General features: G+C 41.5%; 41 protein-coding genes, 4 tRNA genes and 1 rRNA gene. 26 read left to right on the top strand and 20 right to left on the bottom strand.

Annotated elements, in window-relative coordinates; genetic code table 11:
* The first annotated feature begins 241 nt into the window (after nt 1–241).
* Together FTT94_RS16720 and FTT94_RS16845 are read left to right on the top strand one after the other, a co-directional pair.
* Nucleotides 242–733: an alpha/beta fold hydrolase gene (locus tag FTT94_RS16720; RefSeq protein ID WP_373686032.1), complete on the top strand. Its 492-nt coding sequence runs from the start codon at nt 242–244 to the stop codon at nt 731–733.
* Nucleotides 693–1,040 (top strand): alpha/beta fold hydrolase, encoded by a 348-nt coding sequence (locus tag FTT94_RS16845; RefSeq protein ID WP_373686031.1) that lies wholly within the window; start codon nt 693–695, stop codon nt 1,038–1,040. The genes FTT94_RS16720 and FTT94_RS16845 overlap by 41 nt, the downstream gene beginning before the upstream one ends.
* A gap of 43 nt (nt 1,041–1,083) precedes the next feature.
* Here the strand turns inward: FTT94_RS16845 and FTT94_RS11615 are convergent, their stop codons facing one another.
* The gene (locus FTT94_RS11615) at nt 1,084–2,256 is read right to left on the bottom strand and encodes an acyl-CoA dehydrogenase family protein (protein ID WP_180055988.1); all 1,173 of its coding nucleotides are present in this window, start codon (nt 2,254–2,256) and stop codon (nt 1,084–1,086) included.
* A 181-nt stretch (nt 2,257–2,437) separates the two neighbouring features.
* On the opposite strand from FTT94_RS11615, the gene FTT94_RS11610 reads away from it, so the two are divergent.
* The 5 genes from FTT94_RS11610 to FTT94_RS11590 all read left to right on the top strand — a co-directional run bounded on the left by FTT94_RS11610 (nt 2,438) and on the right by FTT94_RS11590 (nt 7,750).
* Entirely contained in the window at nt 2,438–2,695 is a 258-nt protein-coding gene (locus FTT94_RS11610; protein WP_078189264.1) for a succinate dehydrogenase assembly factor 2, read from the top strand.
* Nucleotides 2,688–3,074, top strand: a complete 387-nt coding sequence (locus FTT94_RS11605) for a hypothetical protein (RefSeq protein ID WP_078189263.1) — start codon at nt 2,688–2,690, stop codon at nt 3,072–3,074. Before FTT94_RS11610 ends, FTT94_RS11605 begins: the two co-directional genes overlap by 8 nt.
* A 519-nt stretch (nt 3,075–3,593) precedes the next feature.
* Nucleotides 3,594–4,658: a hypothetical protein gene (locus tag FTT94_RS11600; RefSeq protein WP_180010528.1), complete on the top strand. Its 1,065-nt coding sequence runs from the start codon at nt 3,594–3,596 to the stop codon at nt 4,656–4,658.
* Between the two features lie 43 nt (nt 4,659–4,701).
* A complete protein-coding gene (rrtA, locus tag FTT94_RS11595; protein ID WP_180170835.1) occupies nt 4,702–5,274 on the top strand; it encodes a rhombosortase in 573 nt (190 codons plus the stop codon).
* Nucleotides 5,275–5,464: 190 nt separating this feature from the next.
* On the top strand, nt 5,465–7,750 hold the full coding sequence (locus FTT94_RS11590; protein WP_180170834.1) for a TRAP transporter large permease subunit: 2,286 nt from the start codon (nt 5,465–5,467) through the stop codon (nt 7,748–7,750).
* A gap of 87 nt (nt 7,751–7,837) precedes the next feature.
* On the opposite strand, the gene FTT94_RS11585 is transcribed toward FTT94_RS11590, so the two are convergent.
* From FTT94_RS11585 to rnr, 5 genes are all read right to left on the bottom strand, one after another.
* Entirely contained in the window at nt 7,838–8,713 is an 876-nt protein-coding gene (locus FTT94_RS11585; protein WP_180008432.1) for a DMT family transporter, read from the bottom strand.
* 66 nt (nt 8,714–8,779) lie between these two features.
* Entirely contained in the window at nt 8,780–9,217 is a 438-nt protein-coding gene (locus tag FTT94_RS11580) for a hypothetical protein (protein ID WP_111885422.1), read from the bottom strand.
* A gap of 16 nt (nt 9,218–9,233) precedes the next feature.
* Nucleotides 9,234–9,443, bottom strand: a complete 210-nt coding sequence (locus FTT94_RS11575; RefSeq protein ID WP_171256675.1) for a YheV family putative zinc ribbon protein — start codon at nt 9,441–9,443, stop codon at nt 9,234–9,236.
* A gap of 40 nt (nt 9,444–9,483) precedes the next feature.
* Complete coding sequence (locus FTT94_RS11570; protein ID WP_180064810.1) at nt 9,484–11,523, bottom strand: M3 family metallopeptidase; 2,040 nt, start codon at nt 11,521–11,523, stop codon at nt 9,484–9,486.
* Nucleotides 11,524–11,684: 161 nt separating this feature from the next.
* Nucleotides 11,685–14,102 carry a ribonuclease R gene (gene rnr / locus FTT94_RS11565; RefSeq protein ID WP_180064809.1) on the bottom strand — a complete coding sequence of 806 codons (2,418 nt, stop codon included), beginning with the start codon at nt 14,100–14,102 and terminating at the stop codon, nt 11,685–11,687.
* A gap of 268 nt (nt 14,103–14,370) precedes the next feature.
* On the opposite strand from rnr, the gene FTT94_RS11560 reads away from it, so the two are divergent.
* The 4 genes from FTT94_RS11560 (at nt 14,371) to FTT94_RS11545 (ending at nt 15,198) form a co-directional block, all read left to right on the top strand.
* A tRNA-Ser gene (locus FTT94_RS11560) sits at nt 14,371–14,460 on the top strand.
* Nucleotides 14,461–14,475: 15 nt separating this feature from the next.
* Nucleotides 14,476–14,552 (top strand) — tRNA-Arg (locus FTT94_RS11555).
* Nucleotides 14,553–14,597: 45 nt separating this feature from the next.
* Nucleotides 14,598–14,674 (top strand) — tRNA-Arg (locus tag FTT94_RS11550).
* A gap of 447 nt (nt 14,675–15,121) precedes the next feature.
* Nucleotides 15,122–15,198: transfer RNA gene (locus tag FTT94_RS11545), tRNA-Arg, on the top strand.
* A gap of 93 nt (nt 15,199–15,291) precedes the next feature.
* Here the strand turns inward: FTT94_RS11545 and FTT94_RS11540 are convergent.
* A complete protein-coding gene (locus tag FTT94_RS11540) occupies nt 15,292–16,596 on the bottom strand; it encodes an SRPBCC family protein (protein ID WP_180170833.1) in 1,305 nt (434 codons plus the stop codon).
* A gap of 163 nt (nt 16,597–16,759) precedes the next feature.
* Between FTT94_RS11540 and FTT94_RS11535 the strand changes: the two genes are divergently transcribed.
* On the top strand, nt 16,760–17,257 hold the full coding sequence (locus FTT94_RS11535; protein ID WP_180170832.1) for a YcxB family protein: 498 nt from the start codon (nt 16,760–16,762) through the stop codon (nt 17,255–17,257).
* Nucleotides 17,258–17,265: 8 nt separating this feature from the next.
* On the top strand, nt 17,266–17,931 hold the full coding sequence (locus FTT94_RS11530; protein ID WP_373686033.1) for a fumarylacetoacetate hydrolase family protein: 666 nt from the start codon (nt 17,266–17,268) through the stop codon (nt 17,929–17,931).
* Between the two features lie 52 nt (nt 17,932–17,983).
* Here FTT94_RS11530 and FTT94_RS11525 read toward each other — a convergent pair whose 3' ends face one another.
* Together FTT94_RS11525 and FTT94_RS11520 are read right to left on the bottom strand one after the other, a co-directional pair.
* Nucleotides 17,984–18,757 carry a tetratricopeptide repeat protein gene (locus FTT94_RS11525; protein ID WP_180170830.1) on the bottom strand — a complete coding sequence of 258 codons (774 nt, stop codon included), beginning with the start codon at nt 18,755–18,757 and terminating at the stop codon, nt 17,984–17,986.
* A 96-nt stretch (nt 18,758–18,853) separates the two neighbouring features.
* Nucleotides 18,854–19,669 (bottom strand): helix-turn-helix domain-containing protein, encoded by an 816-nt coding sequence (locus tag FTT94_RS11520; RefSeq protein WP_180170829.1) that lies wholly within the window; start codon nt 19,667–19,669, stop codon nt 18,854–18,856.
* A 103-nt stretch (nt 19,670–19,772) separates the two neighbouring features.
* Between FTT94_RS11520 and FTT94_RS11515 the strand changes: the two genes are divergently transcribed.
* A complete protein-coding gene (locus FTT94_RS11515) occupies nt 19,773–20,702 on the top strand; it encodes a DMT family transporter (protein WP_180170828.1) in 930 nt (309 codons plus the stop codon).
* A 54-nt stretch (nt 20,703–20,756) separates the two neighbouring features.
* Here the strand turns inward: FTT94_RS11515 and FTT94_RS11510 are convergent, their stop codons facing one another.
* Nucleotides 20,757–22,004, bottom strand: coding sequence for a YihY family inner membrane protein (locus FTT94_RS11510; protein WP_078192438.1), 1,248 nt, complete (start codon nt 22,002–22,004; stop codon nt 20,757–20,759).
* 112 nt (nt 22,005–22,116) lie between these two features.
* Here FTT94_RS11510 and wrbA point away from each other — a divergent pair, with 112 nt between their 5' ends.
* Both wrbA and FTT94_RS11500 read left to right on the top strand, forming a co-directional pair.
* On the top strand, nt 22,117–22,710 hold the full coding sequence (gene wrbA / locus FTT94_RS11505; RefSeq protein ID WP_078192437.1) for an NAD(P)H:quinone oxidoreductase: 594 nt from the start codon (nt 22,117–22,119) through the stop codon (nt 22,708–22,710).
* Between the two features lie 317 nt (nt 22,711–23,027).
* Nucleotides 23,028–23,216, top strand: a complete 189-nt coding sequence (locus tag FTT94_RS11500; protein WP_180112960.1) for a hypothetical protein — start codon at nt 23,028–23,030, stop codon at nt 23,214–23,216.
* Nucleotides 23,217–23,323: 107 nt separating this feature from the next.
* On the opposite strand, the gene FTT94_RS11495 is transcribed toward FTT94_RS11500, so the two are convergent.
* From FTT94_RS11495 to FTT94_RS11480, 4 genes are all read right to left on the bottom strand, one after another.
* Complete coding sequence (locus FTT94_RS11495; RefSeq protein ID WP_180026120.1) at nt 23,324–23,722, bottom strand: hypothetical protein; 399 nt, start codon at nt 23,720–23,722, stop codon at nt 23,324–23,326.
* A gap of 269 nt (nt 23,723–23,991) precedes the next feature.
* Nucleotides 23,992–24,567: a xanthine phosphoribosyltransferase gene (locus tag FTT94_RS11490; RefSeq protein ID WP_078189246.1), complete on the bottom strand. Its 576-nt coding sequence runs from the start codon at nt 24,565–24,567 to the stop codon at nt 23,992–23,994.
* A 90-nt stretch (nt 24,568–24,657) separates the two neighbouring features.
* Nucleotides 24,658–25,371 carry a DUF3108 domain-containing protein gene (locus tag FTT94_RS11485; RefSeq protein WP_078192434.1) on the bottom strand — a complete coding sequence of 238 codons (714 nt, stop codon included), beginning with the start codon at nt 25,369–25,371 and terminating at the stop codon, nt 24,658–24,660.
* 157 nt (nt 25,372–25,528) lie between these two features.
* Nucleotides 25,529–26,212 carry a hypothetical protein gene (locus tag FTT94_RS11480; RefSeq protein ID WP_180117908.1) on the bottom strand — a complete coding sequence of 228 codons (684 nt, stop codon included), beginning with the start codon at nt 26,210–26,212 and terminating at the stop codon, nt 25,529–25,531.
* Nucleotides 26,213–26,470: 258 nt separating this feature from the next.
* On the opposite strand from FTT94_RS11480, the gene FTT94_RS11475 reads away from it, so the two are divergent.
* Nucleotides 26,471–27,328 carry an energy transducer TonB gene (locus FTT94_RS11475; protein WP_213032932.1) on the top strand — a complete coding sequence of 286 codons (858 nt, stop codon included), beginning with the start codon at nt 26,471–26,473 and terminating at the stop codon, nt 27,326–27,328.
* Here the strand turns inward: FTT94_RS11475 and FTT94_RS11470 are convergent, their stop codons facing one another.
* The 4 genes from FTT94_RS11470 to miaB form a co-directional block, all read right to left on the bottom strand.
* Complete coding sequence (locus FTT94_RS11470) at nt 27,329–27,619, bottom strand: antibiotic biosynthesis monooxygenase (protein WP_111885943.1); 291 nt, start codon at nt 27,617–27,619, stop codon at nt 27,329–27,331. It lies immediately after the preceding gene.
* 62 nt (nt 27,620–27,681) lie between these two features.
* Entirely contained in the window at nt 27,682–28,164 is a 483-nt protein-coding gene (ybeY, locus tag FTT94_RS11465; protein WP_078192431.1) for an rRNA maturation RNase YbeY, read from the bottom strand.
* Between the two features lie 9 nt (nt 28,165–28,173).
* Entirely contained in the window at nt 28,174–29,265 is a 1,092-nt protein-coding gene (locus FTT94_RS11460) for a PhoH family protein (RefSeq protein WP_111885944.1), read from the bottom strand.
* Nucleotides 29,266–29,303: 38 nt separating this feature from the next.
* The gene (gene miaB / locus FTT94_RS11455; protein ID WP_180170827.1) at nt 29,304–30,761 is read right to left on the bottom strand and encodes a tRNA (N6-isopentenyl adenosine(37)-C2)-methylthiotransferase MiaB; all 1,458 of its coding nucleotides are present in this window, start codon (nt 30,759–30,761) and stop codon (nt 29,304–29,306) included.
* 307 nt (nt 30,762–31,068) lie between these two features.
* On the opposite strand from miaB, the gene FTT94_RS11450 reads away from it, so the two are divergent.
* From FTT94_RS11450 to FTT94_RS11430, 5 genes are all read left to right on the top strand, one after another.
* Complete coding sequence (locus FTT94_RS11450; RefSeq protein ID WP_180073405.1) at nt 31,069–33,045, top strand: lytic transglycosylase domain-containing protein; 1,977 nt, start codon at nt 31,069–31,071, stop codon at nt 33,043–33,045.
* 126 nt (nt 33,046–33,171) lie between these two features.
* Nucleotides 33,172–33,753 (top strand): ribonuclease I, encoded by a 582-nt coding sequence (locus FTT94_RS11445; protein WP_257223169.1) that lies wholly within the window; start codon nt 33,172–33,174, stop codon nt 33,751–33,753.
* A 170-nt stretch (nt 33,754–33,923) separates the two neighbouring features.
* Nucleotides 33,924–34,910, top strand: coding sequence for a malate dehydrogenase (locus FTT94_RS11440; RefSeq protein ID WP_180008396.1), 987 nt, complete (start codon nt 33,924–33,926; stop codon nt 34,908–34,910).
* A gap of 188 nt (nt 34,911–35,098) precedes the next feature.
* Complete coding sequence (locus FTT94_RS11435) at nt 35,099–35,359, top strand: DUF2789 family protein (RefSeq protein ID WP_180103030.1); 261 nt, start codon at nt 35,099–35,101, stop codon at nt 35,357–35,359.
* Between the two features lie 105 nt (nt 35,360–35,464).
* Complete coding sequence (locus FTT94_RS11430) at nt 35,465–35,722, top strand: DUF2789 family protein (protein WP_078189234.1); 258 nt, start codon at nt 35,465–35,467, stop codon at nt 35,720–35,722.
* A gap of 49 nt (nt 35,723–35,771) precedes the next feature.
* Here FTT94_RS11430 and FTT94_RS11425 read toward each other — a convergent pair whose 3' ends face one another.
* On the bottom strand, nt 35,772–36,299 hold the full coding sequence (locus FTT94_RS11425) for a hypothetical protein (RefSeq protein ID WP_180170826.1): 528 nt from the start codon (nt 36,297–36,299) through the stop codon (nt 35,772–35,774).
* A gap of 71 nt (nt 36,300–36,370) precedes the next feature.
* The gene (locus tag FTT94_RS11420; protein ID WP_180008392.1) at nt 36,371–36,973 is read right to left on the bottom strand and encodes a 2OG-Fe(II) oxygenase; all 603 of its coding nucleotides are present in this window, start codon (nt 36,971–36,973) and stop codon (nt 36,371–36,373) included.
* Nucleotides 36,974–37,087: 114 nt separating this feature from the next.
* Here FTT94_RS11420 and FTT94_RS11415 point away from each other — a divergent pair, with 114 nt between their 5' ends.
* The 4 genes from FTT94_RS11415 to FTT94_RS11400 all read left to right on the top strand — a co-directional run.
* Nucleotides 37,088–37,945 (top strand): 23S rRNA (adenine(2030)-N(6))-methyltransferase RlmJ, encoded by an 858-nt coding sequence (locus FTT94_RS11415; RefSeq protein ID WP_078189232.1) that lies wholly within the window; start codon nt 37,088–37,090, stop codon nt 37,943–37,945.
* A 41-nt stretch (nt 37,946–37,986) separates the two neighbouring features.
* Nucleotides 37,987–38,811, top strand: coding sequence for a CDP-diacylglycerol--serine O-phosphatidyltransferase (pssA, locus tag FTT94_RS11410; protein ID WP_078189231.1), 825 nt, complete (start codon nt 37,987–37,989; stop codon nt 38,809–38,811).
* Nucleotides 38,812–38,847: 36 nt separating this feature from the next.
* A complete protein-coding gene (locus FTT94_RS11405) occupies nt 38,848–39,924 on the top strand; it encodes a DUF6670 family protein (protein ID WP_180170825.1) in 1,077 nt (358 codons plus the stop codon).
* Nucleotides 39,925–40,361: 437 nt separating this feature from the next.
* Nucleotides 40,362–40,561, top strand: a 16S ribosomal RNA gene (locus FTT94_RS11400); the annotation flags it as partial.

The following is a 40,561-nucleotide window of genomic DNA, read 5'->3' as shown; positions in this document are numbered from 1 at the left end:
GAATAATTCAAGTGAATTTGTTTGAAAGAAGAACTTTAAAAGCTTTATTTTCACCCGATAAAATACCCATAAAACAAGAGGAAGCTCAAATGAGCTTCCTCTTGTGAAAAATTGTGGGACAGCAGTGAGCATCATGCTCCTTTTTTTTGCTTTAGATGAGTGACTTTAGGGTTTTATTTGATGCGCTTTATTTGTTGAAAAATATATCATGTTGAAATAAGGAAAAGCACACAGGGTTAATGTGAATATTCAAGAACATTCAGAATTTATAAAATTAAATGCTTATGAGCTATATACCAAAGCTTGGCAGCCTGAAACTACAGATAAAGATGCAACTTTGGCTCCGATTATATTGATGCATGATTCACTAGGCAGTGTTGATTTGTGGCGTGATTTTCCTGCGCAATTGGCTGCTGAGTCTTGCAGAACGGTGATTGCCTATGATCGATTGGGTTTTGGCCGATCGTCAGCGAATCCTCATCTATTAAGTACAGATTTTGTCTATGCTGAAGCGCGGCAGGGCTTTAAGGCACTTCTTCAACATTATTCCATTCAACAGTTTATCGTGATGGGGCATAGTGTTGGCGGGGGAATGTCAGTCGTCATTGCAACTGAATATCAAGAACAATGTCATGGTCTGATTACCATAGCTGCGCAGTATGAAGTGGAAGAACTGACATTATCGGGTATACGTGAAGCCAAAACAGGTTTTGCGCAGCCCGGGACAGCTTGAACGCTTGGCTAAATACCATGGGGATAAAGCCCAATGGGTTTTGGATGCTTGGACTGAAACTTGGCTCTCACCGAGTTTTCGTCAATGGAACCTCGAGCAATATGTTGGAAAAGTACAGTGTCCAAGCTTGATCATCCATGGAGAACTGGATGAATACGGGACGACAGCACAAGCTCAGAAACTTTTTTCGGGTATACAAGGTGATGCTGAGCTAGAGATTTTGGAAGGGCTTCATCACATGCCGCACAAAGAGCAACCCGCATTGGTCGCTGCACTCATCTGTGATTTTGTGAATGATTTAAGTTGATATCGAAAGAATATAAAAGCCCATCCGATGATGGGCTTTGTTGTTATAAAGAGCGGGAAATCAGCTCTTTCATAATTTCATTGGTACCGGCATAGATACGGTTGGCACGGTTGTCGATATAAGCCCGTGCAATTGGATATTCAAGCATATAGCCATAGCCGCCATGCAACTGCAGACATTCATCCACGACTTTGGAGAACATTTCTGAAATTTTGTATTTAGCAGCTGCGGCTGCGTCAATACCGAGCTGTTCCTCAAGTTGCAGCTCCATACATCGGTCTAGATAAGTTCGACAAAAATCGATTTCAGTGCGTAGCTCTGCCAATTTAAAACGGGTGTTTTGGAAACTAGATACGGTCTTGCCAAATGCCTTACGCTCTTTGGTGTATTGAACAGTGTGCGCAAAGGCTGCTTCTGCACCGGCTTGGCAAATAATCGCGACCAACATACGTTCCCAAGCCAATTCCTTCATCAGCATCATAAAGCCCATACCTTGCATGCCAAGTAAGTTGCTTTTAGGGACGCGGACATTGTCAAAGAACAGTTCACAGGTATCCTGACCTTTCATGCCAATTTTATTTAAAGGTTTGCCTTTGCTAAAACCGACGCGATCTGCCTCGACGATAATTAGCGATAAATTAGCTGAACCTTTTTCACTATTACCTGTCTTGCAGACCACAATTGCCATGTCACATAAATAGCCATTGGTGATAAAGATTTTTGACCCATTAATAATATAGTCATCACCATCTTCTGTAGCAGTTGTGCGTACGGCTTGTAGGTCTGAACCTGTGCCCGGTTCGGTCATTGCAATGGCAGTCACGGTTTCGCCAGAAGCCATTTTCGGCAGCCAATGCAGCTTTTGTTCTTCATTGCCAAAGTTATGAATATAATTGGCCACGATGTCGGAATGCAGTGAAAAGCCAGTAGAGGAGTCCATGGCATAGGCCTGCTCTTCAATCAGAATCATGCTATAGAGTCGGTCTACACCATAGCCGCCATAAGCTTCGGGCATGGTCGGGCAAAGCAAGCCCATGGCACCGGCTTTATTCCATAAGTCACGGTCAACATGTTGTTGTTTTTCATATTTTTCGATATTGGGCACAACTTCTTTTTCATAAAATTTTCGTACTGTTTCACGAAATGCATCATGTTCTGCATTAAATAATTGACGTGGCAGCATGTTGTTGAGTGGGCGAATCGCTCCAGATTGCATCTTGAATATCCTATTCATTTTTATGGCTTTGTCTCAACTTATAAGATGCAGCGAGTGACTGCAATGTGCAGAACATTCAAAAGCAGGAAATGCGATGAAGCATTCGGTCAATCTGTGAAAACACTCCACTTCAATGGGGTGGATGAGTTACACTAGACGTGTTCAACGATTGGGGAAGACAATGACTGATGAAATCAGCTTAGAAGAGCGTAAAGTGATCTACCGTGCACGTCGTGGTTTAAAAGAGATTGATGTTTATTTTGATCCCTACGTCAAAAATTACTATTTACAAGCCGATGCAGCTGAAAAAGACATGTTTGCAGAACTCGTTGCTGCAGAAGATCCAGATTTGTTGGATTGGTTTATGGAAGTTAGTGAACCGCCACGTCCTGAATTAAAAACGTTTATTCAAAAATTAAAACATTACGTTCATGGATAATCGGCAATTCAAACTGAAACGCAGTTTTTTATCGCATGCGTTTCAGTTTTTTATTTTTGCGGTATTGATGACGCTGCTTTATCAGTTACTAACACCCATGCTTTGGGGGATATTTTTCCTCATCGGGCTAGTGGTTTATGTACTGTTTTTCCGTAAGCATTTACACGTCACCAGTCTAGATTATTTGGATGGAACTGATTGGTCTTTGCAACGACTCAACCGCCCGGTGCAACGCGTTCAAATAAGCCATATTTTGGATCATCAAATGTATATTGTGGTGTATTTTATGCATGCACGTGCAAAACCAGTGATTATTTGGCGCGATCAATTGTCATTGAAACAGTGGAAATCACTCAAAGTATTGGCCAAAATGATCTAATTGTTAGACAGCCTTTATTTTTAAAATTCAATAAAATGCAAATATTTCATTATCTTATATTGTGGGTAAAATAATCTTGTCTGACAGGATTGAAATTTATTGGCAAAATATTTAAATTGTCTGACAATTTTAAGCTGTGCGGTGATTCTCTGCCTATATATTAGCCTTACCAACAGCCGTTAAAGGAAATCATCATGATGATGCCAACTTGGATGTTTCTGGTAATAGCGATTGTGTTAGCAATTGTTATAGGACGACTAGGAACAGTGCTGAAGGAACAGTTAACTCAAAAATAAGCAGTCAACGCTTTCACAGTTAATAAGTAGCATGTGCCGAACCGTCGCTATGCTACTTTTTTTTTGCCTAAAATTTAGTCTTTGTAAAAAATCAGTCAATTGCATTCAATGTGATTCATGGCACAGTGTGTCGTTCAAATTAGAGCAAATACTCTTTTATTCATTTTTTGCTTCTGATATGTTTGTCGTGATGGACATAAACACAATTATAGAGGACAGGAAAATGTCGAGCGTCCAAAAAATATGCCAGGGTGTGGCAGTTGTAGCAATAACAAGTACATTATTCGCGGGTTGTTCGCAGGTTGTAAAAACCGGTGCTAATGTTGCACTCGGATTTACAGAAAAACATATTGTGCCACCAATTTTAGCCATGGAAGATGCTGAAATGGTGTGTAATTCAGGTAATTCATTAACTCCAGCCATTATGGCCACCAAAGATATGGGCGCAGACCCAACACGTGTGGCTGTGTTGATGTATTCAGCAGCAGGGATTTGTGCAGAACAAAAAGCCTTGGATGCAGAGTTACGCTATTTACGTGCATCTAAAGCTAACCAAGTATCCGAAGCACAGGATGCTCGTGTTGAGCAAAAGCGTTGGGCGGCACTTGCTGCACAGCGTCAATATACCGGTTATCAATTATTTCAAGATCGTTTTGAAAAGAAGTATAAGAAAAGTCTAGGTGAAGGCTGTCCAAAAATGAACAGCGACATTGACCAAACAGTGTATATGTTGGGAATGTTAAGTGGCTTACAGGCCATGACCAATGATATTAACTCAGGTGGGGCGGTAAACGTTCCAAAAGACATTGCTGCGATTGTTGAACGCGGTATGGTATGTCTAAATAATGAAAAATTCTGGGGCGCACCAAATGCAACCCGCGCTGTGATCTGGACGTTATTGCCGGGTGCAGGTGATGGAAAACCTGATCCATACCAAACATTGAAACAATCTACGCAAATTGGTGAGCAAAAGGGTGTGAGACTGTCACATGCTTTATATGCGGTTGCTGCACAAGCCAGTGGCGATGATGCGAAAATCCGTGATGCCTTACGTACCTTTGCACAAGCGCGTAGCGATGAGAAACCTGTTAATCCACAATTTAAGCTCATCGATAGCATGGCTGAAAGCATGGTGAAAGGGATTTCAGATCGTTATTGGACTGAACATACAGGCGTTCGTACGGCTGATGATGGTATGGAACATTTCTGGGATGAAAGTGCCAATAGTTCTGAACTCGATGATTTGTTTAGTGGTGATATTGAAACCAGTGGCACAGCTGCAAATTAATCTTTGCAATAGCGTTTAAAAGTGAGGTACAGGAGGAGCGAAAATGAAACTACAATTTTTAATACCGAAAATTGTCTTTCTTGCCGTATTCGTTTCGATCTGTGCCTCGCTACAGGTATTTAAAGATTATTTTATCTACTGGCAAGATGATTTATTTCATGACTTTTGGCGCTTATGGACCGCACATTGGGTTCACGTCGGTTGGATTCATTTTGTTTTAAATATATTGGCCTTTATTTGCTTACCGTTTATTTTCCCACGAGTTTCGACATGGCATTTTGTTGCCATTTTATTGATTTTATCTCCTTTAATCAGTCTAAGTTTCTATTTTTTCTTACCCGATATTGAAGCCTATGCCGGATTATCTGGTGTCTTACATGGTGCCTATGTCGCGGTCGCTTGTGTGCATTTGATGTATAAACGGGAGCGAAATTTTGCAGCCTTTGTATTGTTGCTGATTTTGGCAAAATTGGTGTGGGAAAATACCGTGGGCAATACGGGAACGGCTGAATTAATTGGAAGCCCCATTTTAGTCGAAGCACATTTATTGGGGGTGATTTGGGGCATTATCATCGCCTTGTTCTATCTTGTTGGCAATTATTTCTGGGATCGTTAGCTCACTTTAGGTGATTGGGTTGACAAAAAAAACCGAAAAGAAAATACATATTGTCATTTTAATGTTTTGAATATTGATGCAAATTTAAACGTAATAATAAAACAGTTAGGTCAGGGAAAGGAACTTCTCGAACCGATAAGGAAGAGGATGCTTAGTCCAGCTAGGCTCCAAAATAAAAATAGGAAGACTCATGCAAAATGATGCACAAAACAGATCCAGCATCGTTGGTCTGTTACGTTATGTCTGGACAGAATGGATTTCGACTCTAGTCGTATTGATCTTGCTTCTGCTTACACTAATTATCGGTACAGGGGAGATGATCCATGGGCAGTTGCTCCGTATGGGAGAGCGACTGTATGGTGACCCTGCAACAGGTATGCAGTACTCTTTTTTAAGGGCTGAGCCTGCCAAGCCTGAATGTGACCGTAACCCGAATGTCGATGCGTTGGTGAAAACTCAAATGCAAGCCAATGCAGCAGATGAGTTTGCTGATTTTTTTGGTACGGCATCTGAGAATGACGTTCGTTCGTCTATTTTAGCGAGTGTGCAGCAGTGTGAAGAAAAGTATCAATTTTATGATAAAGCCATGCAACATATGGAGAAGCATCCGAGTATTCGCGCCTATCGTAATTTTGAAACAAGCTTCTTCGGTATCTTTAAATTTGGTACTGAAAATCGCGCCATTTTGTTGATTTTTATGGTGGTTATAGCTGCGATTAGTGCGACATTGAAAATTCATCATATTGGTCTACGCGGTCCTGCAACCAAGAAGGATTATCGTGTTTATAGCCTGATGATGAGCTTCGGTAATGGACTGTTAACCTACTCAAGTATCAGCCAATTCAATTCAGTGAAAAATTCGGGAGTTCCAATGACCACCGAAACTGAACTGATTTATTGGATGTGGATGACGCTGTTCTCAATCCTGACATTGATCAGTGTTTTGCAATTGTTTAGTCCGCCAAAAGATGCCAAAGAGGGCGGTAGTCTTAGTTTCGCGTTCCTAAGCGTGCCTTTATATGCGTATATGGCGTTGATTACAGGTATCGCCTTTATCTTCTTTATGGACTACCCGATGGGGCAAGGCATCTATTTAGGGCAATTGGTCGAGTTTTCAAGTATTTTCCTGAATCTAGCGTTATTCATTTGGGCGGGTATGTTGTTGAAGCAAACCCGTGTCGTAGATTTATTCTTGAATATTTTACGCCCATGGAACTTAGCTCCTGAGACTTTAACATGGCTGATTTTAATCGCAGCAGCATTGCCTACAGCCTATACTGGCGCATCGGGGATCTTTGTCATTGCGGCAGGCGCGATTATTTATAAGGAAGTGTGGAACGCTGGCGGACGCCGTCAATTTGCCTTGGCTGCAACAGCAATGTCCGGTTCGCTTGGGGTGGTTTTACGTCCATGCTTATTGATTGTGGTTGTTGCATCGCTAAATAAAGAAGTGACCACGGATCTGCTTTATCAATATGGTATTTATACGTTCTTGCTGACATCTACGATGTTTTTAATTGTGTCGTTATTTTTTGCAGAACATAAGTTCCGTATTGCTCAAGCCAATGTGGCAGCGCCGCAGTCAGGACGTGCCTTCTTAGCCGTTATTCCTTATATTGTGATTTTCGTGCTGATCTGGATGTTCTATAAATATTTATTGAATACAGATTTAAATGAATTTACTGCACCAGTCATGATGCCTGTTATTCTGCTGATGATCGTTTTAGTGGATAAATTACGTCATCAGCCAGCACCATTGTCAGCAGTTGGGCATTGGGATGAAACACTAACAGCAAATTATAGTGCGAATGCTGAACCTGCTTTAGCCGGCGCACAGGTTGCACATGCAGAATACCGTGAAGGATTACATGGCAATAGCACAGATGATGGGCAGGCTGCGAATCATACAGTGGCTCAATCCAGCTCTATGCAGATTCTACGTCAAGTTGGTTTTTGGAAGTCGATGCATATTTCGACCAGTGAAACCGTTGGACATATCGGTGCTTTGGTTATTTTGATGGCGCTTTCGGTAAGCGTTGGTGGATTGCTAGAGCGTACTGAAGTCATGAGTTTATTCCCAACTGATATCAGCAGTACTTTTTTGGTTATCACATTGATTGTCGGATTGATGGTCTTTGTGGGTATGATTATGGATCCGTTTGGCGCAGTCATTTTAATTTCTGCAACTATTGCTCCTGTAGCCTATCAATACGGTATTCATCCTGTGCATTTTTGGATGATTACACTCATTGGTTTTGAGCTAGGTTATGTTACGCCTCCAGTTGCATTGAACCACCTCTTGGCCCGACAGTCGATAGGGGATGCTGAAGTCAATGAAGCGGATGCTGAAGTTCGTCACTTGTCGTTTTATTACCGTTATGAACGTTGGATTTTTCCGCTGATTGTGCTGTTCCCTGCAATGTTGATTATTGCGTATCTGCCGTATTTCTTTAAGCTGTTTGGTTGGTATCAATAAATTAATTTTGAAGCATTAAAAAAGCACCTTCGGGTGCTTTTTTATTGAATAAGGGGCTGTGCATTTGATGGTAAATGGTTTGAATCTTTATGACTTTTTAAACTTATTTTGTAGGATTGGACTACAGAGCAAAATCGCTAAAAATATAAAAGCAAAGCCGAATAGGCTGTAAATGTCTGGCAGTTCCTGCCAAAGAACAAAGCCCCAAATACCTGCAAAAATAATCGTGATATAGTTCACGGGGCCAATTTGACCTGCGGGTGCGAGCTTATAGGCATTGGACATAAAAATTTGACTGATATTGGCCAAAAGTCCCGCTGTAATCAGAAAAGCTAACTCTTTTAAACTATAGGGACGCCAGAGCCAAAACATTGGGATCATGGAAATAAGTGTGCCAAAAAAGCAGAAATAAAACACAATGCGTTCAGGCGGTTCTGTTGCTGTAAGCGCACGGACAGTGACAAATGCCATGGCTGCCAAGAAGCTTGCGCTCAGTCCGATGAGTGATAACTGATTGAACATTCCTGCATCGGGCTTTGCGACGAAGAGCACGCCGATTAAACCAATGACTGCGGCAATGAGCATACTCAGGGTCATTTTTTCTTTTAAAAATAACCATGCAATTAAGGGGATAAAGATCGGTGAGGAATAGGTGAAGACCATGGCATTGGAGAGTTTTAAGTGTGCAATGGCATAAAAAAAGCCATACATTGCCACCAAGCCTACGATTGAACGCCATGTATGCATCCACAGTTTTTCAGTTCTAAAAAATGTGCTCCCTTTTTGCAGGATCAAAGGGAGAAAGATCAATAAGCCAACCGCATTTCGAAAAAATACGATGGTGGCATTATCTACCGTGTGAGATGCGTAGCGTATACAAACCCCCATGATGGAAAAAAGCAGCGCTGACAGCATGAGAAAGCCAATTGCTTTGGGGATATTCTGTGGTGTAGTAGTGGACATAACAAAAAGGCTAAAAAATCTGATGATATTCTAGCCTATAAGTACGCAGGGTGTAGCAGAAGTCGGTTATTTTGCTTGTTGTGCTAACTGGGCTTCGAGTAATTTAATTTGTTCTTCTTTCAGTTTAATCAGCTCATCTGCATCTGAATGCTGCTGTTTTAAGCTTTGTTCCTGATCATTCAATTGCTGTTGAATGTCATCTAATTTGGCAATTTCTTCTTTGGCTAAAGAGGCATTTTCAGGCACAGCTGCATCTAAAATGTCTTCTTCGACCAATTTAATGGTGTCAGTCTCTGCGGTAGGGACTGATGCTTCAGTTTCAGATTGGACAGGGACTGCAACAGGCGGTTTAGCCGGTGCAGCGACCATTTCTTCTTGAAGTACAGATTTATCAGCTGTACTGCTGCTTAACCATTGATATGCAAAAAAGATAGCAATCAATAACGTTAAGCCCCCAATGATTCCAACTAACAGTTTTGGATTATTTCTTTGATCTACTAGCATTATGTGACCTTAATTTTTATTTAGGCTGACGTGGCTTAAATTGGATCACACCGATATCGTCTGGCACGGCAGGTTGTTCAGGTTGATCGACATGAGTCGGTCGATTTTCACTGTAACCACAATCAATGCATTCGATCCATTCGTCTTCGCCAGAGGTCAGCATGACAACCCGGTCCATCGCTTGGCATTTTGGACATTTTGCACCTGCAATGAAGCGTCGTTTAATGGTCATCATACTTACCTTGAATCTAACTAAGGTCCCTAGTTTAAGCGTTTTTAGATGCGTTCGTCCAACCTTGATGACGCAGCAAAGCATCTATTTTTGGCTCGCGTCCGCGGAAATTGATAAATGCGTCAAGTGCCGTATCTTTTCCGCCAACTGCTAGAATAAATTGTCTAAACGACTTGCCAGTCGAAGTATTAAAAATTCCTTCATTTTCGAATCGGTCGAAGGCATCACTTGCCAAAACCTCTGCCCATTTGTATGAATAATAACCAGCAGCGTAACCACCTGCAAAGATATGACTGAAACCATGTTGGAAACGGTTGTACGAAGTAGTGGGTGCAACTGCATATTTTTGACGAATATCATCTAAGGTTTGTTGGATGCCTGCAGCGTCCAAAGCAGGGTTGGCCTTATGGATATTTAAGTCAAACATGGCAAATTCAATTTGACGTAAAGTTTGCATCCCAGACTGGAAGAAACGTGCATCTTGCAGTGCTTTTAGCAGATCGGCTGGTAAAGTTTGTTTTGATTCGATATGTTCACTGAGTAAATCTAAACTTTCTTGATCCCAAGTCCAAAATTCCATGAATTGACTTGGTAGCTCTACTGCATCCCACGCCACGCCATGGGTACCAGCCACAGCAATATTATCGACTTCAGTGAGCATGTGATGTAAGCCATGACCAAATTCGTGGAACAACGTCGTTACTTCATCATGGGTAAGTAAAGCAGCTTGCTCACCGACAGGTGGGGTAAAGTTGCAGACCATGTAGCAAATTGGTTTTTGCAGACCATTTTCAGTTTGCATGCGTGAACGGAAGCCGCTCATCCATGCGCCGCCACGTTTACCGCTTCGTGCATACAGGTCAAAGTAAAAACCGCCAATCACGCTGCCTTGATCTTCAAGTTCAAAGTAACGTGCATCGGGATGCCAAACAGGCGCTTCACGCTCGATTACATTGATGCCATAGAGACGATTTACAATGCTGAACAAGCCTTGAATAATTTTAGGTGCAGGGAAGTAGGGCTTCAGGTCTTCTTGTGACAAATTAAACTGTTGAACTTTGAGTTTTTCTGAATAGAAAGTGGCATCCCACGGTTGCAACTCAGTGATACCGTCTTGCGCTGCAATGGCTTTCAGTTCAGCGATTTCTTTCTCTGCTGGCGCACGCGCATGTTCTGCCAGTTCAATCAGGAACTGATCTACAGTTGCCACATCGGGTGCCATTTTGCTTGCTAAAGACAATTCGGCATAGTTGTTAAAACCAAGCAGGCTAGCCATTTCCTGACGTAGTTTCAAGATTTCTTCCATGACCGCTGTATTATCAAATTCAGCAGAGTCTGCCTGATCAGAAGCACGTGTGGTATAGGCTTTATAGAGTGCTTCACGCACTTCGCGGTCTTCTGCATAGGTCATAATGGCAATATAAGACGGGAAGTCGAGTGTGGCTACAGCCTGTTCGAGTTCGCGTTGCTGACCATATTGTTTCAGAAGTTCAATACTGCCTTGAGGTAGTCCTTTGAGCTGCGCTTCAGTTAAAGGTTTGAAGTAGGCTTGGGTGGCATCCAATACGTGATTGGAAAAGTCTGATGATAACTGTGAAAGTCGTGCAGATATTTCTGCATAGCGTTTTTTCGCTTCACCTTCTAAGGCTACGCCTGAAAGTTTAAAATCTCGTAACGCAAGTTTAATCGCGCTTTGCTGTGCTGCAGGAAGCGTGTCGAATACACTGTTGTCATGTACATGCTGATACGTTTGATACAACACTGTATGTTGACCTAGCTGCGTATAGTACTCACTCAGGCTGGGTAATAAAGATTGGTAGAGCTCTCGAGTTTCAGCATTATTCATCACGGCGTTCAGATGCGACAGCACGCCCCATGCTTCACTCATGTTATTTTCAAGGGTATCGACGTGTTCGAGTACTTGTAGTTGTGCTTGTACGGATTCGGGTACATCCGTTAATTCTTTTAAAAATGCCTGACCTTGGGCAATGCTCTGTTCAATCTTTTGTTTTAAGTCTGCAAGGGTAATTTGGTCAAATTGTGGAACAGGCAAAGTTGCCTTTTCTAAAGTCATATTTTCTACTTCATATAAATCCTGAGTTATTTATAGATGTAGGGTTTGTTGCGGGTTAAATCAAGACTAAATCAGGAATTATTCATCTTCTGCAGAGGGCGCGAAGTCTTCACTGATCTTAAGAATCAAAAAAGAGCGCCGAAGCGCTCTTGATTTAAACCTTAATCCGCAGATGATTTTGCATTGGATTTTTTCTTTTTCGGTTTAGATTTTTTCTTCACTTTATCTTTAGCCTTCGCTTCAGATTTGCTTGCAGATTTTTTAGCAGGCTTTTTACCGAATGAACTGGGCTTAGATTTCGACTTTTTGCGTCGTATGGGCTGTTCTCCATCTTCAGCAACGTTGGTTTTACGCTCTGAAAAGACTTCTTCTTTGGCTGTGGGTTTTGCAACACGAGGGGCACGCGCGCGAATAGCACGGCCTGCATGGCTCAATTGTTGAATCAATTCAAAGTCGATTTTGCGCTCTTCTAGATTTACACCAGCAACTTTAATTTTCACTTCATCGCCGAGACTGAAAACTTGACCGCGAGATTGACCAATTAAGCTCTGACTTGGTTGGTCATAGACAAAGAAGTCATCACCCAATTGGCTGACGTGGATCATGCCATCAACATATAAGTCTTTGAGCGTTACAAACAGGCCAAATTCAGCAGTTGCACTGATGGTACCGACAAACTCTTCACCCAAATGCTGCTGCATGTAATGGCACTTCAACCATGTAGTGACAGAACGAGAAGCTTCATCTGCACGGCGCTCAGTCGCAGAGAAGTGTTCACCTGCATCATCCAGCGAAGCACCAGAAATTGGGTAAGGCTTTTTCTTCAATTGTGCTTTGATGGCACGGTGAAGTAACAAGTCTGGATAACGACGGATTGGAGATGTGAAATGCGTATACGCTTCATAAGCCAAGCCAAAGTGACCTGCATTGTTCGCGCCATAATAAGCTTGCATCATTGAGCGGAGTAAAACGGCATGAATGCTTGGAGCATCAATACGGTCTTTAGTGGCATCAATCACGGCTTGATAGTCAGCTTGAGTCGGCTGTTCAGGGAATGGCAGCCCCAATAACTTCACAAAATCACGAACCTTTTGAATACGTGAAAACTCAGGTGGCTCATGCACACGGTACAGCATCGGAATTTCATTTTTTAATGCATATTCTGCCGCTGCGACGTTTGCCAACAACATGCATTCTTCAATTAACTTATGTGCATCATTACGGCTACGCGGTAAGATTTCATTAATACCGCCAAGCTCATCAAAAGTCATATAAGTTTCAACGGTTTCAAATTCCATCGCGTGGCGTTCAGCACGTAAGCCTTTCAACACTTGATACAATTGGAATAGGGTATTGACCGATTTACGCACATCACGGTCTTCAGGAATGGCTTGACTATTACCCTCAAAATATTCGGCAACTTGGGTATAGGTCAAACGAGCTTTTGAATGCATCACACCCGGATAGAATTCAAACTTGGTAACACGACCCGCGCGAGATAAGTTTAAATCACAGACCATACATAAGCGGTCTAGGTGTGGGTTCAAAGAACATAAACCATTCGACAGCGCTTCAGGCAACATCGGCAATACAAAATGAGGGAAGTACACCGATGTACCGCGCTCTTGAGCTTCGTCATCGAGTGGTTTACCCGGACGTACATAATGGCTGACATCGGCAATTGCCACCACAACACGATAACCACCACCTGGACGTTTTTCCGCATACACGGCATCATCGAAGTCGCGGGCATCTTCACCATCAATGGTGACAAGCGCTAAATCACGTAAATCGACACGACCTTCACGGTCTTGTTCTGAGGGTTCTTTAAAGCTGTCAGCTTCTTGTTGTACCGCTTCAGGGAATTCGTAAGGTAAACCAAACTCTAAAATGGTTTGCGGAATAATAATTTCAGTGTCTGCTTTATCAGCCATCGACTGAACAATATGGCCTGTCGCAAATTCTTCTTTGGTTGGGTAGCTGTCAATCGCAATACGCACAGAGTCACCGAGTTTGACTTTGGCATGTTCGATTAATTCTTTTTCTAAAGTAATCGGTTGGTGTGCATTGGGATTTGCCGGCTGAATAAAATATTCACCTTCATACTCAGACACTTTACCAATAATTTCTTTGACACGATGCTGTAGAACTTCAGTAATAAAGCCCCATGCCTTGCCTTTACGGTCTACCGACGTTTGGCGGACTTTAACACGGTCACCATTAAACACCTGACGCAACTCACGTTCAGGAAGTAAAAGGTCATCTTCACCACTAATATTGGCTGTGCCTAAACCTTTTGAGTTGATATAAACCGTTGCTTCATGAGTCGGTTGCTCAGCTGCAAGCTGGAACTTAAATCCATCTTTCATCAACTGACCATCTCGAACCATCGCAATCAGACGATGACTCAGTGCATCAATACTTTTTTGATCGGCAATTTCAAAATGTTCTACAAGATCGGCATGCGACATTGCAGTTTTCAGTTGTTCAATCGTCTCTTGAATTAGAGTACGGCTTGGAATTGGATTGTCATAACGTTCGGCTTCAGCTTTTGCTTCAGGGTCGACCCAGTTTTTCATATGTATTTGGCTTCAAATCAGAAGATTAGGATTAGCATAAGTCATGCAAGCAGATACTGCACGCAATTGATTGCAATAAAGTGTTTTATGCCGATATTTTATAATGTTTAAAGCTGAAAAGTAGGGGACAGCAGCGCGTGCTGAACTAATTTTGCACTAATTTTTTGAAAATCGTTTAAAAAATATCTAATTGAGTAAAAAAATGAAAAAAATATAACGACTGTGCTTGCAGTCGTATCATGATCTTTGTATTATGGCGGCACGTTACGGTGAGATGGGTGAGTGGCTGAAACCACATCCCTGCTAAGGATGCATACGGGCAACTGTATCGAGGGTTCGAATCCCTCTCTCACCGCCACGATTTACTTATGTCGCGCTCATAGCTCAGCTGGATAGAGCACTTGGCTACGAACTAAGGGGTCGGGAGTTCGAATCTCTCTGAGCGCACCAATAAGTAAATCTGAAAACGTAGTCTTTTAAGACGACACAAGTTACGCGCTCATAGCTCAGCTGGATAGAGCACTTGGCTACGAACTAAGGGGTCGGGAGTTCGAATCTCTCTGAGCGCACCAACTTGAACAAATTACCGCACATGTTGCGGTTTTTTTGTGCCTGTGATTTATCGTTTTGATGCAGCCTGTCTTTTGTCTTTTGTCTTTTGTCTTTTGCTTTTATAAAGCGTTCTATTCCATTTGCTTTCTTCAACAGATTAACGCTTATTTCAGATATTCATAGTGATGCAATTTTTTTAAATCAAAGTTTAAAAAAGAATTGAGTGAGTTAAAGCAGTGATTCAATGATGGCGATAGATTTATTATCTATCTTGAGCATTTATACGTGAGTATTGCTAAGTTTAAATTCCAAACTTGTGATGCAAAAGCCATTAAAAAAGTAAATCTAGCTGATTTTTAGCGTGTTTAAAGGGTAATTGTTTATTTGCTGTGCGTTTGGTTAAATTTATATGAAAAAGCTCTTAACAAAAAATAAAAATCACGTATAATGAGCCTCATCAAGACGTCGCGCTCATAGCTCAGCTGGATAGAGCACTTGGCTACGAACTAAGGGGTCGGGAGTTCGAATCTCTCTGAGCGCACCAACTTGATCAAGATTGAAAAAACCGCATATGTTGCGGTTTTTTTGTGTCTGAAATATAGCTAAAAACAATAAATTCAGCTCATCAATCAAGGTTCTAACTTAACTTCTGTTTAACTTTAAGTGCAAAGACCGTATTTCCGCCTAAAGCCGGCAACATGTCGTGATACGGCATACTGCGCATAGCACGAAGTAAAAACGGTGCTTTGTCATCAATCTTCATCGCACTGGTCAATTGTAATAACGACCCTTGTTGTAAGGGGCGAATATGCATGGCACCTCGGACAAACTTTAAGTCCCCACCTGTCGCGGTGTATTGATTTTGCAGTAAGTCTGGGTAGTTAAAACGCATCTTAAAATCAAAGGGAATATTGATCACACCTAAACCCACCGAAATTTTATAGTCGGCATCCATGAGGTGCGGATTAATTTTCTGCACTTGCATATGTTTGACTTGTCTTGGAAATAAGTGCTTGAACGAAGACACATTAATCCAGCGCTGTAAGCTCGAAGGCTCTTGTGCATAATATTGAAAACTGGTGCTAAAGCGCATCAATTCATAATTTTGCCCAAAGGGAACGCGCTGCGCTGTCAAAATAAAGGACACAGGTTCTTTCGAGCTTTGACTTAATTGGGTGATTTTGTCGAGTTGAGAGGCATTCAATTTGAGTTCAGGCAATTGATTTGCAGCGAGAGTTTCACTACTAAAGGCTTTAAATCGGCGCTGTAATGATTCGAGTAAAAAACCATTGGTTCCCGCAGGAATCCCTAATTTGGCATCGGGTAAGGCATTTAATATTTTGCTAAACAAAAAACCTTTGGGCTGATTTAAATCGCCCCATTGGGTCACACTAATCAAGGTGTGTTGTGCATCAATCTCAAACCATTCAATTTTCCCTGCACCAAAGGGCACTGGTGCTTCTAGAACCAAACTATTAATGCTGTTGTGCTGAATTTGGTGCTGCATCACCACAGTTTCTTTAAAGTTTAAAACCGGAATCGGCGTCGGGATGTGGATGCGATATTTAACTTGGCTGGTTGAACCTTGCTGTTGCAAAACCTCAGCAGATTTTAGCGTGGGAAATAAGCCGGCGTAGTTTGGATAATTACTGAGTAATCTGGCGACATTTTTACTGTTGGTTGGGACAACCACCGCGGCACTTTGAAATTTACCAACGACTTTTTGTCCTGCTTTCATCGTGGGTAGACTAATTTGCTGTGAAGGATGTGCAAAAATCACGATGTGATCACCGGCAAGATTTGCCAAGGCTTTGGCATTGCCATTAAATAAGTCCAAACTACTAGGGATCTGGGGTTGCCATTGAACGAATTTGGCCCAACTGGTCGATATGCTCAGTCCACTCAGAAACACCAGCACCATGATTATTTTTGTTATCTGCATGTCACATCCTGCGTATGCAATCTTTTATTTGTTGCTGTTTTTAACGTATTTCTAGAGGGAAGGGAAGTAGTGAAGTGTTACAACCGACCATTAAAAAGCATGAAGCAAGTTTGAATTGTGGTGTAGTATTTAGCGCAATTCATTTTTAAATATTCATACGCTTATGTCTGAGAATCTACCTGCATTATCGCTGCGCTATTTTTTAAATCTAGAAGAATCACAGGATGGTTTTGCACTAGCAACTTTTGGCAAAAAGCAATTTACGCGTTTTTTAACGCCAGCGATTAGCCTTGGGATTATCATCTGGGGTTTTTACTTGGGTGTAGATGGTGTTGGTGCCTACTATGTTGGGCTGGGCGCTTTCTTTTTACTTCTTCAAGGCATCATGCGTTATTGGTTTTTACCGATGATGTTTAAACGCCAGTTTGTAAAATACCAATTGGGCAAAAGTGAACAAGGTATTGATTTATTTCAAGACTATGCAGAAATTCATGCCAATGGGCGTAAGAATGTCTTTCATTATGCTGAAGTGGCAAATTTTGCTGAAGGCAAATTGACCTATATGCTTGAGCTGAAAAATAAAACCGTGATTATTGTGCCGAAAAGTGCATTTAAAAATACTACGGACCAAGCGACTTTTAGCAATACTTTTCAACACTAAGACAATCTATTCATAACAAAAGAGGGAGTAGTATGCAGTCACGTCCATCTAAAATTGTTTGCGTCGGTCGTAGTTATGCAGATCATGCCAAAGAATTAGGCAATGCAATTCCTGACCGTCCTGTCCTTTTTATGAAGCCGCCAAGTGCATTAACCGCATTAGACCAAGGCATCTCATGGAATCCTGCATGGGGCAGTTGCCACTATGAATGCGAATTAAGTTTACGTATTGATCGACCTTTATCGGCTGAAACTGATCCACGCAAAGCCTTAGAAGCAGTCGGAGCTGTGACTTTGGGGCTAGACCTGACCTTGCGTGATCTACAAGATGACTTAAAGAAAAAAGGTCAGCCGTGGGAACGTGCCAAAGCTTATGATGGTTCTTGCATCCTTGCAGATTGGGTCGATGTCCAAGAGGTGGTTCAAGATTGGAAAAATGTGCATTACACCTTGCATATCAATGATGAACTGCGCCAGAACGGTGATACTGCATTGCTGATTTTTGATGTGGGTACTTTGTTGGCCGATATTAGCCAAGTGTTTAGTCTTGAGGCGGGTGATGTGGTCATGACGGGTACACCTGCAGGTGTCGCGGCACTACAGTCAGGTGAGCAGTTGAAAATGACCCTAAAAGGCAAAAATCAGGATTTTGTTTGGACAACTTTTGTCAAATAATCTGTGAAAAAAATACAAAAAAGGCTGCTTAATGCAGCCTTTTTTGATTGATCTATTCGGTACTGCTTGATGGCGGTGGCTCATTCGGTTGTAAAGGACCAGTGTCTTTCCATGTTTCATAGGTGTCGGCCATATGCTGTGAGTCGGTGTCTCCCAATGCACCTGCTTTGGCATACCATTGTCGCGCTTTTTCACCATCTCGAATATCATAATGATAATAATGTGCCATTTTCATCGCCGCGTCAGCATCTTGCCCTTGTTCTGCGGCATAGCTTAAATATTCAGCTGCTTTGTCGGGTGTTGACGAAGGATGTTCAGAAAAATAATGTTGATTTCCCAAGACTTTGATCGCTTCGACATTCTTTTGTTTGGCTGCTTTTTCATACCAAATTTGCGCTTGGTGCTTGTCTTGAATTAAGCCTTTTCCAGTGTCGTACATCCAACCAACGGTATATTCAGCAGCAGGATCATGGGTCTTTTTTGCAAGGTCTAGCACCCAGTGTGCAAGGAAAATATTGCCATCTTGCTGCATCTTTCGAATCACTTGCTCTGCATGTGGGTTGCCTTGATAGGCTTGAGTCATCAACCATGCGAATGCGTCCGTAGTGCCTTGATCCGCAGCAGCTTTGTACCAATGTACACTTTGTTCGATATTTTGTTCTGTGCCCGTTCCACTGAGGTATAAATCACCCACTTTCATTTGCGCAGTCGCATCACCACTTTGAGCTATTTTGAGTGCAGATTTAAATTCACGCTGTTCTTTGGAACTACAAGCCGTTAAAAATACGGCAGATAAACACAGCGCTAAAATTGTTTTTTTATTCATTCGAAATGGAGTCATTATCATTCTTCGTGGATTTTTTGATCTTAGCGGATTGTTGAATCACTTTATAGAGATCCTTGCGGCTAAATTTAAACACATTTAGGGCTTTAAAGCAGATTTTCTAAACTGATCTGGGGTGCAAAGCATCCATTTTTTAAACATATTAATAAACGCCGAGGCATTGGCATAACCAAGTTCTAAAGCAATATTTTCGACGGTTTGACCTGCGTTGAGCATCGACATGGCTTTCATGACTTTGAGGCGTTGTCGCCATTCATGCAGCGACATCCCAAGTTCTTTTTGACAATAACGTGCCAGAGTACGTTCCGTCATGTTTATCCGCTGTGCCAATTGCTCAAGCGCGCTCTGATCCGCAGGATGTTGATGTAAATAATCAAGCAGTTGTTTGAGGGCAGGGTGTTCCGAATGCGGTAAATAGCTACTGACCAATTTGGCTTGATGTAGTTGATCTAAGATCACATGGAGTAAGCGTTGATATTCGGCGGTATTTTCCAAGAGGTCGGCTTGTTGGTGCAACAGACGCAAATGGCTGAAGATCGCGGTGACTAAGGGCGAGCTGAGTAAAATCCCTGGTTGTTTCGGTAAGTGAGTACATAGCGATTCATGTACATATAAGGTTCCATGTGAAACCGCAGTACGATTTAAACCACTGTGTTCTAAATGTGGAGGAAGCCAAATGCCATAAGGCGGTGGAGTAATATAGTCTATCTGATTGATGTTCACTTCCATCACGCCATTAAAGGCATAGACAAACTCGCCCCAAGCATGCCCATGGACGGGATAAACAGACAGTGCAGGATCGTCACGAAAACTGATCCATAGCGCTGCTTGAATTTCATCGTTGGTGGGAAGTTGTTGGAACTGCGTATGATCTACACGAGCTTTATGACGCATGAGAAATTTTGCCTGAATAAGAAGATCACTTGTCTATTTTGAAGTATATATTTTATTTCTGACAGTTCTATAGTGTTGCTTGTCGTATTGTTGAGTAAATAGTGTGGAACAGCGTAAGGCGCTAGATGCGAAAGCTTCTGGTCTGATGATTATTTTGTGCATGATTTTAGGGATTCAACAGGTCATTTTGAAATTGGCCGCGGTTGATATTGCGCCGATCATGCAAATTGCCATTCGATCGGGTTTGGCTGCGCTGTTGGTCTTTCCACTGATTCGTCTTAAGCCGGGGACACATTTATATACTCGAGAATACTTGCTGCCGGGTATCTGGTTGGCGTTTTTATTTTCAGCCGAATTTATTTTAGTGGCAGAATCCCTGCACTATACCTCTGCATCACATACCGTTGTCTTGCTCTATACCGCACCGATATTCGTGGCATTAGGTTTACATTGGAAGTTGCCTGAAGAAAAGCTTACAGCGATCCAATGGGTCGGTATTTTTATTGCCTTTTCAGGAATAGTACTGTCGTTTATGGGACGTGAAAGTAGTACTACAGTCAACACTCAAGCCCTGTTGGGTGATGCGATGGCATTACTTGCTGGGGTGATGTGGGCCTTGACCACCATTTCATTAAGACTCACCAAACTCTCTGATGCACCTCCGACTCAGACCTTGTTTTATCAGTTGGTTGGTGGTTGTGTATTTTTATTACCCGTGGCGTGGCTGACAGGACAAATGACTGTACATTGGACGGTGTTGTCCATCAGCAGTATGATTTTTCATGTGCTCATTATTTCATTTTTTAGCCTGATGCTTTGGTTTTGGCTGTTAAGTAAATATCTGGCCAATGGTCTGGGCGTTTTTTCATTCCTTACCCCAATCTTTGGACTGGTCTTTGGCGTATTGATCTTAAACGAAACGATTGAACTGAACTTTATTTTGGGAACGGCCTTAGTAATGGTTGGAGTGATGACGGTAACCTTGCATCGGTGGTTGTCTAAATTGATGGGACATCAGTGCACAGCGATCTAATATCATGTATAAATTAAAAGGGAGAACTGCAGTTCTCCCTTTCAATTTATACGGTTATTTTTCTTCAAAAATAGTCGCAAGCGGTATCGAGAGTTTGGCCGCGAGATAATCATCCGATTCGACCAGTTGCGGCCCAATTTTTTCCATCCAAACATCATCTGGATCGACGCGACCTAAATCTTGCCGTTTAGGGAGCGGATAGGGCAGCTTACTGTAAAAACTCCAAAAGTCCACTTGGGTTAAATTACGAACTAAAACATAATGATCATCATCTGTACGTTTAATCAGGTGTTGCTCTTCAAACAATAAAATATAGCTTGGCAGGCGGCCGATTTCGTCACGCCCTAAAACCTCAAGTGCTTCTTTTTCTGTCACGCTCTGACCGAGTTTTTGCTTTTTATAAAATAATTCAAGCAAATCCATCAACATAATCACAGGATGACGTTTTTGATCGTTGCCCGAATTGAAAGCGGTCAGTGCATAACTAATTTCTACCCCAATCAGCACGATATTCCATGAAAGGAATATCCAAAGTAGGAAAATTGGCACCGCAGCAAAAGCTCCGTAAACAATTTGATAACTGGTGAAATTTGACATGACAAAACCAAAGAGGTTTTTGAGCAGTTCAAATACCACGGCACTAAAGACACCCGCGATCAGCGCCGCCTTAATCGGCACACTGCGGTTGGGAATCGTCCAATACAGAATGAAAAAACCTAAAATGGTCAATGAAAAAGACAAGATCCACAGCAGAAAAGCCCCATCCAGTTCATAGCCGGCAAAATTATTGCTGAGGACATTCATAGAGGCCAAGGTAGATGACACAACAAATGCGCTACCCAGTAAGATTGGGCCTAATGAGATAATAGTCCAATAGCGCATAAAGCCAATAATGCCGCCACGTGTCTCACGCACCCGCCAAATTCGGTTAAATACTGTCTCAATGCTGGTCAGCATCATGACTGTGGTAATGAATAAAAACAGCACACCTATCACGGTCAAGTTACTGGATTTATCGGTGAATGCATTCAGTGCTTTATCAAAAGCAATTGTCGTTTTCGGTAGGAAATTACTATAAATCAATTGTTGAAGCTGTTGACGAGCAGGTTCTAAAGCTTTAATTGAGGAGATGATGACCAAGAATACGGTCAACATGGGTACCACTGCAAACAAGGTGGTATAGGTTAATGATCCTGCTTGTTCACGGCAGCGATCGGCTTCAAAACGTCGAATGACAAATAAAACAAACTGAAACCATTTCTTGTCGTAAAAGGGAAGTTTTTTTAAAAATGCTTCGATCATGCTTTCAAGTCTCGAGTTATTTTAGTCATGTTTATGCAATTTTCATCACTTAGCTTAACCAAAAAATAGGAAAAATACCGTATAGTTTTCTTTTTTCATTGAATTTATAAAAATGACGCAAGCTTATGTACTGGTGCTGTATTACAGCAAATATGGTTCAACACGTGAGATGGCACATTTGATTGCCAATGGAATTGAAGCTTCTGGGATGGCGGTAAAAATACGTACCGTTCCAAATTTATCCACCGTGGTGACTGACGTGCAGCCCAGTATTCCTGCCGAAGGCGATATTTACTGTAGCTTAGATGACTTAGCGCATTGTTCAGGTTTAGCCCTTGGTTCACCGACACGTTTTGGCAATATGGCGTCGGAAATGAAATATTTCTGGGATCAAACCACAGCGCTTTGGCTCAATGGCGCATTGCATGGTAAACCTGCCTGTGTGTTTACCAGTTCAGGTTCAATGCATGGCGGACAGGAAAGTACTTTGCTGACCATGCTGCCGCCTTTGTTCCATCATGGAATGATGGTTATGGGTTTAAGTAATGCCCATCCTGCATTATCGAATACCAAAACGGGTGGTACGCCCTATGGTGCAAGCCATGTCAGTGGTCCGCGCCATGATCAGTCATTGAGTCAAGATGAGCGAAACTTATGTGAAGAGCAGGGTAAACGCCTAGGCGAAGTGGTCAAAAAGTTGATTTGATACTTACTTGTTCTAGGAAGTTACGCAGACTTTGTAGCGAACGAGCAAGAAAAGGTTTAAATATTGCACTTTTCTTGCTTTTTTACGTGTGATTTCTTTTATTTACGATATTGTATTTGCGCCCAAAAATATAAAAATAAATCTGTCGAACTATTCTTAAAATACCCAAAATAAGTGATATCAATAACATATTGAAAGTTTTTAAATACAGCCTGCTCAGTGATGGCCTTGAATCGATTTTTGCTGTCTTTTTGGGCGCGTTATTTTTATTTTTTGATTACATGATTTGTATTTAAATTTCTTCTTTGGGGTGTGTGATGTCTATTATTAATTTTCGAATGATTTTCCTGTGTTCCGCATTTGCTGCATCTTCCTTGTGTACGGCAATGCCAGTTTTGCACAGTATGGATTTCCCGCAAGAGAAAAAAGCTGAAGAAAAAGAATTTTTGGCGAAACAAGATCAAGTCAAAGCAGAATCAAAATCTTTAACTGATGCTTCAAAATAATTGATTCGCCATGGTTTCGAATAGCATTTCAATAGGCTAGAAATACATGTTAGAAAAACAATAACCCATTAAAAAGAGCGCTGATGCGCTCTTTTTTTACATCGAATTTAGTCTTGATCCGAAGTCTTTGCAGCGTCTTCAGGCTGTTGCTCAACTTCAAAGCGCTGTTTGCAGTCTAAACATTGGTAGTCGAGAAAAATATTTTGATCGACGATCACGCCGGCTTTTTTACCAAAACGGTGTCCTAGAAAACCGCCTGTGATACCGACGCTAATCGCACCTACAAAAGTACCGATGGTTCCGCCCATAATCACGCCAAGTGGGCCTGCAGTTACACCACCAATCGCAGCACCAATAGATGCGCCAGATGCCGCACCACCGACAGTCCCTGCAGCAGTTCCTGCACCACTGAGTAAAACCCCACCAATTTTTTGTAAGTTTTGTTCATGGTTACGCTTTTCAATATGGGTTGATCCACATCTTGGACATTTAACTGTCGGTTCCATATTTTGATCTTCTGTATTCATAACTTTCCGTAGCCTTAAAAAATAAAGTGGCCGAATTTATGGTGCAGCATAATGTAATTTGACAGATGAGTAGTTGACCCATTTGATCAAATGCAACGATTTTCCTGAATTTTATCGAGTTTTGCGCACAGATGTTTTGTCTGCTTGTAACCAAGGCGTTAAAAAGTGCGCTCTACGTCACCTTAATGGCAAATTTTTAGCAAAAAAAAGAACACCTGATGTGTTCTTTTTTTCTTTTGAACGCAAACTTAGTCACGAACAAATTCAACTGTACCATTCGCCAGTGATTTCACACGTGCCAATGATTCAACGCGATAGCCTTTTTCAAGCAAAATATCACGACCAGGTTGGAATGATTTTTCAATCACGATACCGATACCCAATACTTCAGCACTTGCTTGATGAATAAGATCTGCAAGACCTAAAGCCGCTTGACCATTGGCCAAGAAGTCATCAATCACTAAAACTTTATCTTCAGCATTGATGTGCTTTTTAGAAATCGCGATCGTGCTTTCAGTTTGTTTGGTAAAAGAAAACACTTTTGAGCGATACAAATCATCTTTTAAGGTTAAAGATTGATATTTACGTGCAAAAATCACAGGAACACCAAGTTCAAGACCAGCCATTACTGCAGGTGCAATACCTGATGCTTCAATGGTGATGATTTTGGTAATGCCAGCATCTTTAAAAAGACGGGCAAATTCTTGACCAATTTGCTGCATCATCACAGGGTCAATTTGGTGGTTCAGGAAAGAATCGACTTTCAGAACTTCTTCAGAGAGAACGATACCTTCAGCTAAGATTTTCTGTTCCAGAGCGTGCACGGGAGAATCCTCGAGGGGCAGGTGCTTTTTAAAGCAAAAGCGTATTTTAAAAAGCACCGTGAAAAATGCAAGCGAAATTGATCAAATCAATTAATTTGTTGCACCTTTATAGCCCGTTAACAATAAACCGTAAGAGGTTTTATTGTCTTGGTGGGAAACTTTGACAGGTAGATAATCTAGTTTTGGTGCTAACCAGAAAGTCGTTTGACGGCCTGGTTTGTCATGACGCATCACGACTTTAACGGTGTCAAAAGTTCCATAAGTGGTTTTCACTTTTTCAGTGCCTTGTTTCACGAACTTACGAGCTTCAACCTCTTTGGCATCGGCAATGTAGTAATTCGATTTCAAACCACCATTTTTTAAATCTTCACGAATTTGCAATTCAGCATTGAGTTCATCTAACACACCTGATTTCCACGCAAATGAACGCGCTTTATCATCTTTTTTGGTATTAATGGTTTTTGCGCCAGCATTAAAATTAATATTCATGGTGTTGTTGTGCACCAAAATTTTGCTGCTGCGGCTAAAGCTGTTCGAGTGAATTTGGCTGCCATTTAAACTAAAACGACTGGTTTCAGTTGCAGAGGCCATCGCACCAGCTTTTGCTGCGAAAACATACGTCCAGTTATTCCCAGATTGTTTTAGGGTACGTGTTGCAGAACCCAAGTTTTTGCCGTTGTAGTTAAATTGGTAGTTGGCTTGGAATGGACTCATGGCAAATGACTGACTTGAGAAACCAGTCAAAAGCAGTGTAGTCGATACCCCAGCAACAAGACCTAAATTTTTCAAAACTGAATGTGCCATAAGTATGGTTTTCCTATTCAATAGAAGTGCGGTGGGCTAAACCACCTGATATGTTTATTATGCGGCTGGATTGTGGAGAATCTCGTCGCAAATCCGTGCCTAATGTATATGTTGTGTAGCGTTTTATAGGCTCAAGATATCTAAGTACAGGATAAGTCTAGCTTTCCTTTTGCTTAATTGGCGTGACTTCATCGTCTTTTAAATTTGAGTCATCCCAGTCTTCTATCCGTTCTTGCGACATCTTGGTGAACAATGCGGTTAAATTAACATTACCAATCACCACCAATTCGGCCTCACGTAAAACAGCATGGTTGACATGGACTTTGCCCAATGTGTCGATAATCGATCGACTTTTACCGAGCCAGCGATTCAGGTCTAAATACAGTAAATCATCTTTAACTTTGATCACATTGAGCTTTTCCAAAATCATACCCAATGGATCTTGGTTGAGTACTTTTTGATAGAACCATAACGCCATGCGCACGCCCATCTTATACAGAACATTTGGATACTTCGCTTCAATCACTTGTGTATCACTAATTTGTTCAAATACGATCAATTGGGTATTTTTATTCAGCTCCATTTGCACCAATTTAAGGTCCACGGAAAGCGTGATGAGCAGTCCATTATAATCGAGTGTGGCATACAGTCTGAGCCAGTCGTCATGAAGGTCAGCATGCAAGTCTTTGAGCATTTTCACATTATCGGTCACAAAGCGCTGAAATGTCGCATTTAAAAACACTTGAGACATTGGGAATTCACGCTCATCTTCAATAAATCCTTCAGCTTTTTGGTACACTTGGCGTATACGTTTAGCGATATTGGAAACTAGCGTTTGCATAAGAAGTGCATCCTGACAAATTATGTTTTTTAACGATGTTTATCTTGTCGATTTCTATAAAAACACAAGGTTTTGATCTTGCAGTTTAGCAAAATAAATTGCACCATTTTCATGATTTTAATTGTGCATTATCGATGTGTTGATGGATTTCTCGTTTTCATCAAAAAATGAATACGAGTTTTATTTTATACTGTTTTAAGTAGTTTGGGGAATGCGGCAAATTGTCGGTTTAATGTGATGCTGAAAAAAATAACGTTCATGCCCTTGATGAAAGAGTGGTGGAAAGATCCCATATTTGCAACTGCATTGGCGTTTGCTGCTGTGTTGCATTTGGCTTTTTTAACCATGCAATTTTCCATGCCCCAAGAGGCGGATTATAACACCAAAGAAATTGCAGTTTCTTTACGTTCTACGACGGAAAAAATTGAACATGCAGACTTTTTAGCACAAGCCGATCAGCAGGGCTCTGGGACATTCCGTGAGTCACATCGTATGTCGAGTGACATGCCTGCACCGATGATCGAACAAAAAGCCGGTGAGCAAAAAAGTGAAGCTTTAGAACAACTGCAACAAAAGAAAGAACTCAGCTTTGAAGATAAAGTGTTGATGACAACTTTGAGTTGGCAAAAACAAGCTGAAGAAAACAGTCGCAAAAAAGCCGTTGAGGAGTTGAATAGTCAGTTTCAGGCCAAGGCTGCGATGGTGGCGAGTATCGAAGCCCAATATTTACAACGTCAGCAAAACTTTAGCCGTCAGCAAAAAATTAAAACCATTGATGGTATTCAAGCCAAGCAAGATGTTTCTGCGGCCTATATGGAAAAATTCCGCGAAAAAGTCGAGTTTTATGGCAACCGTTATTATCCTGAAGCGGCAAAACAGCAACAGCTACGCGGTGAAGTACGTTTAATGGTTATTTTGAACAGTAATGGCGGGATTCGTGCCATTCGTTTGATCGAAAGTTCAGGTTCAAGTTTATTGGATGAAGCTGCAAAAACCTCTGTGCGTAAGGCGGCACCTTTTGGTTTGTTTGATGCCAAAATGAAAGACATCTCAGAACTTCGTATTGTGCGTACTTGGCGCTTTGATCCTGCAGAAGCAGAGTTTGAGGTGCGTTAATCAGTTGTGATTGCGTCGCAAAACTTCGCAGATTTCGACGCTAAAACTCGCATACCATTGGTTTTTCCCCAATTGCTGCGCGACCAGATGTTGTGCATCTTGTTGCCAAGCTCGAATGTCTTCTAATGTATTCCAGTAGGAAAGGGCGATTTCATGCTCACCCTCTGTCAGCGCTTCAAAATGTTGACAGTTAAAGTGTGTCAAGGCTTTGTCTCTAAGCTGCTGTGCAGTCGAAAAATACAGCTCATCAAGCGTACGAATGCGTGCTTTAAAAATCACGACATATTGCATATCTTTCCTTCCTTGGTTTTTATAATGTTAAAAAAGCGAGCCGTAGCTCGCTTTTTGGGTTCTTAATCTCTTTCCAGATAAGGGTTATCAAACCCCAATTTGGCTAAAATCTCGATCTCCAAAGCTTCCATTTCTTCAGCATCTTCATCAGAGGTTTCATGGTCGTAACCCATGAGGTGTAACGTACCGTGTACCAGCATATGCGTAAAGTGGGTCAGGGGTGCTTTGCTTTGTTCTTGTGCTTCACGAAGAACCACAGGAATACAAATCACCAAGTCGCCAATCGGAAATGAGTCTAAAACTGCAGCCATTTCATCGGGGAGATCGCTCGGAAAAGACAACACATTGGTCGGTTTGTCTTTACCACGATATTCCAAGTTCAATTTGTGGCTTTCGTCATTGTCCACACATGCAATACCGATCTCACAATCACTTTGTGTATCGATATGACGTAAAGCCGTTTCCACGACTTTTTTGATATGCGCACGTTTCACCACCAATTCAGGTGACTGAAAATTTTGCTGCAAGGAGAGATTAAGTTTCAAAATGAATCCTTAAATGTTTTCGTCTTGATGCTGCCCATCAGCTTTAGCATCATTGTCCGCCACCAAGGCTTCCTGACGTGCTTTACGTTCTGCACGTTGTTCAGCCGTGAGGCGATGTTGTTCGCTGTCCCATCCCTCATAGGCTTCAACAATTTTTTGAACCAATTGATGACGTACCACGTCACGAGAGTGGAAGCGAGTAATATGAATTTCTTTGATTTTTTCAATCACACGTAAGGCATGTGCCAAACCAGATTGTTGACCACGAGGTAAATCGACCTGTGTAATGTCGCCCGTGATCACCGCTCGAGAACCAAAGCCTAAACGGGTGAGGAACATTTTCATCTGTTCAGGGGTAGTGTTCTGTGCTTCATCTAAAATCACAAAAGAATGATTTAAGGTACGACCACGCATGTAGGCCAGTGGTGCAACTTCAATCACTTGACGTTCAATCAGTTTAGCGACTTTTTCAAAACCGAGCATTTCATACAAAGCGTCGTATAGCGGACGTAAGTAAGGGTCAATTTTTTGGCTCAAATCACCGGGTAAAAACCCCAGTTTTTCACCGGCTTCAACCGCAGGGCGAACCAATAAAATACGCTGAATTTCATTACGTTCTAGCATATCTACAGCAGCGGCGACCGCGAGATAAGTTTTACCTGTACCCGCTGGGCCGATACCAAATGAAATATCGCTTTGTAAAATACGCTGTACATAGCGTTTTTGATTGGCACCACGTGGATTGATCCGACCTTTACGGGTTTGTAGATAAACATTGTCTAAACCGGTATGCTCATTTTCAGAAAAATCTTCCTGAATTTCGCGGTCAGTCTGACTGCCTTGAATCATCATGTGTAAAATGTCCGCACTAATCTGTGGATTGGTTTCGGACTCTTCATAAAGACGGTGAAGGAGACTTTCGGCTCTCTCTACCGCATCGATTTCCCCATCGACAAAAAAAGCATCTGCACGATGAGAAATTTTGACATCTAAACGTTGTTCAATTTGTTTGAGATGACCGTTATAGGCACCGAGCATGCTTTGTAAACGGTCAAGTGGAATACCGGCAAAAGTTACAGTACGTCGAATCGCTGCAGTCAAGAGAATTCCTTTAAATTGGTCTGACGATTAAGCTTACATTACGCCACGTCAGGCTCAAGATTCAAGAGTTCACCGTAAACAAACTTCAAAGTTTTAATATCTGTCACTTCAATCTCTGCAAAACGCCCAACCCATGCAGGATCACCGATAAAGCTAACCAAACGTGTATTGTCTGCAGTACCAATCAGCAAGTTCGGATCTTTGTCTGAAACAGACTCAATCAAGACACGTTGAATGGTCCCTAGCATTGCATCAGTTTTATCGATACTGGATTGTTTAATCCATTGTTGAACTTTTGCAAGACGTTCTTTTTTCACATCTTCAGGGGTCGTGTCTTCAAGTTCTGAAGCAGGAGTACCCGGACGTTTTGAGTAGATGAAACTGTATGAATGATCGAAATCCATATCTTGGATAAATTGATAAGTTTCTTCGAAGTTTTCGTCAGTCTCACCCGGAAAGCCAATAATAAAGTCGCTAGATAAATGCATATCAGGGCGAACTTGACGTAATTTAGCAATTTTATCGACATATACATCAATCGTGTGGTTACGTTTCATGGCTTGTAGCACGTCATTCGAACCACTTTGAACTGGTAGATGCAAGTGAGAAACCATTTGCGGTAAGTCACGGTAGCATTGAATCAAGTCATCATTAAATTCAAGCGGGTGCGATGTGGTGTAACGAATACGTCCAATGCCCGGAATTTCGGCCACTAAACGTAATAAGTCTGCAAAGGTACAGATTTCCCCTTCAAAAGTTTCACCACGGTAGCCATTCACGTTTTGGCCGAGTAATGAAATTTCACGTACGCCTTTTTCAGCTAAAGTGGCAATTTCAGCCAATACGTCATCGAGTGGGCGAGAAACCTCTTCACCACGGGTATAAGGAACTACGCAGAATGAACAGTATTTAGAACAGCCTTCCATAATCGAGACAAAGGCTTTAAACCCTTCTACACGCGGTTCAGGTAAAAAGTCGAATTTTTCAATATCAGGGAATGAAATATCCACCAATTGAATTTTTTCTTTTTTCGGTTTGACCACTTGCTCAGTATGCTGATCTAACATTTGCGGTAAACGGTGCAAGGTTTGTGGACCAAAGACCATATCAACATACGGTGCACGTTTTTGAATGTTGTCGCCTTCCTGAGAGGCAACACAGCCACCAACACCAATCACAAGATCAGGATTCTTTTCTTTCAGCTTGCGCCAACGGCCTAACTCAGAAAATACTTTTTCTTGTGCTTTTTCACGAATAGAGCAGGTATTCATCAGGAGAATATCGGCTTCTTTAGGGTCGTTCGTCAGCACATAGCCGTGAGAATCACCTAAAAGGTCGCCCATACGTTGACTGTCATACTCATTCATCTGACACCCTTGCGTTTCGATGTACAGTTTTTTCACTGCTCCATCTTGAGCTGGGGTGTGCTGTGGCTGGGTAACAGTGTTATCTGGGGCAGCTTGGGCACTATTCGGGATGAAGGTTTGAACCGCCATGTAGGCTCCTAAAGGAATTTTATGAAAATCAATAACCATACGTGGCTGACAGACAATTCAATCAATTGAATTGTGCAGCTGCGGAGGTCAAAAAGGGGATTTTAAGAATGAGCAATATTTTAGCAGTAATTCACTAGAAACTTACAGCCTAAAATTACAACTCTGCCATATTGATTTATGAAGCAAAAATGTTTGAAAATTAATATTGGCTAATCATAAGGTTACATAACAGAACACAATGCAGAGTTTAGAATTATTAAACTAATTCCTAAACAAAGTTCGATGTGCTGTAACTGAGCAGAATGACATGAAAGAAGGCAAGTGGATGTTAAAACATAATTTTAAACAGAAAAATTACGCTAAATTACTTGCTTTGAGTGTCGGGCTCTCCGGAATTTCTGCGTTTGCCCAAGCCGCAGATGAGCAGTTTAAGGATGCTTTACGTGCTGCGAATGCAGGCAATATTAGTTTATTACAACAATACCAATCATCCATGCAAAATGACGTTTTGGGCTATTATCCAGAATATTGGTTACTGAATAATAATTTGGCTTCACAACCTGCAAGTGCCATTATTAATTTTGCACAGCGCTATCCAAACTCGGCAATGGCAGAAAAATTAGCCGCAGATTATGTTGAAGAAAAAGTCAAACAAGCTGATTTCGCTACAGCACAGCCTGTCTTGCAATATGTGACTAATGCTGACCGTGCTGAAACATGTGCCATGGCTCAAGTCCGCGCAAAGTCGGGCGACCCTCTGGTTTACGCAGAATTTAAAGATGTATGGTTGACCACAAACTCACAACCTGACTCGTGTACGGGCTTGGGCCGTATGATGCTGTCGAGTCCTTTAATGACTCAAGATGACCGCCATCAACGGATGTGGGGACAGTTAAGAGCGGGTCAGTCAGGACAAGCGATTGCGACTGCGCAAACCATTGGCGTAAATATTAATTTGTCACAACTCAACACCATTCAAGCCAATCCACTGAATTATTTATGGTCTGCACCCAAAGCCACAGCTGAAGATCATGCATACCTGATTTATGCGATGGGTCGCTTGGCCGATAGCGACTTAAATGGCGCGATTTCTTCGGTGAAACGTGCAGCAGAAGGCACACCAGCCGATGTACAAAAAGCCCTATACCGTAGTGTCGGGTATATCGGTGGTACAACGGTAATGAAAAATAATTTCAACCGTGAAGTTCTAAATTATCTTGATTTGAGTTATGGACTGCCTTTTAGTGCAGAAGAAGCCGAGATTTATGCGCGACAAGCCATTCGTTTTGGCGCATGGGAAAGTGTCATTCGTGCAATTGATGCGATGAGCGTTTCGCAAAAGCAAGAAGATCGTTGGCAATATTGGTTAGCACGTGCCTCTGAACAACGTGGCGATGCCTCATCTAAACGTGCGGCACAAGACATTTATCGTAAGCTTGCCGTTGGCGATGATTACCATAATTTGTTAGCACGTGACAAAATTGGTCAGTCTTATAACAATATTCCGTCAAATGTGCAGCCTTCGTCACAAGATGCGCAGCGTCTCAGTCAGGATATTCACTTCCGTCGTGCCTTTGCATTGCGCAATATTAATGCATCTGACAGCTATATTAACCGTGAATGGAACTGGGCAGTGCGTCAAGCCTATTTAAAGCATGATGATGGCATGATTCTTGCCGCAGCTAAACGTGCAACCGATATGGGGTGGTATGATCGGGCGATTTATGCGGCAGATCGAACCACTAAACAGCACAATTATGCTTTACGTTATGCTATGCCGCATCAAAATTATGTGGTGAGTCATAGTCGTAATGCCGGCATTGACCCTGCATGGGCTTATGGTTTGATGCGTCAAGAAAGTCGGTTTGTCACTAGCGCACGTTCACATGTCGGTGCCGGTGGTTTAATGCAAATTATGCCAGACACCGCAAAATTGGTGGCTCGTCAGATGGGGGAGAGTTATAACCCCGCTGCATTAACGGATATGAATACCAATATTCGTTATGGCACTTTCTATTTATCGATGATTCAACGTCAATTGAGTAATAGTCCAGTCTTAGCGACCGCAGGTTACAATGCGGGTCCAAATCGTGCTCGACGCTGGCAGCCTGAATATCAAGCAATTGCAGCGGATCAATATACGGAATCGATTCCATTAACGGAAACGCGAGACTATGTAAAACATGTGATGACCAATGCAACCCATTACGGCCTTTTATTAGGTCAGGGGCCACAATCGATTGAAAAAAGAATGCAAATGATTCCATTACGGAATGCGCAATAAATTTTAAAGCAAGATGCGCCTGTTTTTAGGCGCAATATGGGTAAATGATGAATGCCGAAAATGGACATTAGACCTGCTTATCGAATACTGACATCACTGCTCATCGGCAGTGGTGCAGGCTTTGGTATGTCTATGCTTTCGGCTGCACCGGTTGTAAAAGGGTATGTGATGGATGTGCAAATGGTGCCTGCTGTTTGCGCCTATGACCCATTAAAAAGTAAAAAACGTAAATGTTTAGAAGGGTATTCACTCAATATCACGGGTCTATATCCAGAAACCTCTACACGTGATTGCACGACCAATAGTTCAGCTAAACTTTCTCCGTTGCAAGCGAAAGTGGTTGCACGGATTATGCCTGATGAAAATGCTCGCGTGGCGCTTTGGCACAATACCGGCGGCTGTGTCCCAATGAATGCTAGCCAGTATTTCAGAACCATTATTAATCATGCAGATAAGCTAAAAATTCCAGATGAATTGACCAGTCAAGAAACCCAATCCATTCAAGCCAATGTCTTGCGTAATAAAATGTTGCGTATGAACAGCGGATTGGTATCACAAAGTATTGAATTTAACTGTATGCAAACCCGTGGTGGTAGTCTGCTGACTGAGATTAAAATTTGCTATAAAAACAATGGTCAGTACAAAAGTTGCCCTGCGACTATCGTCGGAAATTGTCCTGCAACTTTCATAATTAAAGGTTCTTTCTAAGCTTTTTTCGGCATTTTATTTATATTTCCTATCATACTTTTGTTGAAAAGCATTCTCTTTTACATGCAAGCGTCAAAAGATTGGAGTACAATCTTTGCCGTTTATGATTATTAAGATTAGATAGAACAGCTATTTAATCATTATGACCTTCCTCAATTGGAGATAATTACATGAAGCAAGCAGTTCGTGTTGCCGTTACTGGCGCAGCTGGTCAAATCGGTTATAGCTTATTATTCCGTATCGCAAGCGGTGAAATGTTGGGTAAAGACCAACCAGTTATCCTTCAATTATTAGAAATTCCAGTTGAGAAAGCTCAACAAGCGCTTAAAGGCGTAATGATGGAACTTGATGACTGCGCATTCCCTCTTTTAGAAGGTATGATCGGTACTGATGATCCTAAAGTTGCATTCAAAGATGCTGACTACGCTCTTCTTGTAGGTTCACGTCCACGTGGTCCTGGTATGGAACGTGCTGACCTTCTTAAAGTAAACGGTGAAATCTTCATCGGTCAAGGCCAAGCGCTTAACGAAGTTGCTAGCCGTGACGTTAAAGTTCTTGTTGTAGGTAACCCTGCAAACACTAACGCTTACATCGCAATGAAATCTGCTCCAGATCTTCCAGCGAAAAACTTCACAGCAATGTTACGTCTTGACCACAACCGTGCGTTAACTCAACTTGCTCAAAAAGCGGGTGTTGCAGTTTCTGACATCGAAAACATGACAGTTTGGGGTAACCACTCTCCAACAATGTATGCTGACTACCGTTTTGCAAATGTAAACGGCGAAAGCTTAAAAGACAAAATCAACGATGCTGCTTGGAACAAAGACGTATTCCTTCCAACTGTTGGTAAACGTGGTGCTGCGATCATCGAAGCGCGTGGTCTTTCTTCTGCTGCTTCTGCTGCAAACGCTGCAATCGACCATATGCGCGATTGGGCTCTTGGCACAAACGGCAAATGGGTAACTATGGGTATTCCTTCTGACGGTTCTTATGGTATTCCTGAAGGCGTAATGTTCGGTTTCCCTGTAACAACTGAAAACGGCGAATACAAAATCGTTCAAGGTCTTGAAATCGACGAATTCAGCCGTGAACGTATCAACGTCACTCTAAACGAGCTTGAAGAAGAACGTGCAGCAGTTGCTGACATGGTTAAATAATTTAATTTTTTAAATTAAATTATAAAAAAAGCACTCCATTTGGGGTGCTTTTTTATGGCCTGCGAAAAATACCACGCTTAAGTTTTGAACAAAAAATAACACGTTGAGATGTAGTTGCAACTGACAAAGTCAATTAAACAGATAACTATGAAGATGGAAGAAATGTTTTTGGCTTGAGGAGAACGGCAATGTTTGATCAACAACCGACGTTGGAACTATTTTTTGAACAATTGGGGTTGGATGCAACTCCGGAAGGCATCGATCAATTTATCGAAACGCATCAAATCACCATGGATGTTCCATTGCATGAAGCGCCATTTTGGACGAAGTCACAGCGCGACTTTATTATTAGTCATTGGAAAAAAGATGATGACTGGGCCATGGTGGTCGATATTTTAAATGAACAATTGCATACAGAACATAAGCTTTCAGGATCATGCAAAATCTAAATACAATTTGAAACAACAAACCTAGTTTTATCGCTAGGTTTTTTTAGCTTCATCATATAAGTTAATTAAATAATAAATGACAGATTAGTTGATAAGGAGGGCGAGATGCTCAATCAAAATAAACCATCCTTAGCTTTATTGTTTTCTCAATTGGGGTTAGCCAGCAGTCCAGCTGCGATCGAGTTATACGTACGTACGCATCAGCTTGCCGCAAGTGAAAATTTACATGATGCGCCGTTTTGGAATAAAGCGCAGCGTGATTTTCTAATCAGTCATTTAGTACAAGATGATGATTGGGCTATTTGGATTGATGAGCTGAATCAACAGTTACATATGGATGCATATAAGCTGCAGCCGGCATAGATTTCATTTCTCTACAAATAAAAAACACCTCTTCGGAGGTGTTTTTTATTTAGTGCAGTTTACTTTGGCGTAATTCTGCAAACCACTCTTCTTGGCGATAAGGATTAAATGCAGGATGCTCAAGTAATGTGGTCAGTTTGAATTCTTGAGATTTGCAGTATTTATTTAACCAGTGGCGGGTTAACGCAGGTTCCTGTTTTACCGCAGAGGCATAGGCCAAATAGAAGTAGATGTCGCCATGTTCAGCTTTGGACATCGGTTTCATAATCTGCTGGGTAATTAGGGCATAGCGCTGCTCTTGGGTGATTTCAAAAAATACCATATAAGCTTTGGCTAAATGCACAGACAAATTGATGTATAGCTCAATCGGCATTTCTTCAAATTCAATCCGGCTTTGCTCAAGTAGAACAATGGCTTCTTGCAGAAAATACACTTGTTCTTGATGGTTCTTACTTAAATTAACCAATTGTAGGCGTAAGTCAGCACGCTCAAGGGCAAGATCAGGGCTGTTGCCTTGTAGAAATAATTGATCAGTTTCGCCAATACGCTGAATGATTTGTTGACTGTTTTGACGCATCGGGTACATCCTCATCTATGAATGACTCATATATGAGGATAATTTAAGGGATTTAAAGGATGAATCTCGAATTACCACATCGTGTTGTCATTACGCAGCCAAGCCGTAATCGATAAACGTTGATGTTTGGCTTCGAGTACCTCGTGTAACAGGTCACTTTGGAATAAAGCAATGCGATTCGGTTTAGGTTCTAAAATATGCCAAACATCATTCTTATCTTGTAAGCGCAATTCACCGCCCCAGTCGGCTTGCCAATGTTCATGCAAATAATAAACCGCTGAAATGACACGTCCATTTTTACCTTGAGGATTATCTTTATGCAGGGCATAAAATTCACCTGCGTTATAACAGGCAAAATGTGCTTCGACTTCGTGAATGCCAGAAAAAAATGCGCGATTAAATTGTTCTGATAAATGTTGTAACGCTTGAACGTGTTCTTGTGCGACATCTAAGGTGTCGTTAATCCATAAAATATGATCACTTCTAATTTTACTGATGACCCCATTTTGTACGGCTGCATCCCTAAATTTATTTAAATTTGACATACATTCTTCAACAAGTGCATGTATATATTCAGCAGGATAAGCGTCATCAATAATGCTAAACCCGTGTTGATCTAAATCATCGAGGATTTGATCAACGGGCCAAGACTTTGGGAGAAAGGCTGTTTCCATATACGATCCATAAAGTTGTGGAAAAAAAGGTGACGTATTCTAGAGCAAGAATAGCATCGGAATGAAACTATTTTTCATGCTAAAATGTCCGTTGATATCAGGAATTAAAGAAACATGAATTACCGTCACCATTTCCATGCAGGCAACTTTGCCGACGTGATGAAGCACGTTTTGCTGCTTCAGTTATTAAGTCGACTGAATGCAAAAGATAAACCTTATCGCTATGTAGATACACATGGTGGTGCAGGTAAATATGATCTTTCGACCTCTGAAGCACAGAAATCAGGTGAGTTTTTAAATGGTATTCATCGTTTAGTTAAGCTCGATGATTCGATTAAACGCAATGCGCCTGAAGGTGTTCAACAATATTTAAAAGTTGTTGAAAAAATGCGTGAAAACTTTGGTAAAGGCGCTTATCCAGGTTCTCCATGGTTTGCACTTGAAGGCATGCGTGAAACTGATAAAGCCACGATTTTTGAAATGCAGCGTGATGTATTTCAGCAATTGCGCCACAATATTTTTGATAAACGTGCAGGCTTGCATGAGCGTGATGCTTACGAAGGTTTACTGGGTGTAATTCCACCAAAAGAAAAACGTGGTTTGGTCATGATTGACCCGCCTTACGAATTAGAACGTAAAGATTTTCCACAGCTTGTAGAATTGTTGGTCGCTGCTTATAAAAAATGGCCCACAGGCGTTTTTGCGGTATGGTATCCAATTAAAGACCGCGCGATGATTGAACGTTTTGAAAAGAAAATGTACAAAACCGGTATTCGTCGTCAGTTGGTTTGCGAAATTTGTGTATGGCCAGATGACACTCCAGTGGGTCTAAATGGTTGTGGTTTATTGGTGATTAACCCACCTTGGAAATTCTCTGAAGATGCGGACGAAGCATTACAATGGTTGTTCCCACATCTTCGTATGAATGAAAATGGTGGTCATGCAGCCGTACGTTGGTTAGTTGGCGAATAATTTTAAACTTGAAAAAGAAAGGTCACAGTTAGGATCGAACAATGACAAATACAAATAAACCTGAGCGGGAAATTTCTTCAAAGGATGAAAATGCATTTGATGGCATTACATTTGAAGTTGAAGAAGAGGAGCATACCCATGAAGGGCATAAAGTGAAACGTCGTGGGATCTATCTGTGGCCAAACTTGATTACAACTGCAGCGTTGTTATCCGGCTTTTATTCAATAATTGCCAGTATGAATGGTGAGTTTCAACAAGCCATTTATGCCATTTTCCTTGCAGCATTATTTGATGGTTTGGATGGCCGTGTCGCACGTGCTATTGGCGCGCAAAGTCCATTTGGTGAACAGTTTGACTCCTTATCAGACTTGCTAGCATTTGGTGTTGCACCTGCCATTTTAATGTATAGCTGGAGTCTAAATGACTTAGGCCGTATTGGTCTTGCAGCATGTTTTGTTTACACCGCATGTGCAGCCTTCCGTTTAGCACGTTTTAACGTACAAATCGGGGTTGTCGATAAACGTTATTTTATTGGTGTTGCAAGTCCACTCGCAGCCGTTATGATTATTTCATTGGTATGGGTAGGCATGGACATCCCTGCAGTCTTCGACTTACGCGAAACAGGTATTCAGATTTTTAATGCGGTAGTGATTATTGCAGTGGGTCTATTGATGATCTCAAATGTGAAATACTATTCATTTAAAACGGTGGATCGTCGCCGTGTTCCATTTGCCGTGTTACCAATCATAGTCTTTGTTTTAGCAGCTGTAACGTATAATATTCCAATGGGTATTTTAATTATTTCAGTGATTTATGCATTGTCTGGTTTTGTCACCACCTTAATGGCAAAAAAGGCAGAAGCATGAGTTAAAGCATGAAATAAAAATGAAAAGGAGCTTGATATGCAGATATTTCAAGATTTCTTGGATCAATCAAGACGACTGAATCAAGCTCCAGATTTACAACATAAAAAAATAAATCTACATGCGCCGAATACGCCTTACCCTTCAGTCCATTATGGACTCTGTCTACCGAATCTTCCTGCGCCCTTACATTATCTTAACTTTATAAGTTGGCTCGGTCAGCCTCAGATTCCCGCTTTTCAAAATCCTGTGTCCATTCAACAAGACGAACTCAATACAGCCACAGTATTGACCAGTGTGAGCGGTCATATGGTTGGGCAATTACAATCATATTCCATCAAAGACGACTGTGGTTTGAGTGATACCGTCTTTAAATTTAGAGATAAAGAGCAGATTGGTTGGGATGGAGCGGTATTTCAAATCCATCGAGAAGATACTGAACTCAGTTTAGATTTGTCCGTGCAAACTACCGATATTTCTTCGTGTTTAATTAAGTTGAGATTAGGTCTTGCTGAATATTGGTCGGTGATGTGCCAATGTGAAGGGCAAATCAAATTTCAGGGCCAGATGTATGATGTAAATCAGTTGGCGGTATTATCTTATGCACAAATACGCAAGTTTCCATATTTACCTTTAGCGTTTTATACCCATCAGGTCATCAACCTCAGCCGACAGCGTCAAATTATCTTTATGCAAACGCGAGATCGTTATAACAATATTTTGAGTTCGCGTTTATATCTAAGAGATTTAAATCAGCAGCAAGTGTTCATGGCAGACCAAGGTGTGTTCTTTAAAGTCATGCGCGTTTATCCCGTTGTTAAAACCCCAAATTTGCAAAAAATGTATTTGCCACGTGAATTTGAATGGATTTACCAAAATGACAAAATGAAAATACATATACAAGCGCAAAGTCGTGGGGATTTTAAATTTGGACTCGGCGCAGGTTATGCAGGAAGCTTTAACTATCAAATCAAAATCAACGACGAAATCGAGTGTGGGGAAGGTGGATACTGTGAATATGTCGATTGTCGAGCTTTGAAATGGCAAGAAAAGAATGAAAAAGATAAATTAACGGACAAATATGGAAATATTGTCCCTTTTATGCTCAAAAAATAGTAAAAAAACTCAATTTAGTAGAATAAATAAACAAACGTAATGAAAAATTAAAAATAAATGGAAAAGGGTGTTGCAACGAATGTGAAATGCTGTAGAATGCACATCCATCGGCGGTGATGAAGATTAAAACTTCTGATAAAACAATAACTTGGTTGAATTGATTAAGTTGGGTTTTATTTGATAAGTTTAAAATAATTTGAATTACCGGTTGACTCTTTAGAAATAAAGAGTAATATAGCCGACCTAGCTTGCTGGTGACGAACCAACAAGAAGATCATTAAGAGATTATGAAGAACAACTTGTGTGGATTTTTACTGATTGATCGATCGAAATTATTTTCATTGATTGATGGTAGAAATTACTCGAAGTTTATTTGAGCAAATTTTTGTCAGTAATTGATGAGCCAAGATTGGTACACTATATGTACTATTGATTTTAAACTGAAGAGTTTGATCATGGCTCAGATTGAACGCTGGCGGCAGGCTTAACACATGCAAGTCGAGCGGGGGAAGGTAGCTTGCTACCGATTTCTAGCGGCGGACGGGTGAGTAATGCTTAGGAATCTGCCTATTAGTGGGGGACAACATTTCGAAAGGGATGCTAATACCGCATACGTCCTACGGGAGAAAGCAGGGGA

Source organism: Acinetobacter sp. YH12027 (assembly GCF_013420085.1).
GTDB classification, from domain to species: Bacteria; Pseudomonadota; Gammaproteobacteria; order Pseudomonadales; family Moraxellaceae; genus Acinetobacter; species Acinetobacter amyesii.
Note: the sequence above shows the minus strand (reverse complement) of the source record. Positions and strands in the feature narration are given on the sequence as shown.

Excerpts from the sequence above, each read along its gene's own strand:
- FTT94_RS11450 (WP_180073405.1), top strand. The coding sequence starts at position 31,069 with ATGAAAGAAGGCAAGTGGATGTTAAAACATAATTTTAAACAGAAAAAT.
- FTT94_RS11430 (WP_078189234.1), top strand. The coding sequence starts at position 35,465 with ATGCTCAATCAAAATAAACCATCCTTAGCTTTATTGTTTTCTCAATTG.
- FTT94_RS11415 (WP_078189232.1), top strand. The coding sequence starts at position 37,088 with ATGAATTACCGTCACCATTTCCATGCAGGCAACTTTGCCGACGTGATG.
- FTT94_RS11485 (WP_078192434.1), bottom strand. The coding sequence starts at position 25,371 with ATGGCACATTCAGTTTTGAAAAATTTAGGTCTTGTTGCTGGGGTATCG.
- FTT94_RS11440 (WP_180008396.1), top strand. The coding sequence starts at position 33,924 with ATGAAGCAAGCAGTTCGTGTTGCCGTTACTGGCGCAGCTGGTCAAATC.
- FTT94_RS11570 (WP_180064810.1), bottom strand. The coding sequence starts at position 11,523 with ATGACTTTAGAAAAGGCAACTTTGCCTGTTCCACAATTTGACCAAATT.
- FTT94_RS11540 (WP_180170833.1), bottom strand. The coding sequence starts at position 16,596 with ATGCAGATAACAAAAATAATCATGGTGCTGGTGTTTCTGAGTGGACTG.
- FTT94_RS11585 (WP_180008432.1), bottom strand. The coding sequence starts at position 8,713 with ATGTCCACTACTACACCACAGAATATCCCCAAAGCAATTGGCTTTCTC.
- FTT94_RS11420 (WP_180008392.1), bottom strand. The coding sequence starts at position 36,973 with ATGGAAACAGCCTTTCTCCCAAAGTCTTGGCCCGTTGATCAAATCCTC.
- FTT94_RS11510 (WP_078192438.1), bottom strand. The coding sequence starts at position 22,004 with ATGATCGAAGCATTTTTAAAAAAACTTCCCTTTTACGACAAGAAATGG.
- FTT94_RS11525 (WP_180170830.1), bottom strand. The coding sequence starts at position 18,757 with ATGAATAAAAAAACAATTTTAGCGCTGTGTTTATCTGCCGTATTTTTA.
- miaB (WP_180170827.1), bottom strand. The coding sequence starts at position 30,761 with ATGGCGGTTCAAACCTTCATCCCGAATAGTGCCCAAGCTGCCCCAGAT.
- FTT94_RS11405 (WP_180170825.1), top strand. The coding sequence starts at position 38,848 with ATGCAGATATTTCAAGATTTCTTGGATCAATCAAGACGACTGAATCAA.
- FTT94_RS11445 (WP_257223169.1), top strand. The coding sequence starts at position 33,172 with ATGTCTATGCTTTCGGCTGCACCGGTTGTAAAAGGGTATGTGATGGAT.
- FTT94_RS11435 (WP_180103030.1), top strand. The coding sequence starts at position 35,099 with ATGTTTGATCAACAACCGACGTTGGAACTATTTTTTGAACAATTGGGG.
- FTT94_RS11605 (WP_078189263.1), top strand. The coding sequence starts at position 2,688 with ATGGATAATCGGCAATTCAAACTGAAACGCAGTTTTTTATCGCATGCG.
- FTT94_RS11520 (WP_180170829.1), bottom strand. The coding sequence starts at position 19,669 with ATGCGTCATAAAGCTCGTGTAGATCATACGCAGTTCCAACAACTTCCC.
- FTT94_RS11590 (WP_180170834.1), top strand. The coding sequence starts at position 5,465 with ATGCAAAATGATGCACAAAACAGATCCAGCATCGTTGGTCTGTTACGT.
- rnr (WP_180064809.1), bottom strand. The coding sequence starts at position 14,102 with ATGAAAAACTGGGTCGACCCTGAAGCAAAAGCTGAAGCCGAACGTTAT.
- wrbA (WP_078192437.1), top strand. The coding sequence starts at position 22,117 with ATGACGCAAGCTTATGTACTGGTGCTGTATTACAGCAAATATGGTTCA.
- FTT94_RS11615 (WP_180055988.1), bottom strand. The coding sequence starts at position 2,256 with ATGCAATCTGGAGCGATTCGCCCACTCAACAACATGCTGCCACGTCAA.
- FTT94_RS11480 (WP_180117908.1), bottom strand. The coding sequence starts at position 26,212 with ATGCAAACGCTAGTTTCCAATATCGCTAAACGTATACGCCAAGTGTAC.
- FTT94_RS11535 (WP_180170832.1), top strand. The coding sequence starts at position 16,760 with ATGTCTGAGAATCTACCTGCATTATCGCTGCGCTATTTTTTAAATCTA.
- rrtA (WP_180170835.1), top strand. The coding sequence starts at position 4,702 with ATGAAACTACAATTTTTAATACCGAAAATTGTCTTTCTTGCCGTATTC.
- FTT94_RS11475 (WP_213032932.1), top strand. The coding sequence starts at position 26,471 with ATGCCCTTGATGAAAGAGTGGTGGAAAGATCCCATATTTGCAACTGCA.
- FTT94_RS11610 (WP_078189264.1), top strand. The coding sequence starts at position 2,438 with ATGACTGATGAAATCAGCTTAGAAGAGCGTAAAGTGATCTACCGTGCA.
- FTT94_RS11470 (WP_111885943.1), bottom strand. The coding sequence starts at position 27,619 with ATGCAATATGTCGTGATTTTTAAAGCACGCATTCGTACGCTTGATGAG.
- FTT94_RS11580 (WP_111885422.1), bottom strand. The coding sequence starts at position 9,217 with ATGCTAGTAGATCAAAGAAATAATCCAAAACTGTTAGTTGGAATCATT.
- FTT94_RS11500 (WP_180112960.1), top strand. The coding sequence starts at position 23,028 with ATGTCTATTATTAATTTTCGAATGATTTTCCTGTGTTCCGCATTTGCT.
- FTT94_RS11600 (WP_180010528.1), top strand. The coding sequence starts at position 3,594 with ATGTCGAGCGTCCAAAAAATATGCCAGGGTGTGGCAGTTGTAGCAATA.
- pssA (WP_078189231.1), top strand. The coding sequence starts at position 37,987 with ATGACAAATACAAATAAACCTGAGCGGGAAATTTCTTCAAAGGATGAA.
- FTT94_RS11495 (WP_180026120.1), bottom strand. The coding sequence starts at position 23,722 with ATGGAACCGACAGTTAAATGTCCAAGATGTGGATCAACCCATATTGAA.
- FTT94_RS11425 (WP_180170826.1), bottom strand. The coding sequence starts at position 36,299 with ATGCGTCAAAACAGTCAACAAATCATTCAGCGTATTGGCGAAACTGAT.